The organism is Nitrosospira sp. NRS527 (assembly GCF_018406445.1).
Taxonomy (GTDB): Bacteria; Pseudomonadota; Gammaproteobacteria; order Burkholderiales; family Nitrosomonadaceae; genus Nitrosospira; species Nitrosospira briensis.
In genome coordinates, this window is sequence record NZ_AP024515.1 from 288,358 (window position 1) to 346,028 (window position 57,671).

At 52.4% G+C, this 57,671-nt stretch carries 50 protein-coding genes (2 of these 50 only partly in view); 29 read left to right on the top strand and 21 right to left on the bottom strand.

Translation table 11 applies throughout. From position 1 onward, the window contains the following. Window positions 1-1,415: the 3' portion of an Asp-tRNA(Asn)/Glu-tRNA(Gln) amidotransferase subunit GatB gene (gatB, locus tag KJS40_RS01335; protein ID WP_213538768.1), read on the top strand. 76 nt of this gene lie to the left of the window's left edge; 1,415 of the gene's 1,491 nt are visible here — the last part of the coding sequence; its start codon lies beyond the left edge, outside the window; the stop codon is at window positions 1,413-1,415. A gap of 98 nt (window positions 1,416-1,513) precedes the next feature. Here gatB and KJS40_RS01340 read toward each other — a convergent pair whose 3' ends face one another. Beyond that, window positions 1,514-2,254, bottom strand: coding sequence for a pteridine reductase (locus KJS40_RS01340; protein ID WP_213539662.1), 741 nt, complete (start codon window positions 2,252-2,254; stop codon window positions 1,514-1,516). A 154-nt stretch (window positions 2,255-2,408) separates the two neighbouring features. Between KJS40_RS01340 and KJS40_RS01345 the strand changes: the two genes are divergently transcribed. Next, window positions 2,409-3,623: an SAM-dependent methyltransferase gene (locus tag KJS40_RS01345; protein WP_213538769.1), complete on the top strand. Its 1,215-nt coding sequence runs from the start codon at window positions 2,409-2,411 to the stop codon at window positions 3,621-3,623. Window positions 3,624-4,042: 419 nt separating this feature from the next. Next, window positions 4,043-4,486, top strand: coding sequence for a CBS domain-containing protein (locus tag KJS40_RS01350; RefSeq protein ID WP_213538770.1), 444 nt, complete (start codon window positions 4,043-4,045; stop codon window positions 4,484-4,486). A gap of 15 nt (window positions 4,487-4,501) precedes the next feature. Here KJS40_RS01350 and KJS40_RS01355 read toward each other — a convergent pair whose 3' ends face one another. Beyond that, the gene (locus KJS40_RS01355; RefSeq protein WP_213539663.1) at window positions 4,502-5,071 is read right to left on the bottom strand and encodes a TMEM165/GDT1 family protein; all 570 of its coding nucleotides are present in this window, start codon (window positions 5,069-5,071) and stop codon (window positions 4,502-4,504) included. Window positions 5,072-5,511: 440 nt separating this feature from the next. On the opposite strand from KJS40_RS01355, the gene KJS40_RS01360 reads away from it, so the two are divergent. Continuing rightward, entirely contained in the window at window positions 5,512-6,903 is a 1,392-nt protein-coding gene (locus KJS40_RS01360) for a heterodisulfide reductase-related iron-sulfur binding cluster (protein WP_213538771.1), read from the top strand. A 26-nt stretch (window positions 6,904-6,929) separates the two neighbouring features. Next, on the top strand, window positions 6,930-7,556 hold the full coding sequence (coq7, locus tag KJS40_RS01365; protein WP_213538772.1) for a 2-polyprenyl-3-methyl-6-methoxy-1,4-benzoquinone monooxygenase: 627 nt from the start codon (window positions 6,930-6,932) through the stop codon (window positions 7,554-7,556). Window positions 7,557-7,734: 178 nt separating this feature from the next. Here coq7 and KJS40_RS01370 read toward each other — a convergent pair whose 3' ends face one another. From KJS40_RS01370 to ilvD, 5 genes are all read right to left on the bottom strand, one after another. After that, window positions 7,735-8,151 carry an OsmC family protein gene (locus KJS40_RS01370; protein ID WP_213538773.1) on the bottom strand — a complete coding sequence of 139 codons (417 nt, stop codon included), beginning with the start codon at window positions 8,149-8,151 and terminating at the stop codon, window positions 7,735-7,737. A 162-nt stretch (window positions 8,152-8,313) separates the two neighbouring features. Continuing rightward, on the bottom strand, window positions 8,314-9,069 hold the full coding sequence (locus tag KJS40_RS01375; protein ID WP_213538774.1) for a YdcF family protein: 756 nt from the start codon (window positions 9,067-9,069) through the stop codon (window positions 8,314-8,316). A 149-nt stretch (window positions 9,070-9,218) separates the two neighbouring features. Beyond that, window positions 9,219-9,530: a c-type cytochrome gene (locus tag KJS40_RS01380; protein ID WP_090455838.1), complete on the bottom strand. Its 312-nt coding sequence runs from the start codon at window positions 9,528-9,530 to the stop codon at window positions 9,219-9,221. Window positions 9,531-9,578: 48 nt separating this feature from the next. Next, complete coding sequence (locus tag KJS40_RS01385) at window positions 9,579-11,630, bottom strand: thioredoxin domain-containing protein (RefSeq protein ID WP_213538775.1); 2,052 nt, start codon at window positions 11,628-11,630, stop codon at window positions 9,579-9,581. A gap of 27 nt (window positions 11,631-11,657) precedes the next feature. Next, on the bottom strand, window positions 11,658-13,331 hold the full coding sequence (ilvD, locus tag KJS40_RS01390) for a dihydroxy-acid dehydratase (RefSeq protein WP_090455845.1): 1,674 nt from the start codon (window positions 13,329-13,331) through the stop codon (window positions 11,658-11,660). A 330-nt stretch (window positions 13,332-13,661) separates the two neighbouring features. On the opposite strand from ilvD, the gene lgt reads away from it, so the two are divergent. The 7 genes from lgt to KJS40_RS01425 all read left to right on the top strand — a co-directional run bounded on the left by lgt (window position 13,662) and on the right by KJS40_RS01425 (window position 18,800). Then, window positions 13,662-14,519, top strand: coding sequence for a prolipoprotein diacylglyceryl transferase (gene lgt, locus KJS40_RS01395; RefSeq protein WP_213538776.1), 858 nt, complete (start codon window positions 13,662-13,664; stop codon window positions 14,517-14,519). A gap of 14 nt (window positions 14,520-14,533) precedes the next feature. Continuing rightward, entirely contained in the window at window positions 14,534-15,154 is a 621-nt protein-coding gene (locus tag KJS40_RS01400; protein WP_213538777.1) for a methyltransferase domain-containing protein, read from the top strand. 53 nt (window positions 15,155-15,207) lie between these two features. Next, window positions 15,208-15,852, top strand: coding sequence for an SRPBCC family protein (locus KJS40_RS01405; RefSeq protein WP_213538778.1), 645 nt, complete (start codon window positions 15,208-15,210; stop codon window positions 15,850-15,852). Between the two features lie 133 nt (window positions 15,853-15,985). Continuing rightward, entirely contained in the window at window positions 15,986-16,318 is a 333-nt protein-coding gene (locus tag KJS40_RS01410; protein WP_025041289.1) for a YnfA family protein, read from the top strand. A 244-nt stretch (window positions 16,319-16,562) separates the two neighbouring features. Beyond that, window positions 16,563-16,904, top strand: coding sequence for a DUF4156 domain-containing protein (locus tag KJS40_RS01415; protein ID WP_036576093.1), 342 nt, complete (start codon window positions 16,563-16,565; stop codon window positions 16,902-16,904). Window positions 16,905-16,970: 66 nt separating this feature from the next. Beyond that, complete coding sequence (locus KJS40_RS01420) at window positions 16,971-17,339, top strand: DUF393 domain-containing protein (RefSeq protein WP_213538779.1); 369 nt, start codon at window positions 16,971-16,973, stop codon at window positions 17,337-17,339. A 114-nt stretch (window positions 17,340-17,453) separates the two neighbouring features. Next, window positions 17,454-18,800, top strand: coding sequence for a divalent metal cation transporter (locus tag KJS40_RS01425; RefSeq protein WP_244859645.1), 1,347 nt, complete (start codon window positions 17,454-17,456; stop codon window positions 18,798-18,800). Window positions 18,801-18,938: 138 nt separating this feature from the next. Here the strand turns inward: KJS40_RS01425 and KJS40_RS01430 are convergent, their stop codons facing one another. Then, window positions 18,939-20,816 (bottom strand): potassium transporter Kup, encoded by a 1,878-nt coding sequence (locus tag KJS40_RS01430; protein ID WP_213538780.1) that lies wholly within the window; start codon window positions 20,814-20,816, stop codon window positions 18,939-18,941. 542 nt (window positions 20,817-21,358) lie between these two features. Here KJS40_RS01430 and KJS40_RS01435 point away from each other — a divergent pair. Further along, a complete protein-coding gene (locus tag KJS40_RS01435) occupies window positions 21,359-21,745 on the top strand; it encodes a response regulator (protein WP_244859646.1) in 387 nt (128 codons plus the stop codon). Window positions 21,746-21,785: 40 nt separating this feature from the next. Here KJS40_RS01435 and KJS40_RS01440 read toward each other — a convergent pair whose 3' ends face one another. The 4 genes from KJS40_RS01440 to KJS40_RS01455 all read right to left on the bottom strand — a co-directional run bounded on the left by KJS40_RS01440 (window position 21,786) and on the right by KJS40_RS01455 (window position 26,800). Next, entirely contained in the window at window positions 21,786-22,280 is a 495-nt protein-coding gene (locus KJS40_RS01440) for a hypothetical protein (RefSeq protein ID WP_213538782.1), read from the bottom strand. A 111-nt stretch (window positions 22,281-22,391) separates the two neighbouring features. Further along, window positions 22,392-24,200: a DNA helicase RecQ gene (recQ, locus tag KJS40_RS01445; RefSeq protein WP_213538783.1), complete on the bottom strand. Its 1,809-nt coding sequence runs from the start codon at window positions 24,198-24,200 to the stop codon at window positions 22,392-22,394. A 119-nt stretch (window positions 24,201-24,319) separates the two neighbouring features. Then, on the bottom strand, window positions 24,320-25,360 hold the full coding sequence (gene pyrC, locus KJS40_RS01450) for a dihydroorotase (protein ID WP_213538784.1): 1,041 nt from the start codon (window positions 25,358-25,360) through the stop codon (window positions 24,320-24,322). 261 nt (window positions 25,361-25,621) lie between these two features. Further along, window positions 25,622-26,800, bottom strand: coding sequence for an FAD-dependent oxidoreductase (locus tag KJS40_RS01455; RefSeq protein WP_213538785.1), 1,179 nt, complete (start codon window positions 26,798-26,800; stop codon window positions 25,622-25,624). A 321-nt stretch (window positions 26,801-27,121) separates the two neighbouring features. Here KJS40_RS01455 and KJS40_RS01460 point away from each other — a divergent pair, with 321 nt between their 5' ends. The 9 genes from KJS40_RS01460 (at window position 27,122) to rng (ending at window position 37,381) form a co-directional block, all read left to right on the top strand. Next, window positions 27,122-27,778 carry a hypothetical protein gene (locus tag KJS40_RS01460; RefSeq protein WP_213538786.1) on the top strand — a complete coding sequence of 219 codons (657 nt, stop codon included), beginning with the start codon at window positions 27,122-27,124 and terminating at the stop codon, window positions 27,776-27,778. A gap of 208 nt (window positions 27,779-27,986) precedes the next feature. Beyond that, the gene (gene folD, locus KJS40_RS01465; protein WP_213538787.1) at window positions 27,987-28,844 is read left to right on the top strand and encodes a bifunctional methylenetetrahydrofolate dehydrogenase/methenyltetrahydrofolate cyclohydrolase FolD; all 858 of its coding nucleotides are present in this window, start codon (window positions 27,987-27,989) and stop codon (window positions 28,842-28,844) included. A gap of 50 nt (window positions 28,845-28,894) precedes the next feature. Beyond that, complete coding sequence (gene aceE / locus KJS40_RS01470) at window positions 28,895-31,561, top strand: pyruvate dehydrogenase (acetyl-transferring), homodimeric type (protein WP_213538788.1); 2,667 nt, start codon at window positions 28,895-28,897, stop codon at window positions 31,559-31,561. 234 nt (window positions 31,562-31,795) lie between these two features. Continuing rightward, window positions 31,796-33,172 carry a dihydrolipoyllysine-residue acetyltransferase gene (gene aceF / locus KJS40_RS01475; RefSeq protein ID WP_213538789.1) on the top strand — a complete coding sequence of 459 codons (1,377 nt, stop codon included), beginning with the start codon at window positions 31,796-31,798 and terminating at the stop codon, window positions 33,170-33,172. A gap of 239 nt (window positions 33,173-33,411) precedes the next feature. Next, window positions 33,412-34,086, top strand: a complete 675-nt coding sequence (nadD, locus tag KJS40_RS01480; RefSeq protein WP_213538790.1) for a nicotinate-nucleotide adenylyltransferase — start codon at window positions 33,412-33,414, stop codon at window positions 34,084-34,086. Then, window positions 34,083-34,568, top strand: coding sequence for a ribosome silencing factor (gene rsfS / locus KJS40_RS01485; RefSeq protein ID WP_213538791.1), 486 nt, complete (start codon window positions 34,083-34,085; stop codon window positions 34,566-34,568). Before nadD ends, rsfS begins: the two co-directional genes overlap by 4 nt. 11 nt (window positions 34,569-34,579) lie before the next feature. Further along, window positions 34,580-35,050, top strand: coding sequence for a 23S rRNA (pseudouridine(1915)-N(3))-methyltransferase RlmH (gene rlmH, locus KJS40_RS01490; RefSeq protein WP_213538792.1), 471 nt, complete (start codon window positions 34,580-34,582; stop codon window positions 35,048-35,050). An 83-nt stretch (window positions 35,051-35,133) separates the two neighbouring features. After that, window positions 35,134-35,757, top strand: a complete 624-nt coding sequence (locus KJS40_RS01495; RefSeq protein ID WP_213538793.1) for a Maf family protein — start codon at window positions 35,134-35,136, stop codon at window positions 35,755-35,757. Between the two features lie 172 nt (window positions 35,758-35,929). Next, on the top strand, window positions 35,930-37,381 hold the full coding sequence (gene rng, locus KJS40_RS01500; protein ID WP_213538794.1) for a ribonuclease G: 1,452 nt from the start codon (window positions 35,930-35,932) through the stop codon (window positions 37,379-37,381). 51 nt (window positions 37,382-37,432) lie between these two features. Here rng and KJS40_RS01505 read toward each other — a convergent pair whose 3' ends face one another. After that, window positions 37,433-38,647, bottom strand: coding sequence for an ammonium transporter (locus tag KJS40_RS01505; RefSeq protein ID WP_213538795.1), 1,215 nt, complete (start codon window positions 38,645-38,647; stop codon window positions 37,433-37,435). A gap of 225 nt (window positions 38,648-38,872) precedes the next feature. Further along, window positions 38,873-39,613 carry a PEP-CTERM/exosortase system-associated acyltransferase gene (locus KJS40_RS01510; protein ID WP_213538796.1) on the bottom strand — a complete coding sequence of 247 codons (741 nt, stop codon included), beginning with the start codon at window positions 39,611-39,613 and terminating at the stop codon, window positions 38,873-38,875. 343 nt (window positions 39,614-39,956) lie between these two features. On the opposite strand from KJS40_RS01510, the gene KJS40_RS01515 reads away from it, so the two are divergent. Beyond that, window positions 39,957-40,832, top strand: coding sequence for a ThiF family adenylyltransferase (locus tag KJS40_RS01515; RefSeq protein ID WP_213539665.1), 876 nt, complete (start codon window positions 39,957-39,959; stop codon window positions 40,830-40,832). Window positions 40,833-41,023: 191 nt separating this feature from the next. On the opposite strand, the gene KJS40_RS01520 is transcribed toward KJS40_RS01515, so the two are convergent. Together KJS40_RS01520 and KJS40_RS01525 are read right to left on the bottom strand one after the other, a co-directional pair. After that, window positions 41,024-42,025 (bottom strand): fatty acid desaturase, encoded by a 1,002-nt coding sequence (locus tag KJS40_RS01520; RefSeq protein ID WP_213538797.1) that lies wholly within the window; start codon window positions 42,023-42,025, stop codon window positions 41,024-41,026. 276 nt (window positions 42,026-42,301) lie between these two features. Beyond that, window positions 42,302-43,054 (bottom strand): outer membrane lipoprotein-sorting protein, encoded by a 753-nt coding sequence (locus KJS40_RS01525; protein WP_244859647.1) that lies wholly within the window; start codon window positions 43,052-43,054, stop codon window positions 42,302-42,304. A 67-nt stretch (window positions 43,055-43,121) separates the two neighbouring features. On the opposite strand from KJS40_RS01525, the gene KJS40_RS01530 reads away from it, so the two are divergent. Together KJS40_RS01530 and KJS40_RS01535 are read left to right on the top strand one after the other, a co-directional pair. Next, entirely contained in the window at window positions 43,122-43,907 is a 786-nt protein-coding gene (locus tag KJS40_RS01530; protein WP_213538799.1) for an ABC transporter ATP-binding protein, read from the top strand. A 277-nt stretch (window positions 43,908-44,184) separates the two neighbouring features. Continuing rightward, window positions 44,185-45,546 carry a DUF1302 family protein gene (locus tag KJS40_RS01535; RefSeq protein ID WP_213538800.1) on the top strand — a complete coding sequence of 454 codons (1,362 nt, stop codon included), beginning with the start codon at window positions 44,185-44,187 and terminating at the stop codon, window positions 45,544-45,546. A gap of 41 nt (window positions 45,547-45,587) precedes the next feature. Here the strand turns inward: KJS40_RS01535 and KJS40_RS01540 are convergent, their stop codons facing one another. Together KJS40_RS01540 and KJS40_RS01545 are read right to left on the bottom strand one after the other, a co-directional pair. Then, on the bottom strand, window positions 45,588-46,748 hold the full coding sequence (locus KJS40_RS01540; RefSeq protein ID WP_348529540.1) for an FtsX-like permease family protein: 1,161 nt from the start codon (window positions 46,746-46,748) through the stop codon (window positions 45,588-45,590). A gap of 65 nt (window positions 46,749-46,813) precedes the next feature. Beyond that, window positions 46,814-48,040 (bottom strand): FtsX-like permease family protein, encoded by a 1,227-nt coding sequence (locus tag KJS40_RS01545; RefSeq protein WP_213538802.1) that lies wholly within the window; start codon window positions 48,038-48,040, stop codon window positions 46,814-46,816. A 455-nt stretch (window positions 48,041-48,495) separates the two neighbouring features. On the opposite strand from KJS40_RS01545, the gene KJS40_RS01550 reads away from it, so the two are divergent. Further along, window positions 48,496-49,569 (top strand): nitroreductase family protein, encoded by a 1,074-nt coding sequence (locus KJS40_RS01550; RefSeq protein ID WP_213538803.1) that lies wholly within the window; start codon window positions 48,496-48,498, stop codon window positions 49,567-49,569. 559 nt (window positions 49,570-50,128) lie between these two features. Next, complete coding sequence (gene pepA, locus KJS40_RS01555) at window positions 50,129-51,001, top strand: flocculation-associated PEP-CTERM protein PepA (protein WP_213538804.1); 873 nt, start codon at window positions 50,129-50,131, stop codon at window positions 50,999-51,001. Window positions 51,002-51,779: 778 nt separating this feature from the next. Here the strand turns inward: pepA and KJS40_RS01560 are convergent. Further along, window positions 51,780-52,565 carry a long-chain N-acyl amino acid synthase gene (locus KJS40_RS01560; protein ID WP_213538805.1) on the bottom strand — a complete coding sequence of 262 codons (786 nt, stop codon included), beginning with the start codon at window positions 52,563-52,565 and terminating at the stop codon, window positions 51,780-51,782. Between the two features lie 477 nt (window positions 52,566-53,042). Here KJS40_RS01560 and KJS40_RS01565 point away from each other — a divergent pair, with 477 nt between their 5' ends. Continuing rightward, on the top strand, window positions 53,043-53,444 hold the full coding sequence (locus KJS40_RS01565) for a hypothetical protein (RefSeq protein WP_213538806.1): 402 nt from the start codon (window positions 53,043-53,045) through the stop codon (window positions 53,442-53,444). Window positions 53,445-53,447: 3 nt separating this feature from the next. Continuing rightward, the gene (locus tag KJS40_RS01570; RefSeq protein WP_213538807.1) at window positions 53,448-53,624 is read left to right on the top strand and encodes a transposase; all 177 of its coding nucleotides are present in this window, start codon (window positions 53,448-53,450) and stop codon (window positions 53,622-53,624) included. A gap of 126 nt (window positions 53,625-53,750) precedes the next feature. Here KJS40_RS01570 and prsT read toward each other — a convergent pair whose 3' ends face one another. Continuing rightward, entirely contained in the window at window positions 53,751-56,543 is a 2,793-nt protein-coding gene (gene prsT, locus KJS40_RS01575) for an XrtA/PEP-CTERM system TPR-repeat protein PrsT (protein WP_213538808.1), read from the bottom strand. A gap of 537 nt (window positions 56,544-57,080) precedes the next feature. Further along, window positions 57,081-57,671, bottom strand: partial view of an inositol monophosphatase gene (locus KJS40_RS01580; protein ID WP_213538809.1) — the 3' portion only. 192 nt of this gene lie beyond the right edge of the window; the window shows 591 of its 783 coding nt (coding positions 193-783); its start codon lies off the right edge, out of view — the gene reads right to left on this strand; its stop codon occupies window positions 57,081-57,083.

Consider the following 57,671-nt stretch of genomic DNA (forward strand, 5'->3'; position numbering starts at 1 on the left):
CGACCGCCTTCGGCGCGGCACCCAACGCAGAAGCTTGCGCCGTCGATTTGGCACTGCCGGGCGTGCTGCCGGTATTGAATCGCGGCGCGGTCGAGCGGGCAATCAAACTGGGTCTGTCGGTTGGGGGAAAAATCAATTCGCCGTCAATTTTTGCCCGAAAGAACTATTTCTATCCCGATCTCCCCAAAGGCTATCAGATTAGTCAATATGAACTGCCAGTTGTTGAAGGCGGCGTGGTCCGGATTCGGTCTGCCCAAGATGGAAAGGAATGCGAGAAAACGATACGGCTTACTCGGGCACATCTGGAGGAAGACGCGGGCAAGTCCCTGCATGAGGATTTTCACGGCATGACGGGCATTGATCTCAATCGTGCCGGTACCCCCCTGCTGGAGATCGTTTCCGAACCGGATATGCGCAGCAGCGCCGAAGCCGTAGCGTATGCCAAAACATTGCATTCGCTAGTACGGTGGATCGGTATCTGCGACGGCAATATGCAGGAGGGTTCCTTTCGCTGCGACGCCAACGTATCCGTACGTCCACAAGGGTCGGACAAGCTTGGCACTCGCTGCGAAATAAAGAACCTCAACTCGTTCCGTTTTCTCGAGAAGGCTATCGATTACGAGGCCCGACGCCAGATAGCGCTCCTGGAAGATGGCGGCATCATCCATCAGCAAACCCGCCTCTACGATCCTGCAAAGGATGAAACCCGTGCCATGCGAAGCAAGGAAGATGCGCAGGACTACCGTTATTTCCCCGATCCGGACTTGTTGCCGCTGGAAATCCCTGCAAGCTGGATTGCGGAAGTGAAGAGCGGGCTACCGGAACTGCCACAGCAAATGCGAACGCGCCTCGAGCGCGACTATGGACTTTCTGCTTATGACGCAGCGGCGCTGACGGCCGATCGGGAGATTGCAGAGTACTTCGACGCAGTTGCAGATAAACTTCCATCTGATCCAAAACTCTGCGCAAACTGGATAATGGGCGAAATATCCGCTTATCTCAATAATGAAGGAAAGCTCTTTGATGATTGCCCGCTGTCTCCGGCACAACTCGTGCAACTTCTAGGGCGTATCAAAGATGGCACCATCTCGGGAAAGATCGGGAAGGAAGTATTGAGACAAATGTGGACCCAATCCGGTGAGCAAGCTGGAGGGTGGAAGCGCCATGATTCGGAGCCGAACGAGAACCTTGTTGACGAAATCATCAAATCGCAGGGATTGAAGCAGATCTCGGATTCAGGCGAACTGGACAAACTCATCGCCGAGGTTATTGCCGCCAACTCGAAATCTGTTGAAGAATTTAGATCCGGCAAGGAAAAAGCCTTTAATGCACTCGTCGGCCAGGTGATGAAGGCCGCCAAAGGCAAGGCGAACCCAGCACAGGTAAACGAAATATTGAGAAAAAAGCTGGCCTGATGATTAGATGTTGGGTTGCGCTACGCTTACCCCAACCATGTATTATCGAAAGTTCCGATTTAAGCGCTTTATACCCTCCTCTCAGCCTTCGTCTCTACCTACAGATTAACGCTACGTCCTCCATCCACGGCAATGATCTGGCCGGTAATATAAGGCGCGTCCGCAATCAGGAAAGCCACCGTTCTGGCGATGTCATCCGGCTCACCGGTTCGCTTGAGCAGTGTCCTGCCGATGATGTGCTGGCGAGACGCTTCATCTGCCCACTCGCCCTCTTCAGGCCATAGAATGGGACCGGGAGAAACGCCATTTACCCGGACTTCGGGCGCAAGCTCCAGCGCGAGCGATCGGGTAAGCGAGGCCAAGCCGCCCTTTGCAGCGTTGTACACCACGTATCCTTTCAGCGGCCATTTCTCGTGAATATCGACAATATTGACGATGCAGCCATGATGTTCCCTGAGTTGCGGCGCCGCCGCCTGCGACAGAAACAGAGGGACCTTCAGATTGGTGCCGATCAGATCATTCCACATGTTCTCCGTGATTTCTCCCGGAGGAGTAGGGAAAAAGCTGGAAGCGTTGTTGACAAGTGCGTCGAGTTTTCCGAAATGCTTTATGGTCTCGTCGATCAAGTCGGGCAGCCGCCCGATATCTAGCAGGTCGGCCTGAGCCAGCGCCACCGAGCCGGGCCGTGCCTGATTAAGTTCGGTCTGCAAGGCCCGAGCGGCTGCCTCCGATGCGCGGTAATGCACCAGCAGATTTGCGCCCTGCGCATGCAATCTGCGACAGGTGGCCGCACCCACGCGTCTGGCGCCCCCCGTGACGAGTATCACTTTCCCTTGCATCGCTATCTCCTCTACACTTACGAATCGATTCAATTTTTATCATTCATAGCGGCTCTCAAATAGAGCTTACAGAAGATCGCTGGATTCCCGCTAGCGAGAAAGACGATGCCTCCATTTGATAGACGATCTTATATTACAGAGTAGCATAGAGCCAATGCAGCCACTACCGGCACTCCCTATACCGAGCGAAGCGGCTCTCCGGCACAGCCGTGCCTTGAAAGAACTCATCCATGCCGAACTTGCTGCCGCTGGCGGCTGGATTTCATTCGAACATTACATGAGATTAGTCTTATACGTACCGGGCATGGGTTATTACAGCGGGGGTGCGGCAAAATTCGGCGAAGCGGGAGATTTTGTCACCGCCCCGGAAATTTCTGCGTTATTCGGTAGAACCCTGGCGCGGCAGGCTGCGCAGGTTCTTGAACTCGTGGATGATCATGCGGATATTCTCGAATTCGGGGCGGGTACGGGCAAACTCGCGCTCGATTTACTGCTTGAACTGGAAAAACTCGGCAGCTTGCCCCGCCGGTATTTTATTCTTGAAGTCAGTGCAGAACTACAACAGCGACAGCGGGAATTATTTGAGAGATTCGCGCCGCATCTCGCGCCGCGAGTTGCCTGGCTGGAACATTTGCCTCCCGCATTCGATGGGCTGATACTTGCCAATGAGGTACTCGACGCCATGCCGGTACATCTGGTTGCCTGGCATGGAGCTGATCTGTTCGAGCGTGGCGTGATGATAAAAGGGGACGATTTTGCATGGAGCGATCGTCCTCTTGTAGAGGGAGTCCTTTTTGAGACTGCTCGTGAATTGAATCCTCAGGCGGATGCTGCGAGTGGCGACGTCAACCGTGGTGTTGGCAACGATATCAGCGAGTATGTCAGCGAGATCAATCTTTCCGCGCGCCATTTCATGCATAGCCTTGCCGCTGTTTTGCAACGGGGTGCAATCATATTGATTGACTATGGTTTCGGACGTAATGAGTATTACCATCCCCAGCGAGCTTGCGGCACACTGATGTGTCATTATCGCCATCTAGCCCACGACGATCCTTTTTATCTGCCGGGTTTGCAGGACATCACCAGCCATGTTGATTTCAGCTCTGTCGCCAGCGCCGCTATCGGTTCAGGGCTGGAGTTGCGGGGTTATACAACCCAGGCATATTTTCTCATCAACTGCGGGGTAACCGAGATTCTGGCGCAAACCCGAGCGGAGAACACCAGGGACTATCTACCGCTGACGAACCAGTTGCAAAAGCTGGTGAGCCCGGCAGAAATGGGTGAGCTGTTCAAAGTCATCGCATTCGGCAAGCATATCCACCAGTCACTGATCGGATTCGGCAGCGGGGATAAAAGCCGTATGTTGTAGCGCATGCGCGCTGAGGCTGGAACGCTGCGGTTGCGAATAACAGGGGCTATCTTGTCTGCAACCCAGTGGACTATTTGAAGTAGGGAAGCAGCCCCAGGTTTTTCCCCTCGCATGCTATGATTAAACCTAAATCCGGTAGTTGACCGCTCATTTGATAGATCAGTGTTATGATTAATAACAATATTTCATATTATTTGACGCTCACCTTCCGGGTGAGGGCGCTACGGGGTGAATTGCACAGTTTTTGGGGCACATGGCTGCGTTGCAACTTCTTGGAATGGAACGACTATTCCGCGTCGTTGCGCCTTGCCCTGCACCCCAAAAACCGTACACTTCACCCCGTCCGACTGCCGGATTTAGGTTAACTCAACTGATAAAGAAGTTTTTGAACATTCGAAACTCGGATAGGGGAATATGTCGTGGCGACCGTGAGGCAATTACTGCAGGGCAAGGGGTTCGAATATGCGAGCATCGAGCCGGACAAATCCGTATACGACGCCATGCAATTGATGGCTGCACAAAACATCGGTGCATTGCTGGTGCTACAGGATGGAAAACTGGCCGGTATCTTTACTGAAAGAGATTATGCGCGTAAGGCATACCTGCTGGATAGATCCGCGAAAGATATCCCGGTTAAGGAAATCATGACTTCGCAAGTGGCATATGTAACCCCCGACTATTCGGCAGAAGACTGCATGGCATTGGTTACCGCGATACGGGTACGGCACCTGCCCGTACTTGAAAACAATGCAGTGGTCGGTATTGTTTCCATCGGCGATCTGGTCAAGGACGCCATTTCCGGACGCGAGTTCGTCATTCATCAGCTCGAACGTTACATATACGGAATTACCGGACCGGATTAATATGTCAATGGTACGTCAATGAGGTGCTGCCCCGCCCGCCAGTGACCATATTCCCAGCAGCAAAAATGACGCAGCCGCGAACCATCGCATCATTGTCATATTGATGCGATCCGCAAGTACCTTGCCCATCCAGACGGCCGGTGCGTTAGCAAGCATCATGCCAAGCGTGGTTCCCAACACAACCGCTATCAGCGCATCATAGCGGGCGGCCAATGCCACTGTTGCCAGTTGCGTCTTGTCTCCCATCTCCGCCAGAAAGAAAGCAATTAGCGTGGTGACAAATGCCCCAGTGCTAAAAAAGCGCGGATTCCCTTCCAGTGCATCTGGCTTGAGCGCCCAAAGCCCGCATCCGATGAACGATAGCCCGACGACCCAGCCGAGAAATTGGGGGGAGATCAGGCTCGCCAGCCATGCGCCGACCGACGCCGCGAGCGCATGGTTGAATAGCGTGGCCACGAAGATACCGGCCATTATCGGGTAGGGCTGCCGTAGCTTGGCTGCAAGTACAAATGAAAGAAGCTGAGTCTTGTCGCCGATCTCAGCCAGCGCTACCAGCACGGTGGAGGTAAAAAATGCTTCCAAGATAGGGGCAGTGTATCAAAAATGGAGGTCCGGAAATTGTAGCGTGGTTTTGTTGTCCTAAACCACGTGCTCTCTCCAGTAATTGATGCCTGATAAGCATCGGCCCTTCCCGAAACTGAACAATTTCCGGCAGGATACTCTTCCAGCGGATGCTTCCAGCCATGAAAGAATCCGGTATCGCTATCCTTCACCTGTCTTATTAACTAAGGGGCTGGCAGCCTGTCGGACTTGAAGAATCGCAGCGAAAAAGTGACTGGGTGAGGACAGATTTTGAGGGCCAATAGTTGTTCTATTGGCTGAGAAAGCGGCAAAATATGAAACAGCCAGACGCTTTTGCAACCGATTTCCTTTAAGTCCGACAGGCTGCTAGACTCTCCGAATGTCAGCAGCGCCAGCAAAAACATGAAAAATGTGTCTACGGCCTTTTTTGGGTCGATGCGATCATGAAACCCACTGATCTTCCGTCCGATTTTTCTCTGGATTCGCTGATCGCCGAAGCCAACCGTTGTGTTGCATGCGGTCTATGCCTGCCGCATTGCCCCACCTATCGCGTAACACAATCGGAAGCTGACTCGCCTCGAGGGCGCATCGCTCTGATGAGCGGGGTTGCCGGCGGGCGTATTCCAATGAACGAGCGCTTTGCGCTGCACATTGACCGGTGTCTCACCTGCCGCGCCTGCGAGTCCGCATGTCCCAACCATGTGCGTTTTGGACAACTGATAGACGGGACCCGTGCGATGATGGCATCCCCATCCAAACCGCTGGTAGGAAGTACACAGACCCCAAAATCCTGGTTTCGCCGGTGGGTAGAGCATGAAATAATCGGCAAACCCACGCGTATCGATACGTTGCGTCCCCTCTTACGTTTTTATCAGCGAAGCGGTATGCAGAAGCTGTTGCGTAAGTCCGGTTTACGGGGAAAAACGAAGCTGATTTTGCTGGAAGCGCAGTTGCCGCGCATCGAAAAACCCTACTCTTTGTCCGGTGGGTCAAATTTCTCGGGATCATGGCAAGCAGTTTATCCCGCTACCGGACAGCCGCGCGGAGAAGTCGGCCTGTTCCTCGGTTGCGTGGCACGACTGACGGATATTGCAACGCTCAACGCGACAATAGTCGTCCTCAATCGTTTGGGTTACGCGGTGCATGTGCCGCCCGCGCAGACCTGCTGTGGTGCCTTGCACCAGCATAGCGGTGACAGGCAAACGGCGGCGCAACTTGCGCATCGGAACATCGGTGCTTTCGATGGGCTGAATCTGGAGGCGATTATCAGCACGGCGTCGGGTTGCGGCGTGCAGTTGGCGGAGTATCCCATTTTGTCCCCATCGCCAGGCTCAAAAGAGTCTGCGGCAGAATGGGAAGCTGGGAATGGGCGCGCCGCGGACATGCTGCCGAGCAAGCGGTTTTCGGCCAAGGTCATGGATATCAGTGCGTTTCTGGCAATAGCTGAGGGATGGGATGGCATAACGCTAGCGCCATTGGCGCATAAAATCTCAGTGCACGAACCCTGTAGTTTACGCAATGTGTTGCGCAGTTCCGCCTCTTCTTATGCGCTGCTCGCGCGCATTCCTGGCGCGGAGATTGCTCCGCTGGCTGGAAACGATCAATGCTGCGGCGCCGCTGGGACCTATTTTCTCGATCAGCCGGAGGTGGCAAAAGTGCTGCTGCATGATAAAATCGCCGCAGTAAATGCAAGCGGGGCTCGTTATCTCGCCACATCAAATGTGGGTTGTGCCATGCATGTTGCAAGCGCGCTGCGCGAAGCCGGATCAGTAATTGAAGTGTTGCATCCAGTTACGCTCATAGCGCGGCAGATGAATGTAACCTCTCGAATTTAATTTAGTATCGTTTGCTTAGGACTACCATGCCGAATCTGGATAAATTCATTATCGGTTTCGATCACGCACTGCGCACGCTGTTGACGCCGGCACAAACACTGCGGCCCGTCCCGGGGGCTGGGCTGCCCGAAGTCGAATTGAGCGATTCGGAGAGAAGTGAATCCAACGCACTGATGCGCATCAATCATACCGGCGAAATTTGCGCGCAAGCGCTATATCAGGGACAGGCGCTGACTGCACGTAATGTAGAGGTGCAACATACCCTGGCGCAGGCGGCGCGCGAGGAAACCGAACATCTTGCCTGGACCGAGCGGCGTATTGCGGAATTAAGCGGGCGCAAGAGCCTGTTGAATCCGTTATGGTATGGTGGATCACTCGCCATGGGCGCGTTGGCGGGCACTCTCGGCGATAAGTGGAACCTTGGTTTTCTTGCGGAAACCGAACGCCAGGTGACATCCCACCTGGCGGGACATTTAAAACGCTTGCCGCATAACGACGGGAAAAGCCGCGCCATCGTCGCCCAAATGCAAATTGACGAAGCGGGTCACGCTACCGCCGCCATGTCTCAGGGTGGCGTGGATTTGCCCATGCCTGTGAAGCTGATGATGAAGCTGGGTTCTAAAGTGATGACGAAAACGGCATATTGGGTTTGAACCAAAGGCTTGAACCTGCATCCCGCAGTTGACCGCTCATTTTTCAGCTCATTTATCAATTCAACGCCATCACCCGGAAGAGTTTTTGTGCTCATGAACCTCACCTTTTTGGTGAGGCCCACTCTACCCCTTCCGACTGCTCTTCCAACCTGCGGCATTCAGGTTTAACGAAGGCTCTTCAGCTCTCCACGATTTCAAAGTCGTGTGTCAGTTTCGCCGTTTTTCCCAGCATTATCGAAGCTGAGCAGTATTTTTCTGCGGAAAGGGTGATCGCCCGCTCTACTTGCTGGGGATTCAGCTTTTTTCCGGTCAGGATAAAATGGAAATGAATATGGGTGAATACCTTGGGTTCTTGTGGAGCCCGTTCCGCCTCGATTTCCACCACGCAATCGCTGATATCCTGACGGCTCTTCTGCAGAATCAGCACCACGTCGAAAGCTGCGCAACCGCCGGTCCCCATCAGCAACATTTCCATCGGACGCGGCCCGAGATTTTTGCCGCCGGCTTCCGGTGGCCCATCCATCAGTACGACATGGCCGCTGCCGGATTCAGCCAGAAAACTCATGCCATCGTTCCATTTAATACGTGTTTTCATGCTGGTTTTTCCAAAAAGTATCCAGATGTTATTTTAATCCTGGTTCCAGGCAACAGCGAATAACATAAGTTGCTGATCAGCGACGCGATCGCTTGGCTTATTGCACTGCGGCGCACTGCGAACATGCACGAGTAAATCGCAGCTTCGTTCGAAGAACGACGTTTACCCGGAAGCCAGCGTCAGCCGATACCACGCTATGCCGATGACTTCATGGAAGAACAGGCTGCTTTTTTGCAGCGCGGCCGCCGTGGGAATGAATGCGAATATATCCGTTTTATAGCGGGTAGTGTATGCAGTCGCAGCAGGGACAATCTTGAAGCCGGCCTGTTCGAATTCCCTGGCCGCTCTCGGCATGTGCCAGGCATGAGTAACGAGTGCGATCCGCCTGATCTCGTCCCTGTTGAGTATCGCGAAGCTCTTGTAGGCATTTTCACGGGTGTTTCGCGAAGCGCCTTCTGTCCACTTGACCGGAACCTGAAACTCCTTTTCCAGTACCGCTTTCATTTGCGCCGCTTCGGATGATTTGCTTCCCAGCGGAGTGCCGCCCGTCGCCAGGATGGGTTTGCCTGTGCGGCGGTGCAGTTCCGCCGCGTAGCGTATGCGCTGCAGGCTATAGCGGCCGACAGTATCGCTGCCATATTCCGGCGCATGGTAGTATGTGCCGCCACCCAGTACCACGATTGCCTGCACATCGTTATCAAACGGAATGCGTCCGGGCGGCGTCTCCAGTCTTTGCAGAAGGGCCTCGGCGACGAACGGAATGGACAGCAAATAAAGCAAGATCAGCGCTGAAAATACCATAAGCTTACCTAACTCCGGCCTACGTTTCAGAAGCAAAATCCCTGCAGCGCCTAAAAGAATAACGCTGAACGGCGGCATCAGGAATGCGCTCAGCAGGTTGGACGCGAACCAGCTCATGTGTTACCCATGAACAAGCACACAAAAGCATTTTTTATAATTCGGAATAAATTGCAGGAAAGCATCTTTACTCCACGCCACAGCTTTGCGCAATGGCAAACAAAAAAGCCGGCACATCAAGCGCCGGCTTTTTTTAACTCAACCCGGGTTTATTTGAGCGACAGAATAAACTGTGCCAGAGTTTTGGCATCGGCATCATTAACCTTTGAATTCGGCGGCATTGGAATCGGACCCCAGACTCCCTGGCTTCCCTTCTGTATTTTCACTGCCAGCTTGTCTGCGGCAGCCGGGTCAGCTTTATACTTGGCGGCGATATCCTTTAACGCAGGTCCAACCAGTTTTTTGTCCACCGTGTGGCAATTCAGGCAGCCACTACTTTTTGCCAGGTCCGCGTTTGCTTGCGCGGTGCCCACCATTAACAGGGCTGATGCCGCAACCATTCCTATCCAGACAGCTTTCATACTCTCGCTCCTTTATCCGTTGATTAATTTTAGAAAGGCGGACCTATCTTACCTCATTTTGCAGACGCTCAGCAATTGCTGCAAGTCAGAGATATCCGGTAAGCATTTAACGCCGTGGCAGACCCAGGCGTTGACAGCACTACTTGTTGCTACCGGTTTATTCAGACTCGGCGGTAGCCCGACTAGTTCCAAAGGCAATGCAAATACAAGGGTGCAGGGGGAAATGCACCGCAACGCATTTTTCCATTCTGCCAGCGCGTGCCGCTGACCGCGCAGGATGATGATTTGCGGTGGCGTCAGCGATAGCTCCAATGCCGTCAGCAGGCTGCAACAGGAACTCGCGTAGCTGGAAATGGCAGGATAGAACAAGCCCAGCGTGCGCTCTGCTGCCTGCAAATAGCGGAATTCTCCGAGCAGATGCCCTAACCGCTGCAGAGCATGCGCTGCCACGCCGTTGCCTGAAGGCATAGCGTTGTCGTGAGCAGGTTTGGGACGATATATCAGTTTTTCGTGATCATGGCTGGTAAAGAAAAAACCACCCGCCTGCTTGTCCTCGAATTGCTCCAGCAACACCTCTGCCAGCGCAACGGCAAATTCCAGGTCAGCTTGACGAAACTCAGCCTGCATCAGTTCCAGCAGCCCATCCAAAAGAAACGCATAATCGTCGAGATATGCGTTGAGATGTGCCTTGCCATCCTTGTAGGTGGCAAGCAGGCGGCTGTCTTTCCATAGCGTGGAGCGAATGAAATCAACCGCACAGGCGGCTGATTGCACCCAATCGTCCCGCTCGAATACACGGCCGCAGCGCGCCATTCCCTTAATCATCAGTCCGTTCCAGCTGGTGAGAATTTTTTCGTCACGGCCAGGATGCACGCGCAATTCCCGTTTGCGGAAAAGTTTGCTCCGCGCCGATGCGAGCCTTTGTTGCGCTTCCTCCCGGCTGATGCCGGCATTCACGGCCAAGGCCGCAAGCGGCTGTGCGATTTCCAGATTCCAGTGCTTGTGCTCGAAATTAGGGTTATCCAAAAGGCCGTAATAGGGCGCAACCACGGCATATTCTTCCGGTGACACGGTTTGCGCCACCTCATCGCGGTCCCACACGTAGAACTTGCCTTCCTCGTTTTCGGAATCGGCATCCAAGGTCGAGTAATAACCACCGCCGATGGTTCCTCCACCCTGCATCTCCCGCATTACCCATGCGGCTGTTTCCTTCACCACCTGTTCAAACAGGGGATTATGGGTGGCGAGCCACGCATCGGCGTAGAGTCGCAGTAATGGTCCGTTGTCATAAAGCATCTTCTCGAAATGCGGAATATGCCAGTACTTATCGGTGCTGTAGCGGCAGAAGCCGCCGCCCAATTGATCATGGATGCCGCCCTCCGCCATCTTTTGCAGGGTATAGGATGCCATGTGCAAGGCTTGGGCATTCCCTGCGGCAAAGTAGCGGCGCAAACAAAACTCCAGTTCCGTGGGGTGGAGGAATTTTGGGGGATCCCCAAAGCCGCCATTGACTGAATCGAAGCGGTTTTCCAGCTCCGCCAGCGCCTGGTCGAGCGATTGCTCCGAAAATGCCGGTGCTTCCGGGTTTCCTGACGGAAGCATGTTGGCAAACGACTTCAGCAGCGATTCGCCTTGCCGCTCGATCTCCTCACCTCGGACATGATATGTCTCTGCCACGCGCGGCAATAAATCGAGAAAACCCGGCAGGCCGTGCCGAGGTGCTTTAGGAAAATACGTGCCGCCGAAGAATGGCTTCTGATCCGGTGTCAGAAATAGCGTCAGCGGCCATCCGCCGTTACGCCGGGTCAGCATGTAAAGGGCTATCTGATAAATCTGGTCGATATCAGGACGCTCTTCGCGATCTACCTTGATATTCACGAAATGCTGGTTCATCACCGCGGCAACTTGCGCGTCTTCGAAACATTCATGCGCCATGACGTGGCACCAGTGACAGGCCGAGTAGCCGATTGAGAGCAGTATCGGCCTATTCTGCGCACGAGCGAGTGCCAGCGCTTCCTCTCCCCAGGGATACCAGTCCACCGGGTTGTTCACATGTTGAAGCAGATAAGGACTGGTCTCACCGGAGAGATGGTTGAGCATGATTGGACCACGCGGAGAAGCTTGCGATTAATCTGTTATTGCTCCCCGGCTGGCGCTCGAAACCAATTTCGCATATTTAGCAAGGACGCCGCGCGTATAACGCGGATGCGGCGGCTTCCATTCGGCGCGGCGCCGTGACAGTTCTTCTCCGGAGACGTTGAGTTGCAGCAGCCGCTGTTCGGCGTCGATGGTAATGGAATCGCCTTCATGCACCAGCGCGATAGTGCCGCCCACGAAAGCTTCAGGTGCCACGTGGCCGACCACCATCCCATAAGTGCCTCCGGAGAAGCGGCCATCGGTGATGAGCCCGACCGAATCTCCCAGACCTTCTCCAATAAGGGCGGAGGTGGGGGAAAGCATTTCGCGCATTCCAGGGCCTCCCTTGGGGCCTTCGTAGCGTATCACGACGACGTCGCCGGGCTGGATCTGCCGTGCAAGAATGGCCGCCATACAGGTTTCTTCAGATTCGAATACGCGTGCCGGGCCGGTAATTTTTGGTGTTTTCACCCCGGTGATTTTGGCTACACAGCCCTCGGTAGCAAGATTACCCTTGAGTATGGCGAGGTGACCCTGCGCATACATGGGATTTTCCCATTGCCGAATGACATTCTGATCCTTGCGCGGCGTCGACGGGATATCCTTTAATACTTCCGCCACGGTCTGGCCGCTTATGGTTACACAATCGCCATGTAACAGGCCGTGTTCAAGCAACATTTTCATTACTTGGGGAACGCCTCCCGCTTTATGCAGATCGGTGGCGACATACCGTCCCGAGGGCTTCAAATCGCACAGCACCGGCACCTTGCCGCGCATGCGCTCAAAATCGTCGATGGTCAACGTTACTTCCGCCGCATGGGCAATGGCCAGAAAATGCAGGACGGCATTGGTTGAGCCACCCACCGCCATAATCACGGCGATGGCATTTTCGATCGATTTTCTCGTGATGATGTCGCGCGGGCGGATCTGCTTCCTGATGGCATCCACCAGGACTTCCGCAGAGCGGGCGGCACTCACGTACTTTTCGTCATCCTCTGCCGCCATGGTGGAAGAGTAAGGCAGGCTCATTCCCATCGCTTCGAAGGCTGACGACATGGTATTGGCGGTAAACATGCCGCCGCAAGAACCGGCGCCGGGGCAGGCGCGGCGCTCCACCTCGAGCAATTCCTTCTCGTCTATCTTGTGCGCCGTATACTGTCCGACAGCTTCGAAGGCGCTCACAATGGTGAGATCCCTGCCGTTGTAATGGCCGGGCTTGATGGTTCCGCCGTACACAAAAATGGCGGGAACGTTCATGCGCGCCATTGCAATCATTGCGCCCGGCATGTTCTTGTCGCAACCCCCGATTGCAATGACTCCATCCATGCTTTCTGCCTGCACCGCTGTCTCGATCGAGTCCGCAATCACTTCGCGCGACACCAGCGAGTACTTCATTCCTTCCGTGCCCATGGAGATGCCATCGGATACGGTGATCGTGCCGAACATTTGCGGCATCGCCCCCGCTTCTTTCAATGCACGCTCGGCATTAAGGGCTAACTCGTTCAGTCCCTTGTTGCAGGGGGTAATGGTGGAAAAACCGTTAGCCACGCCGACGATAGGTTTGTCGAAATCTTTATCGCCGAAGCCGACCGCCCGCAGCATGGCGCGGTTGGGGGAACGCTGTGCCCCCTGGGTTATCGCGCGGCTGCGTTGATTGTCTGACATGAATACTCCTTGAGAATATTGATAAACTTTGAAAAGCCCCCGAGTCGCGGGGGAGCATAACGGAAGTGATTAGCCTTGATCGATGATATAAAAAGAAGCACTTTCTTTTTATATGTCCTCTGCGGTTAATAGCGATTGGCCGTATGTATAATTATTGCCCGGAGAGAAACCGCGCGTTTCGTGATCCTGGCTAGCCGAATCCATACAGCCGGCAAATAAATTTTATATGGTACGCTTTGGATACCGGCCTTTGCCGCTATCGCTGATGAAGCGGCTATATTGTCCGCTCGCCGAATCAACAGTTATTTTACCTCAAAAAAGCGGAAGCCCATGCTCGTTCACCCGCAGTTCGACCCCATCGCCATCCATCTCGGGCCGCTTGCCATTCGATGGTACGGACTTATGTATCTCATCGGATTCGCGTCGTTCATCCTGCTGGGGCGTCATCGCATCAAGCATAACCCTCAAGGCGTATTCACACGCGCCATGCTCGACGACATGCTGTTTTACGGTGTGTTGGGCGTGATATTGGGCGGCCGCCTGGGTCATGTATTATTTTACCAGTTCGGCTATTATCTACAGCATCCGCTGGAGATCCTTGCGGTTTGGCAGGGCGGAATGTCCTTTCATGGCGGCTTTCTCGGCGTAATATCCGCAATGGCGCTGCTGGCCCGAAAATATAAATTGCCGTGGCTGGCCGTAACGGATTTCATTGCGCCGCTAGTACCGCTGGGCCTGGGCGCCGGCCGGATCGGTAATTTCATAAACGCCGAGTTGTGGGGACGCCCGACCGATGTCGCCTGGGGCATGATCTTCCCTAATGTGGACAGCCTTCCGCGTCATCCTTCGCAACTCTACGAGTTTGCATTGGAGGGGCTGGCTTTTTTTGCGCTGGTATGGATTTATTCGGCGAAACCGAGGCCGGTCGCAGCTGTGTCCGGCATGTTTCTTATCGGTTACGGTGTATTTCGTTCGGCCGCCGAATTTTTCCGCGAACCGGAGGATGGCTTCATGGGGGTAATGACGCTTGGTATCAGCATGGGTCAATGGCTATCGTTGCCGATGGTTGTTGCAGGAATAATCATGATTATTTGGGCCTATCGCACTCAGGCCATCCTGCCGCAGAGGCCCGCGCGGTCCGATAAGCCAGCCAAGCTTGTTACAGCTGGAAAGCGGAATCGAAGCTAGGAAGAAAATTTCTCATGTCCTTGCGTCATTCCTACACGATTATCGCCCCGCTTTACGACGCTTTTCTTGCGGCTGCAGGCACCGGCCTGCGTGCAGCGAGTCTTGCACAACTACCGCAACAGCCCCGGCAAGGTGGTCTCAACATCCTGATCAGCGGTATTGGGACGGGCCTCGACTTGCCCTATCTCCCCCCAGGCCATGCTTATGCCGGTCTGGACCTTACCGCCGCCATGCTGGAGCGCGCGAAACCCCGGATCGGAAATCTGCATTTGAATCTCGTTCGTGGCGACAGCATGGCGCTTCCATTTGCCAGCGCTTCCTTCGACTATGTGGTGTTGCATCTCATTCTGGCGATCGTTCCCGATGCGCGTTCATGTTTGAGAGAGACGGCGCGCGTGCTGAAGCCGGGCGGCCACGTGCTGATACTCGACAAGTTCCTCAAGCCGGGTGAGACCGCGTGGCTGAGAAGAGCGCTGAATCTGCTGTCTCAGCATATTGTTACACGGCTCGATGTTATATTTGAAGAGGTACTGGAAGGCGTTCCTGAATTGAAAATGGAAACGGATGTGCCGGTACTGGCGGGCGGTTGGTTCCGTAGTATTCGCCTGACCAAAGACCGGCCGGATGCCGAATAGAAGCACTCTTTACACATGACGAAGCAGTCAACCCAATATTTATCGGGAGTTCCATGCGCTGCATTGCTGTTTTTGCCGCCGCCGCTGTATTTGCTGCCATACCTGCGCAGGCGCTCGACGTGAAAAGCCCTGGGCCGGACTGGACGGAGGCTCATCGCACCAGCGAACTGGTCATTTTTGTAAAAGATGTGGATGAGGGTCGTAGAATCGTGGCAACTGCCGAGGTGGAGGTCCGGCCAGCGATTGTTTTTAATGTTCTCAGCGACTTCGAGCATTACCCGGATTTCATGCCTTATGTAGAGGAGTCACGCGTACTCAGCCGCAAGGGAAATAGCCAGGTTGTCACTTACGCGCGTATAGCGCCGCCATTCGTAAGTGATCGCGACTATCTGCTCAGGGTCAGGATGACACGCGGCACGGCCTCAAACAGTGGTGTATTCAAGATTGAGTGGGAGGCAGTCCCCGAGGTGCAACCCGAGGTCGAGGGGGTCGTGCGTATCAAGCTTAACGAAGGCTCCTGGCTTGTGGCGCCGCTTGATGGCGGCACGCGCACACGGCTAACCTACACGCTGCTGACGAATCCCGGCGGTTTGATTCCGGACTTTGTTGCAAACATGTCGAATACGATCGCCATACCTGAACTCTTCAAGGCGGTAGGGAAGCGTTCCGTTCAAGAAGCGAATGCAAAAGGGGAGTAAAAGAAAAATAGCAAACTGCGCCAGTCGGTGTTATGCATTATTCATCACTTCGAATGTGCGCATTGCACCGTGATCAGCTTATACGTTCTGTTTGCAAGAGGTATCGTTCGGATGTAATTGTTGAGGTGCCGATATGTTTGAGCTAAAAGTCCTTTTTCTTTTCCTGGCTACGGCTGTTGCCGAGATTATAGGCTGCTATCTGCCTTATCTCTGGCTCAATCAGGGCCAGAGTGCCTGGTTGCTGATACCCGCTGCCGTAAGCCTCGCGTTGTTCGCATGGCTGCTCACTCTCCACCCCACAGCTGCAGGCCGTACCTACGCCGCGTATGGAGGTGTCTATATTTTTGTTGCGATCCTCTGGCTCTGGGCTGTCGACGGTATCAGGCCAACGGCATGGGACGTGGCAGGGTCTCTGGTGGCGCTTGCGGGCATGGGCATTATCATGTTTGGGCCGAAACATGCATAATCACATGCATAGTCCAAAAGTGTGAATTACATCTCTTACCATCGGGAGCCTTTGGTGGCCATTACTCGGTTGAATTTGTACTACGCTTGAAACCTGCAATCTTCTTTTCAAAATTGTTTATGAGCCGGTTCCAAACAGGCGCAAACGGGAACCCTGAAATCTTCTCTACAACTGCCTGATAAGCGACTCTATGTTTCAGCGAACGATGATCAAAAGACCAAAAATATCGTATAGGGGAGAAAAAATGATCATGAAAACAGGTGTCGCGGTATCGGTTCTTCTTCTTGTTGGTTGTTCAGCGATTTCGCCGACGCCGGAAGGAAGGTCCGTTGAGCTTCTGACTGAAAAACCAACCGGCAATTGCAAAGCGCTTGGCGACGTTGTCGGCTCTCAGGGTAATTGGTTTACCGGTGACTATACATCAAACGAAAATCTGCTCATCGGCGCCCGAAACGACCTGCGTAACAAGGCATCTAAAATGGGCGGAAACTACGTTTGGGTGCAAGACTCCAGTAATACCAACGCATGGGGCAGCAAAGGCACATCAAACACCACGGTCCTGGGTGTTGTCTATCGCTGTGAGTGAGCCGGGACGCGTGCGTTCAAGGTGGCTCTGTTTCTATTTCGTTTGAAATAGATGGGGTCGAGGAAAATGTCCAGCAAGGTCTATTACAACAGCGCATGCCCCGTTTGTAATGCGGGGATCAAGGATCAGCGCAAGCGTATGGAAGCGTGCGGTATCAAGGACATCCAGTGGATCGATGTACATGCTCATCCGGAAGCGGTAGAGGAGATAGGCGCGTCGCTGGAGCAGGTGCGGGAGCGGCTCCACGTCAGGAGTGCGGATGGCAAGCTCAGCGTAGGCGCCGATGCGTTCGCCCGTCTGTGGTCACAGACGCCGGGTCAGCGCTGGTTGGCCGCGTTATTGCGTTTACCGATGTTCAGGCAACTTACGCAATTGGCGTACAATCTGTTTGCCCGTCTGCTGTATCGCTGGAACCGTGCAAAGAGACACTGGTAATATCCACGCCTAGTCAGGTGGTTCAGGCAGGCGGTTCAGGCGGGAACGTGCCGAAAAGGCGAGCTTTATCTTTTTCAAATAAAGATCCATTCTTCGAAGTTCAAGCTTGGCGCAATGGCGCAGCCATTCGTTGTCAGGCATACGGGAGCGATAGAGGCCGACGACTTCGAGAGAACCTGCATGAAGGAGGAAGAGACTTCCGTTTTACATAACGGCCCGGTCTGGAAAAAATTGGGCCCCGGGCTTATCACCGGCGCAGCGGATGACGATCCGAGCGGAATTGCTACCTACTCGCAAGTGGGAGCCGGATTCGGCTATTCGATGCTGTGGACGACATTCTTGACTTTCCCCCTTATGGTGGGCATCCAGATTGTCAGCGCCCGCATTGGACGAGTTACCGGTAATGGGCTTGCAGCCAATATTCGCGAGCATTATTCGCCATGGGTCCTGCACGGTCTCGTCTGCTTGCTTGTGATCGCAAACACAATCAACATTGCTGCCGATATCGGCGCAATGGCTGCAGCACTCAAGCTCCTGATCGGTGGGCCGGCGCATCTGTATGGGGTGGCGTTCGCCGTGGTGTCCCTTGTGCTTCAGGTTTTCATACCGTTTCCACGATATGCGTCGATATTAAAATTATTGACGCTGTCGCTTTTTGCTTATGTCGCCACGGTTTTCGCCGTCGAGGTTCCTTGGGGTGACGTCTTTCGCAGCATAATCATCCCGTCCATCTCTTTCGAAACTGATTATGTGGTGGCGGTTGTTGCTGTGTTCGGTACCACCATCAGTCCCTATCTATTTTTCTGGCAAGCTTCGCAGGAAGTAGAGGAACAACGGGCCTCAAAAGGTGAGAAGCCGCTTAAGGACGCACCCGAGCAGGCGCGCGATCATCTTCAGCGTATCAAGGTGGATACTTACATCGGGATGGGATTTTCCAACCTGATCGCGTTTTTCATCATGCTGACGGCAGCGGTCACCTTGCATCAACATGGTGTCAAGGATATCCAGACGTCTGCACAGGCGGCGGAAGCGCTGCGTCCCATAGCAGGTGAATATGCGTTTTTGTTATTTTCGGCAGGCATAGTAGGTACCGGATTGCTTGCCGTGCCGGTTCTCGCAGGCTCGGCTGCCTATGCCGTAGCGGAATCCTTCAGATGGCGTATTGGCTTGGGCCGCAAGCTCCTGGAGGCCACGGGTTTTTATATGATCCTGATCGCCGCAACGCTTTTAGGCGTGATGCTCAACTTCACTTCCATCGACCCAATCAAAGCACTGTTCTGGAGTGCCGTCATCAATGGCGTTATTGCGGTGCCCATCATGGCAATAATGATGTCAATGGCCGCGAAACCGGAAATAATGGGAAAGTTTATAGTCACATCTCGCCTCCAGATACTCGGTTGGCTTGCGACAGCTGTGATGGCGCTTGCGGTGATTATGATGGCAGTAGCCTCATTTGCATAAAAATCCTTATCCTGGCAACCTGTTGGACTTAAAGGAAATCGGCTGAAAGAGCGTCTGGCTGGTTCATATTTCACCGCTTTTTCGGCCAATAGAATAGCTATTGGCCTTCAAAAAAAGGGATAATACCTCTACCTACGCTTAAATCTCGACCTGAGTTCCCAGCTCAATTACACGGTTAGGTGGGATTTGATAGTAATCCGCTGCGCCACGAGCAATACGCGACATACCGATAAAGAGATGCTCCCGCCATCGGGCCATTCCCGTCCCTGGACTCGAGAGAATGGTTTGGCGTGCGATGAAGAACGACGTGGCCAGTATCTCGAACTCCAGGCCATATTGCTTGCATAGCTCCAATGCTTGTGGAACGTGCGGCTCATCTTTAAAGCCGTATTGAATAATGATCTGGTAACACTGATTGCCAAGCTCTTCTATTTGTACCCGTTCGGATATAGGCATCCAGGGAACTTCAACCATACGTACCGTCAGAAACACCACGCGCTCATGCAATACCTTGTTATGTGCCAAGTTATGCAGCAGTGCGTGGGGGACGCCATCGATATCACCATGCAGGAAGATCGCGGTGCCAGGCACGCGCATTGGCGGCGTTTTGAAGAGTGACTGCAAAAAATCCTTGAGAGGGATGGCATGTTTGTTCAGGTTCTCAAAAACCAGTTGGCGTCCCTGCTTCCAGGTCAGCATGATGGCGAACAGGAAAAGTCCCAACAGTAGCGGGAACCATCCGCCATGTAATATTTTGAGCGTGTTGGCAGAGAAAAATGCAAGATCGATCACAAGAAAGAAACCCGTGCCAAGCATGGTTAAAGCAAGGTTATATTTCCAGCGGTAGCGCAGGACAAAGAAGGTCAATATCGTCGTTACGAGCATGGTTGCAGTGACGGCGATTCCATACGCTGCGGCCAAATTGGAAGATGAGCCGAATCCTGTCACGGCAATTAATACGGCAGTCAGTTGCAGCCAGTTAACAATCGGGATATAGATTTGGCCGATCTGCATGGCTGAGGTGTGCACGATCTTCATCCGGGGCAGGAAGCCAAGTGCTATGGCTTGCCTGGTCATCGAGAAGGTGCCTGAAATCGTCGCTTGCGAAGCAATGACGGTTGCGATTGTCGATAGGATAACCAAGGGATAGGTACTCCAGGCACCCAGTTGGTGAAAAAAGGGGTTGCTCACGGCGCCTGGATTGGACAGCAATAATCCACCCTGCCCCAGATAATTAAGTGCCAGCGCCGGAAATACGATGGAAAACCATGCCAGCCGTATAGGCTTGGCACCGAAGTGGCCCATATCGGCATACAAGGCCTCCGCGCCGGTAAAAGCCAGGACCACCGCACCCAGGGCAATAAAGGCGATCAAGCGATTGTCATTCAAAAAAATGATTGCGTGCCACGGATTGAGCGCAACCAGAACTTCCGGCGCTTGAACGATATTGACAATACCCATGGCAGCCAGCGTAAAAAACCAGACGAGCATGATCGGACCGAACAAGCTGCCTATGCCGGCAGTACCTCTGGATTGCAGCGCATACAGCCCTACCAGAATGGCTACAGTGAGCGGCACGACATAGGGTTTCAATACTGGCGTAGCGACTTCCAGACCCTCAATTGCAGAGAGTACCGAAATCGCCGGGGTAATGACGCTGTCACCATAGAACAGCGTTGCGCCAAACAAGCCTATCACTGTTACCGGGAAATACCAGCGCGACGCCTTGCCCACTGAAGATAGCGCCAGTGCCATCAGCGCCATGATGCCGCCCTCTTCCCGATTATCCGCGCGCAGGATGAGGGTGACGTACTTGAGGGATATGATGAGAATGAGGCCCCAGACAATCAGCGAGACGACACCTAATAAATTGGGGGTATTGAGAACAAGACCATGTTTTTCGGAGAATACCTCTTTCATGGTGTAGAGGGGGCTTGTGCCTATATCGCCATAAACGATCCCTACTGCCGCCACGGTCAATGCAGCGAGACCACTTTTCTTATGTTGCGATGTCAAAGAAGCCCTCATTGATTCTGTCGCATCAATATCCAATCCAGATAATTCATCAGGCGGCTCTGCGAGCCTACGCGAGTGCTGGCGGTCAGTTTGCAGCCATTTTCGCTACCTGCGCGGCGTCCATAGACCAAGCTATGGACTACTCTCAACCGGCAAAACTGTCTCGCAACCTGCCTCGCCATCATCTCGCGTCCTGGCGGATTATCTAGGTCAATAGAAATGTGTGGGGTTATGCTCGGTCAACGCCTCATGCCCTGCGGCGTCCAATAACATCGATAGCATAGGAGCGGCGTCCTTGTTGTCGTCAACTATCATGATGCGCAATGTTTTGGAAAATGCTTCTGTTCTGGCCGATTGTTCATGAAGAGCACTCGCTATGTGGCTAAGCGCACGGTGCCCTCCAGAATTAAATGCAAATATACAAACGGGTTTAATAGCCCATGGTGTGCATATACTTGGCACGTGTCGACAGGAATGGAATCATCTGTATCGCCTCACAAAAAAGGTTATGAATGGATAGCAAAGATCCTACACTTTTCGGAGTGAAAATACTGATCGTGGATGACGAGCCGGATGCGCTGGAGTTGACCAGGCTCATGCTGACTCTCAACCACGCCTGTGTGATTGCGGCTGGCAACGCTGCCGACGGATTGGAACAGGTGCAAATATACAGGCCGGATGTCATCGTCAGTGACATCGGCATGCCCCGGGTGGATGGCTACCAATTCATTCGCGAAGTAAGGAATCTGCCTGCGCATACCGGCGGGCAAACCCCTGCCGTTGCGCTTACCGCATTCAATCGCGCGGAAGATAAAATAAGAGCGATCAACGCCGGTTTTCAGAAGCATCTCTCCAAGCCCTTCGAATTGCGTGCCTTGATTGACGTGATTGCAAGCATGACAGGGAAAAATAAGCCTTTAAACGGATGATCTTGCATTCCTGCTTCACAACCCTATCAAGATCCCAGCGCTACTCTTTGAACGTCCAGGCCCCGACTGGAGTGATGGCGCCATTTTCGATCAGGTAGGCGCGCGCCAGCACGGCGCGGCCGATTACCATTGTGATACGGGAAAAATCTCTGCCCGAATGGTTGAGTACGTAGCGCAACTCGATACCTGGTTCGGTCGCGAGTGATTGTGCGGGCATGTTGCTGTCGTCTGCTGGTTTTGGCGAAGATACCGCGCCAAAGGTATTCGGCGGCATGATCCGGGGTCTTTCGGCCTTTTCAGACAGCGCATACCCTTTTGCGCGCAGCCGGTTCGCCAGCAGCGCCCCAAAACTCTCGGGGTCGGAGACGACCAGGCGGAATTGCGTTTTGGCCGGTGGATAGAGCCGCGCAAGCTGGTTGACGGTATCGGTAGCAATTTTTTCATCTAGGGCGGCGAGGGGATTGCCTCTGGTCAAGGGCTGGAATGCACAGGCGCCAAGGCATGCACACAACAACGCGATAAGCAGGCTGCGCATTTTTATTTCCCTTTTTGAATGGTGATGCGATCCTGGCTGAACCAGAACTACACAACTTGCCCTGCTTTCTTGGCGCAAGGGGGTGTCGGTGCAGTGCTCTTATCTTTTTTCTCAACTTCGAAGAATCATAAGCAGATCGTCGCCGTAACTCTCCAGTTTTCTTGCGCCGATACCGGGCACTTCGCGCAGTTCATTTTCCGTCTTTGGATGCAGGCGTACCAATTCTGCCAGTGTTGTATCGTGAAACACCACATAAGCGGGAACGCCATGCGTCTTTGCAGCTTCGGTGCGCCATGCGCGCAGGCGCGCCCATAGCGCACGTGCCGCGAGGTCAAGCGTGGCGGTTTTATCTTCACGCGCCGCCTTGGTCTTGGCCGTAGCCTTCTTTCGCTCTGGTTGCAGGCGCAGGCGCACCGTTTGATTTCCAGTCAGCACTGCGCGGCTGGCTGCGGCAAGACGCAGCGAACCATGACCTTCACTGTCTGCGGTGAGCAAGCCGAGCGCCGCCAGTTGGCGGAATACTGCTCGCCAGGCTTTTTCATCCAATTCCTTGCCAATACCGAAGGTGCTGACCCTGTCGTGAGCCCATTGCCTCACGCGCGCGGTATCGTTGCCGCGCAGCACGTCAATCAGATGCCCGGCACCAAAGCGCTGGCCGGTGCGAAATGCACACGACAGCGCCTTCTGTGCGGCCACCGTCCCGTCCCACACCTGTGGCGGATCGAGGCAGACATCGCAATTGCCGCAAGCGACACTGGCTGGCACTTCGCCAAAATACTCGAGCAGGCGCGCACGACGGCAGGTGGTGGCTTCGCACAGTGCCAGCAGCGCATCGAGTTTGGCCGAAGCGCTGCGTTTGAATTGTGCTTCCGCTGGGGAATCCTCTATCATCCGCCGCTGCTGTACCACATCGCCCAAGCCGTAAGCCATCCATGCGCTGGCGGCTTGACCGTCGCGCCCGGCCCGGCCGGTTTCCTGATAATAGGCTTCCACGCTCTTGGGCAGATCGAGATGCGCCACGAAGCGCACATCCGGCTTGTCTATGCCCATCCCGAATGCAATGGTGGCGACCATGACAATGCCCTCTTCGCGCAGAAATTCTTCCTGGTTGCGGCTGCGATCCGGCGCACTCATGCCGGCATGGTACGGAAGGGCACGTATACCCTTTTCGACCAGCCAAGCCGCTGTTTCCTCGACTTTCCTGCGCGACAGGCAATAGACGATACCGGCGTCGCCATCATGCTCAGCGCGGATAAAAGCGATTAACTGGGCCTTGCCGTTTATTTTGTCCACGATCTGATAGCGAATGTTGGGGCGGTCAAAACTCGAAATAAAAATTTCGGCGCCATCGAGGCCAAGACGCCGGATGATTTCCTCGCGCGTCACGCTATCCGCGGTGGCTGTCAGGGCAATACGTGGTATGTTGGGAAATCGTTCATGCAGGATTGAAAGCTGGATGTATTCGGGGCGGAAATCATGGCCCCATTGAGACACGCAGTGCGCCTCATCGATGGCGAACAGGGAAAGCGGCGTGCGCGCCAGAAGATCGAGAAAGCGCGGTGTCAACAGCCTCTCCGGCGCCACATAGACCAGATCGTATGTGCCGGCGAGCATGCCTCGCTCGACTATGGCCGCTTCCGTCTGTGGCAGGGAGGAATTGAGAAACGCCGCGCGCACTCCGGCTTCATGCAGCGCTGCTACCTGATTCTGCATAAGCGCAATCAGCGGCGAAACTACTACCGCGACACCGTCGCGCAATAACGCCGGAATCTGATAGCACAACGATTTTCCGCCCCCGGTCGGCATCAATACGAGGCAATCCCCGCCTCCGGCAACATGCGTGATCACCTCGGCCTGCCGACCACGAAAAGCGGGATAGCCGAAGATATCCTTCAGAAGGGTGAGAGCGCCGGGCGTCATGCTCAAGGAAGTTTCAAAAACAAGGGAGATAAGGGGGTTTCAAGAATTGCCACGTTTCCGAAGACGATATGGGGAAAATGCGGATTGATACAACTCGGGCGTAATCCGCACCTTGCACTTTAACCGATTAATTTCCATGCCAGGCTTTCCCCCGCGCGCAGGGGGACCAATGCTTCGTTTCCAAAACCCAGCTGCGACGGCACGCTCCAGCTTTCTTTCTTCAGCATAATACTGTCCTTGTTGCGCGGCAGCTTATAGAAATCCGCGCCATGGAAGCTGGCGAAGGCTTCCAGCTTGTCCAGCGCCCCCGCTTGTTCGAAGGCTTCCGCATAGAGTTCAATCGCCGCATGAGCGGTGTAGATGCCTGCGCAGCCGCAGGTACTTTCCTTGGCAGACCGGGGATGAGGCGCGCTATCGGTGCCCAGAAAAAACTTCGGGTTTCCGCTGGTGGCGGCTTCGACCAGTTTCTGGCGATGGGTTTCACGTTTCAGCACCGGGAGACAGTAGTGGTGTGGTCGGATGCCGCCCTGGAACATGGCGTTTCGGTTAAGCAGCATATGATGGGCGGTAATCGTGGCTGCAATATGGGCCCGTGCGCCGGTAACGAACGCCACCGCTTCCTGGGTAGTGATGTGCTCGAACACGATCCGCAATTGCGGGAACCGTTGCGTAAGAGGCATTAATACCCTGTCGAGAAAGGACTTTTCCCTGTCGAACACATCTACCGCCAGATCAGTTACCTCTCCATGCACGAGCAGTGGCATACCCGCCTCTTCCATTGCCGCCAGCGTCCCGTAACATCTGGCAATGTCAGTAACGCCAGCAGCGGAGTTTGTCGTGGCGCCGGCCGGATAATATTTCACGCCATGTATTGTACCGTTTCTCCTGCCTTCGAAAATTTCGGAAGATGCAGTGTTGTCGGTAAGGTAGAGTGTCATCAGAGGTTCGAAGCGCATGCCCGGCGGCAGCGCGGCAAGGATATGCCCGCGGTATGCCAGCGCCATTTCTACTGTGATTACCGGCGGTTTGAGGTTGGGCATGATAATGGCGCGGGCGAAGCGCCGTGCCGTATCCGGCAGAACTGCGCGCATTTGCTCGCCGTCACGCAAATGAAGGTGACAGTCGTCCGGCCGGGTGAGGGTAAGGGTAAGAGTTTTCAAGATGACGTGTGCCAGTTATGTCTCTGATTTAGGCAGTGAGAATATGGATGAATTTCGCCATTCTCGGGGATCGATTCGGATTCCAACCCAAATCAATAATAAACGGCATACTGTGGCCGCCTTGGATACTGTCCATGTATGTTGCACTGCTCGCGTGGATCAATAGCAAGGTTTCCTGGCACCGAACCGAAGTCTTGCATTCCAGCTCGTCTTTTATATCCGAAAGAAGGGATAGCAAGAAAATCGCGACTGACTGCCTACCTAGCCGGTGATGCGGCCCATCAGGGTTTCGCTGGAGTGTGCCGTTTTTTTGGCAATTAGCTGCGTAGCGGCATCGACCTGCCCCCATGTGTTCCAAAGCAGCACGCCGCGCACGAATCCATCGCGTAAATAATAAATTACGCCTTTACGAAAAGGTTCTTCCCAATCTTCGACGATATCCATGCGGGAATCCAGTTCTCCTACTGCTTCATAACCCAAGTCAAACAGGTCGGAATAAAAGAAAGGCTGATGACGGTAGGTATCCGATTGCCCCGCCATATTCCGGCCTGCCATTTCACCCATCACATTGGCATTATCCTCATGCTCCACGCGCATACGTTTATCCAATAGCGCGCTATGGAAGTTCGCCACGTCCCCCGCCGCGTAAATGTCCGGATTGCTCGTGCGCAACTGATCGTCCACGACAATGCCGTTATCCACCGCCAGTCCGGCCTGCGTGGCCAAGTCGGTGTTGGGTGATATCCCCAGTCCCGCAACGACGCCATCGGCGGAGATATCTGTGCCGTTTGCTGTGGTTACAATTGTTTTGGCGCCTTCAGTTCTCACCGATTTAACCGTTTCTGACGCAAGCACGGTGACGCCTTTTTCGCGGTAGTATGAATTCAGGAATTCAGCGAGAGGCGGTGCATAAACACGCGCGCCAATACCGCTTTCCGGGAAAATCATCGTCACCCGCTTGTTGTTCATCGCAAGCGCGGCGGCAATTTCGGAACCGATGAAGCCGCCTCCGATAACAACGAAATCCGAACCGTGCTGACTCAACTCCCGCAGCTTAAGGTAGTCATCCGCAGTTCTGTAGTAGATCATGCTCTCGCCAAAAGCCGGAAAACGCCGCGCCGTGCCACCAGTGGCGAGCAAAAGCTTTTCATACGTATAGACGTTTCCGGCATCATCCGTTGCGGTTTTTTTTGATGGATCGACGGCCATCACTTTTTTTGCCAGATGCATGGCAACGTTCAGGCCGTGCGCGTTTCGCCAGATGGATTCGTAAGCCGAGCCCTTCCAGAGAGACTTTGTCAGGGGTGGACGATCATAAGGCAGGTGCCGCTCCTCGCAAATCATGGCAATGGCCCCGTCTTGATCGATCTTGCGGATACCGTGAACAGCGGAATCAGCGGCCATTCCACCGCCGACAATAAGGTATTTATGATGTTTCATAATCTTCCCATTAATATACGCGCGCAAGCGCACATTCAGAATTGACCGGATTACGATATTTCAAAAAACTTTTCTTCCTGTTCAGGAAAAAGGCCGCTATCGCATATTGGGGAACTCGGTATGGATCGCCTTATCTAATTGTAGATCAGTCTGAATTCCTTTTCCTGGAAGCATGGCAGCACGCTGGATTTATCCGGAACCGGATCGGACAGCTGTCCAGGCGCGGGACGATTCATCCTTCTTCAACGAGCTTTTGCCAGTATATAATGCGTTCCTCTACAAATTCAAAGTTAAGGTTGGGCATGTCCCGTTATTACGACAATGAATGACACGAAAACTGACTCTGAAACGACTGTAACTGAAGTCTGCGTGCTGCGCGCGCGCGAGGTGCTGGAGTCTCAGCTTCCGAAAATTAAAGACAAAGGATATGATTTCGCGCCACAGTTCAGGCAACTGACGATTCAGCTCTATCTGGTAGGTGTCATGTGGCGCCAGGGTGAAAATCTCGGTTTACCAGCCAATGCTCGCGACCACGCCTTTGCGGCGCTCGAGTCGATGCTCATCAGCGACGGTATGAAAAAAAAGGACGCTCAAAAACGAGTTGCATTTCTGAGTGAAATGTCAAGAGTGGAAGGCGGCGACGACTCGCTTGCCGTAAGCATGGGCTACCAGGCTATGCCCAACGATGACAGCATCGTGGCGGTTTTTGATGAATATCGAAATGAAACGCGCGTTTCCGGCTCATTGTGGCGACTGTATGAGCGTGGTAAAAAGATCATGGTTATCGGCGGCGCGGTGGCTGCTTTCCTGACAGTTTGGGTTGTCACTATTTTTCTTCCAAAAACCGAGGGAATTGACGTGCTGGCGGCTGGGCTCGTGGCTGCTGCGCTGGTTGTCCTTCCAACTTTTCTGGTGGGGCTGCTGATTTATCGAATGAAGATCAGAAAAGCAGACTCGCCGGGAGCGCGTCAATCTTGATCATGGAGAACTATTGGCACATTGATGGTGCCGGTTTGCACGTGGTCGCCTGATAGGATGCGTGAATGTAGCTTCGCCGTCATTCGCCTACCGGGTGGTCCACTTCCATTTTCACTACGGATCGGCCTGGCGCTCACTCGAGCTTGTTCCTCTGCTCCGTGGCGTATAATTGACTATCCATTATCCGCTTAAGGCGATCCAAAAAACGATGAATGCCAAAATTATGGATGGGAATGCGCTTGCCCGCGAACTGCGAGCGGACTGGAAGATTCGTGCCGCGCACTTGACAGAAAAAGGTATGCAACCCGGGCTGGCGGTGGTTATTGCCGGTGATGATCCAGCTTCACGCATCTACGTGCGGAACAAGGCTAAAGCGTGTAGCGACACGGGGATTTATTCCGAAATACATGAGTTTTCCGAGGACGCGAGCCAGGACGAGGTAATGGAGCGTATTCAGGAACTGAACCGGAATCCCGGAATTCACGGTATCCTCGTGCAACTGCCGTTACCGCGACGCTTCGAAAGCGATAAAGTGATTGCATCCGTTGCGGTAGAAAAAGACGTGGATGGATTCCATCTTTACAATGTAGGATCGCTGGTTACCGGTAATGCGATTTACCCGCCTTGCACACCTCATGGGGTGATCAAGATACTGGAAAAATACAACGTTCCAATTGAAGGACAGCACGCGGTGGTGGTGGGCCGCAGCAACATCGTCGGCAAGCCCATGGCGCTGATGCTCTTGCAAAGAGGCGCGACGGTTACCATCTGCACCTCAAAGACGCGTGATCTGGCCGAACATACGCGTCGCGCCGATATCCTGGTAGTGGCGACCGGAAAGCCGCATATGATTACCGCCGGCATGGTGAAGGACGGCGCAGCGGTGATAGATGTTGGCATCAACCGCATGCCGGACGGTAAACTGGCGGGTGACGTGGAGTTCGAGTCGGTCAAGGAAAAGGCAGGTTACATCACGCCTGTGCCGGGCGGCGTGGGCCCGGTGACTATCGCGATGTTGCTGTATAACACTATCGAGGCTGCCGAGCGCGCATACGCACGGGCTTAATCGCGACGCAGACCAATCACATCGGTAATCCCAACAATTTCGAGACGAAAATGGAACCCATTCCCGACATAGATCCATCTGAAACACAGGAGTGGCTGGACGCCCTGGAATCCGTGCTGGAGCACGAGGGAACCGAGCGCGCGCATTACCTGCTGGAAAGGCTGGTAGAAAAAGCCCGGCGGTCAGGCGCATACCTTCCCTATAGCGCCACCACGGCCTATATCAATACCATTCCACCGGGCAAGGAAGACCGTTCTCCCGGTAATCATGCGCTGGAGCATCGTATTCGCTCTTATGTCCGTTGGAACTCCATGGCAATGGTATTGCACGCCAACAAGAACTCCAATGTCGGTGGCCATATTGCCAGCTTTGCGTCCGCGGCGACGCTCTATGATGTCGGCTACAATCACTTCTGGCACGCTAGATCGGAAAACCATGGAGGAGACCTGATATTCGCGCAAGGCCACTCGTCACCCGGTCTTTATGCCTATGCTTTCATGCTGGGAGAGTTGACGGAGGACCAGCTCAATAATTTCAGGCGCGAGGTGGACGGCAAGGGACTGTCCTCTTATCCGCATCCCTGGCTAATGCCGGACTTTTGGCAGTTCCCCACGGTATCGATGGGGCTCGGGCCACTGATGTCGATTTACCAGGCCCGTTTCATGAAATATCTGGATAGCCGCGGGCTGGTCAAGACCAACGGCCGCAAAGTCTGGGCTTTCATGGGTGACGGCGAAATGGATGAGCCGGAATCGCTGGGGGGCATTTCTCTGGCCACACGCGAGAATCTGGATAATCTGATTTTTGTGATTAACTGCAACCTTCAGCGCCTGGACGGGCCGGTGCGTGGAAATGGCAAGATCATCCAGGAACTTGAAGCCGCCTTTCGCGGTGTCGGCTGGAATGTCATCAAGGTGATATGGGGTTCATACTGGGATCCATTGTTTGCCAAGGATACCAAAGGCCTGCTGCAGAAACGCATGATGGAATGTGTAGACGGCGAATATCAGACTTTCAAGTCGAGAGACGGTGCCTATGTCCGTGAACATTTTTTCGGCAAATATCCGGAGTTGCTGGAAATGGTCGCCAACATGTCGGATGATGACATCTGGCGCTTGAACCGCGGAGGTCATGATCCGCATAAAGTCTTTGCGGCTTATGCAGCCGCGATACGGCATACGGGACAGCCCACCGTGATCCTTGCCAAAACCATCAAGGGATACGGGATGGGTGAAGCGGGCGAGGCGCAGAACATCACCCATCAGCAAAAAAAGATGGGTACCACTTCGCTGAAAGCGTTTCGCGACCGCTTCGGTATTCCAATTGCAGACGACAAGATAGACGATATACCGTATCTGACATTTGACAAGGCTTCGCCCGAGTATATGTACATGCATCAGCGGCGTGAGGCGCTGGGCGGTTTCATCCACCGGCGCCAGCGAAAGGCGGAAGCGCTGCAGATTCCACCGCTATCCGCATTCGATGCCCTGCTCAAGGCGGGCGGCGAGGGACGCGAATCTTCCACCACCATGGCTTTCGTACGCATACTCAACATTCTGGTAAAGGACAAGAGCATCGGTAAGCGGGTGGTGCCCATCGTTGCGGATGAGTCGCGAACTTTCGGAATGGAGGGGATGTTTCGACAGTTGGCCATCTGGTCGTCGACGGGGCAGCTCTACAAACCCGAGGATGCCGATCAACTGATGTATTACAAGGAAGACAAGAACGGCCAGATTCTGCAAGAAGGCATCAACGAGGCCGGGGCGATGTGCTCATGGATGGCGGCGGCAACGGCTTACAGCAATCACGGCGTGCAGATGATCCCGTTCTATATTTTTTATTCCATGTTCGGTTTTCAGCGTGTGGGAGATCTTGCCTGGGCGGCTGGAGATATGCGTTGCCGTGGCTTTCTACTGGGAGGCACCGCTGGACGCACAACGCTTAACGGAGAGGGACTGCAGCATGAGGATGGCCACAGTCATCTGGCCGCATCCACTATTCCAAATTGCATATCCTATGATCCGACATTTGCGTATGAGATTGCCGTCATTATCCAGGATGGCATGCGGCGCATGTATGAAGAGCAGGAGGACGTCTATTACTATATAACGGTAATGAACGAAAACTATTCGCATCCGGGGATGCCTGCCAACGCGGAACAAGGGATACTGAAAGGAATGTACCTGTTTCGGGAAGGTAATACGACAGGGGAAAATTCCGGTCTCCGGGTACAATTGCTTGGTTCCGGGACGATACTGCGCGAAGTGATAGCAGCGGCGGAAATATTGGAAAAGGAATATGGCGTCGCTGCCGACATCTGGAGCGCCACGAGCTTTACCGAATTGAGACGTGAAGCACTGGATGTTACCCGATGGAACATGCTGCATCCCGCCGAAGCGCCAAGATTGTCCTATGTCGGCACGTGCCTCAAGGATCGGAAGGGGCCGGTGATAGCCGCCACGGACTACATGAAAATTTTCGCCGATCAGATCCGGGAATTCGTGCCGGGGCGGTATAAGGTTTTGGGTACAGACGGGTTTGGCCGCTCTGATACACGTGAACAACTACGGCGGTTTTTTGAAGTGGACCGTAATTACATTACGGTAGCGGCGCTCAAGTCGCTGGCTGAGGAAGGTCAGATCACGGCAGATAAAGTGGCGCAAGCGATAAGCAAGCTTGGTATTGACCCGGACAAGCCCAATCCGGTAACAGTGTGAAAGACCGGAAAATGACAAGCGCAACATGCGCGAGTTGATTTGCATTCGAAGCGCAGGCATGAACCGATTCGCGCTTCGGTAATATTTTTTCCACTATATTGGTAAGAAACAGGACGGCGAGGGTGACGGGACGGGAGGTGCGGATATGCCGGACGCTAGAGCCGCAAATGAAGCCGGTACAGTTGCCATTTTCATTGCAGATAACGCACGTAAAATACGAATGAAGGAAGACGCGTGGCAGAGACCAAACAGGTATTAATCCCCGACATTGGCGATTTTAAAGATGTTCCCGTGATAGAGGTTCTGGTGAAACCCGGTGATTCTGTCGAGGCGGAAGACCCCTTGATTGCGTTGGAGTCGGATAAGGCAACGATAGAAGTGCCTTCACCATTTGCAGGCATCGTCAAGGATGTGTCCGTAAAGGTGGGTGATAACGTTTCTGAAGGTACACTCGTTTTGGCAATGGAAGTCTCCGAAACGGATAGCATGTCACCCGATGCGTCGTCTGCCTCAGACACAGAATCGGCAGCGACTCCGGCACCGGCTCCGCAGTTGTCCGTCCAGCCTTCGCTCTCCGGTGCGCCTTCCGGGGCTCATAGTTCCGCGCCCGAGTCTGGAACCCGGCCACCAGAGCCCGCTTTGGCACGCCAGCCGGCTCGTCCATCGGTAAATCTTGCCTCCGAGGCAGACGAAACCCACTTTGCAAATGCTCATGCCAGCCCATCGGTCAGGCGATTTGCACGGGAACTTGGCGTGAATCTCGGTCGGGTAAAGGGCAATGGCCGCAAACAGCGCATCCTCAAGGAGGATGTTCAAGCCTACGTCAAGGCTGAATTATCGAAGCCGCATGGCGGCACCGGCGCGACACTTGATCTGCTGCCGTGGCCGGAGGTCGATTTCGCAAGATTCGGGCCGGTGGAGTTGAAACCGCTGTCGCGTATTCAAAGAATATCAGGAGCTAACCTGCACCGTAACTGGGTAATGATCCCGCATGTTACGCAGTTCGAGGGGGCTGATATTACGGAACTGGAGGCCTTACGCAAGGAATCCAACGCGGAGATAAAAGAAGAGGGTGTGAAAATAACGGTATTGGCCTTTTTAATGCGGGCATCCGCAGCAGCGCTGAAAAAATTTCCCGAGTTCAATGCATCGCTTGTCAGTGACGGCGGCGAGATGAGCCTGGTCATGAAGAAGTATTGCCACATCGGGTTTGCAGCAGATACACCCAATGGATTGGTGGTGCCGGTGATCCGGGATGTGGACCGAAAAGGCGTGGTTGCCATTGCTAAAGAGATGGGTGATCTGGCGGCGCTTGCACGCAGCGGAAAGCTGAAACCCGCCGACATGCAGGGAGCAAGTTTTACTATCAGCAGCTTGGGAGGCATCGGCGGCACCGCATTCACGCCTATTATAAACGCACCCGAGGTTGCCATCCTGGGCGTATCCCGCGCCAGTATGCAGCCGGTTTATCGGGATGGACAGTTTGTTCCCCGTTTTATACTGCCGTTGTCGCTATCCTATGACCACCGCGTGATCGATGGAGCAACTGCCGCGCGCTTCACTTCTTTCCTGGCCGAGGCCTTGGCCGACCTGCGGCGATTATTGCTTTAACCCGGATGTTTCATAAATTGACGCGCGCCCTCGCTGGTCTTTTGTTTCGTATGAAAATTTCGTTCAGTCGGGCGTATGAATAACTACGCCATTCTTTCACAAAATCCCCCTACAAAACAAAATCCTGCGCAATCATCACGAGAATTTATGAAACATTCGGGCTAAAAAACTATCATGATGAGGACAAAAATATTCTAAACAACTTTTCTCCGCTTCCATGTGTCTGATTTTATCGGACCATGCATAGTTCCGAGCATTCGCTCATCGGTATTTTCGGCGGAACCTTTGACCCCATCCATTATGGTCATTTGCGGATAGCCGAAGAGATTGCCGAAATGATCGACGTGCGAAAAATGCATTTTATTCCCGCTGGATGTCCTCGCTTGCGCTGCTCTCCCGAGGCGTCGCTGCGGCATCGGGCTGCCATGGTCGGTTTGGCAATCCAGAGCAATACCAGGTTTATTCTGGATGAGCGTGAAATCCGGCGTCCCGGGGTAAGTTATACCGTGGAGTCGTTGCGCGAGCTCAAACAGGAATTGGGGAAGGATGTCGCGCTATGTTTTGTTATCGGAGCAGACGCTTTCATGAATCTTGCCGCCTGGCACAATTGGCGTGAACTGTTCGGGCTATGCCACTTTATTATTGCCGCCCGCCCGGGTCATATGCTTACGGTGAATCCCGATATCCTGCCGCAGGAATTAAACGCAGAGTGCGCGCGGCGCTGGGTATCGAGCGTGGATAGCCTCAAGCATGCTACCAGCGGCATGATTTTTATCGCTCAGACGACTTTGCTGGATATTTCAGCAACGGTCATTCGCGCACGGGTCGCCGCAGGGAAAAGCATTCGTTATTTGATTCCCGACGCCGCGCTCGACTATATTGCAGCAAATCACTTATATTCGGAAAAAGGATGACGCTCACTAAACTGGTGAAAACGATTGTTGCTGCCCTGGAAGAAATTAAGGCACGAGATGTTGAAGTGCTGGATGTGACAAAAATAACAGCATTATTTGATCGTATGATTATTGCCAGCGGGGACTCTACCCGGCAAACGAAAGCGATTGCGAATAATGTGGCGGAGAGCGTCAAGGCAGCCGGAGGTACGGTTTATGGCATGGAAGGCGAACAGAACGGCGAATGGATATTGGTCGACTTAGGCGATGTGTTGGTGCATGTCATGCAGGTGGCTGTGCGCGTGCACTACAACCTGGAAGAATTGTGGGCAGAAGGAATAAAAATAAACAAGGCTTCCGCAAGGTTGGCCAGGAGCAAGGCTACTGCCGAGCCGCCTGCCGTCAAACGCCGCGCCGCCCCAGCTAAAGCTAAAGCTAAAGCGGTTTCCCCAGTTAAAAATAAAGCCGCCAAGACAAAGCCGGATTCCTCCGACGAAGTCTGAACCCCGACCGTATGAAGTTCATTATTTGTGCGGTGGGTCATAAAATGCCGGAGTGGGTCGCGACCGGGTTCGAAGAATACGCCAAACGGATGCCGCATGAGGCTGCTGTTGAACTGCTTGAAGTCAAGCCGGAAAAACGCGTCGGCGGCAAAAAGGTGGAGCAGTTGCTGGCAGCGGAGGCAATCCGCATCCGGGCGGTGCTGCCGAGCAAGCATTATATCGTCGCATTGGATGAGTGCGGCAGACAGCAGACCACCATCAAGCTGGCCGATTCTATTACCCGGTGGATGGCGGCGGGGGGAGATATCATTTTTCTCATTGGTGGCGCGGATGGGTTGGACGCCAACATCAAAAATTCGGCTGACGAAGTTCTGGCATTGTCCGCGCTGACGCTGCCGCATGGCCTGGCGCGGGTACTGCTGGCGGAACAGCTGTATCGTGCCATGTCGCTTATCAAGGGACATCCCTACCATCGAGCATAGAAAGGCCATGCTCGGGTAAGATCAGGCATTTCCTGGAGAAGAGGTAATCCGGCTTATTCCGAATGTCTCTCGGCACTTCCTACATGACTCTATCAGAAAATCGCATTTATCTTGCTTCCCGCAGTCCACGCCGGCGGGAATTATTGAAGCAGATCGGCGTGAATTTCGGAATCCTGTTGCTGCGTGAGGCCGCGCCGCGGGGAGCGGATATGGCTGAGATCGTGCTGTCAGGCGAAGCGCCGGCTGATTACACCACGCGCATCGCCGTAGTAAAAGCTGAAATGGGACGAGCCCGGCTTTTAGAACGGAGGTTGACGGAACTTCCCGTACTGGCGGCGGACACGGCAGTGGTGCTGGGGGAGCGTATTTTCGGTAAACCAGAAAACGTCGCCCATGCAAAAGAGATGCTGCGCGCACTCTCCGGCCAGACTCATCAGGTATTGACCGCGGTAGCGGTAGCTGCACAAAATGGGATACAAGTCAGTATGTCCCGCTCTGTCGTGCGATTCCGCGATATCAGCGAGCACGAAATCCAATGCTATCTCTCTGTGGGCGAGGCGCTCGATAAAGCGGGGGGTTATGCAATTCAAGGGATGGCTGCAGTTTTTATCGCGGAAATTTCCGGCAGCTACAGTGGTGTAATGGGATTGCCGCTATTCGAGACAGCGCAACTGTTACAAGAATCCGGTGTTGAAATATTTCCATGAACTTTAAACCTAAATCCGTAGCTTCAGGGTCGCACCTTCCTGCGGAAGGCGCTGCTCCGCCCTGCGCGGTCGTATTCCGCGTCGTTGCGCCTTGCCCTGCACCCCAAAAACTGTACACTTCACCCCGTCCAACTACCGGATTTAGGTTAAAAAAACGACAGCAAAATCTTTTATGAACAGCGAAATTCTTGTCAACATTACCCCGCAGGAAACTCGTGTGGCCGTAGTCGAGCATGGGGCGGTGCAAGAACTGCACATAGAGCGCACCAGCAGTCGCGGAATCGTTGGCAACATCTACAATGGTCGCGTGACAAGAGTCCTGCCGGGAATGCAGTCGGCCTTCGTGGATATCGGCCTGGATCGTGCTGCCTTTCTTCACCTCGCAGACATTTGGAGATTGCGTCAGAGCGAGGACGCCGGCAAGCCCATCGAGAAATTGCTGCACGAAGGCAAGAATATTCTCGTCCAGGTAATCAAGGATTCCATTGGTGCCAAGGGGGCGCGGCTGTCTACGCAGGTCAGTATCGCGGGGCGAATGCTGGTTTATCTGCCCCAGGTATCCCATATCGGCATTTCCCAACGGATTGAGGATGAAACCGAGCGAAAGTCGTTGCGCGAAAAATTGAAACACCTGCTGTCCCCGGATGAAAAAGGGGGCTTCATTATCCGCACCATGGCGGAAGCCGCCAGTGACCAGGATTTGCAAACGGATATCGAATATCTGAATAAATTGTGGCACGACATCAAGGAAAAGTCCGCCACTGCTCAGCCCGGGTTGCTATACCAGGACCTGAACCTCAGCTACCGCGTATTGCGCGATTTCGTCAACGACCATACGGCGCGTATTTTGGTGGATTCGCGCGAAACCTCACAAAAAATGACGGCGTTTGCCCAGGTCTATATGACCAACGTTGTGGGACGAATAGATCACTATGCCGGGGTGCGGCCGCTATTCGATCTTTACGGCGTGGAAGATGAAATCGAAAAATCCCTGGCGCGGCGCGTAAATCTGAAATCCGGTGGATATCTGATTATCGACCAGACCGAGGCGCTCACAACCATTGATGTCAATACGGGAGGCTTCATCGGTATACGCAGCTTTGACGATACCATTTTTAAAACCAACCTCGAAGCAGCCCAGGTCATAGCGCGCCAGTTGCGCCTGCGCAACCTGGGCGGAATTATCATTATTGACTTTATAGACATGGAGAATGTGGAACACAAAAATGCGGTCCTGGCGGAATTCAAGAGATCGCTGATGAAAGACCGGACGCATATGACTGTGAATGGTTTCACGGCGCTTGGGCTTGTGGAAATGACGCGCAAGCGCACAAGGGAAAGTCTTGCTCACATATTATGCGAGACATGTCCCACCTGCCAGGGCCGCAGCAAGGTGAGAACCGCTCAGACGATATGCTACGAAATCCTGCGTGAATTGTTGCGCGAGGCCCGTCAATTCGACGCGCACGAATTTCGTATTCTCGCTTCGCAAGAAGTCATCGATCTATTTCTTGATGAAGAATCGCAAAGCCTTGCACAACTGGCTGATTTCATTGCTAAAACGGTCAGCCTGCAGGTGGAGGCGGCCTATACGCAGGAACAGTATGACCTCATCCTGATGTAGCAGTTTGCTGATACGCTACACCAGAAATTCGGCAATCGTCCGGCTTGCTCTTCAGGTTCGTGTATCGACTTCGAGTTCTATATTCTCGATATCCGGCGTTTCGCAGTGAGCGAATTCCTCGCTATCTTCATAGGCCAATCGCGTCGTGCCTGTGGCTTTGATCGCCGCACCGGCGATGAGTCCCGCCACGAAGGCGAACACGACGCTGAAGATAATGCCGATGAACTGAGCAGCCGCGATACCGGGCACCACCACGATGGCAGTCAACGCACCCAACAATCCAGGCATTCCGTGAAGATTATGGACGCCGCAAGTGTCGATGATTTTGAAGCGTGCTTCCAGTTTGGGCTGGATAAATACATAACCGATGACGCTGACAGCGCCGGCCAACAGGCCGATTGCGAAAGCGCCTGTCGGTGAGACAATATTGCATGTCGATCCTATGGCTACACCTCCAGCCAAGGCCGCATTTGCCATGTCGACCATTGACGTTTTTCCCTTGTGAAAATACGTGCTCAGGAAATAGGTGCTGAGGGTGGCGCCGCATAACGCAAGTACCGTGTTGACAACGGTTTGCGGCATCTCTTCAAAAGGAACGATGGCTGTGGCGAAGCTTGGCCAGAAAATCCACAATACCATGGAGCCGAGCATGGCAAAGCGATCAGAGGTGGCATCTGATTCAATCGGTTGACTGCGTTGTCGCGCGGTGGTCAATGCGAGGGATAATCCCAAGCCGAAATAAGCGCCAAAGGCATGGATGATGACTGATCCGGCAGTATCCTGATAACCTTTAGTCAAACCCATCCCATTGTCCAGTACCAGCCATTCGTTCATCAGATACGCCGGAATGAGGAAAAGTGCCAGTAATGCATATTGAAAAACCCGTAGACGTCCAAGTACGGCTCCCATGGCAATGAGCGCGGTAGCCACGGCGAATTCGGCAAACAGGAGCGCCTTGATTGTGTTCGGAGCAATTTCATGCGCAAAAATACCATTTGCGCGCAGGAGCATGTAAAGGGGAAGGCCGACGGCTACCACAAGATAAGTGCCGGTCGTGGCGCCAAACCCATATCTCCTGACGAACACCATCAGAAAACCGAAACCCACCAGCAACATCGCCAGGATGTGAATAACATAATTATACTGAGCCACTTGCCGGGCCTCATTGAGCTCGGAACCAGCGCCGCTTTCGCTTGCCCAAGCGCCGAAACACAGCAGAAACAGATTAGCTACACCACACAGCGTCAAGCAGAGTTTTTTTTTCATTTTGACTCTCCCCATATTTCGCAATAATCGGTCTACCCACGCAAAGTGTGAACCTCAATAGCCTCGAACACAATAGGGATATTTTGAACAAGATGGGGTTGTTGAAATATGGAAATTGCCGCAACGCAGAACAAGCGCGGGATCAATAATTGGCGGCACGGGCGACACACGCCGGATGACAATGAGAGAGAGGCTCTCCGGCCCAAGAAGGCCCTTGGAGTTCTGTTACTGTGACATGTTTCTCTTGATATCCGCCGCTATAGTTTGATAAAGCGGGCGAAAGAAAGTACGCATATTGACGATGATGTCGTTGACATTCATGACGGCGGGCACACGTGGACCTCGATGTTCCACCGGCTTACCCACGACATGAAGCTCGACGCCCAGTTTGCTGAAATGTGTGACCTGTCGTTGCTCCGCCAGGACGAACAGGGTAGTGATCCCGTTGATGCGCGCGAGTTCAGTGGTGCCGAGATATAACCCAACGGGGATAAATGGAAAACGTGGCTGCTTCGACGTGCCAAAGTCGTCATCCGAAATGCTGATTGCCCGGTTTGCTTCATCTTTGCGCCTGCGATAACTGCTTATAACCGCGAGGCGGGACACTTCGGCCATACTATGACGCTGTAGCTGGATAGGATCCATGATGGATTGATCAAGCATACCTGAACAGATCACTTCGAAAGGCAAAGGGTGCCGCGGATTTTCAAGACGGGGACGGACAATACGGGTACAACCCACGAACTCGTTTGTCTTTATACTGCGCATCAGCAGGTGTAGCGAATAGGAGTCATGTTCATCGACTTCTCGTCTATCCGCTTGAATCTGCTCATATTTCAGATCTTCACAATAAACCTTGTGTCGTAATCGATACACTTCATCCTTCAGTTTGCTCGAGTATGCCGGTACAATTTCAAAATACTGTTTGAAAACATTGCCCAGATTTAAAATTTCTGGCAAAAACATAAGAGCTCCTTCAGGATTTTCAGGTAGTTATTAAAGCATCCCCGGAAGAACAGCCTTAGAAGGACGGCTCTAAATGAAACATCTATCGAGTTTATTGCTAAAACAATCCGTGCGAAAACCTTGAATATCAACCGATACGATTAATCTCATCTAACTCCGGTACTTCTTCTATTACGGCTATTGAGATGATTTCTGAAGCAGGATCTCCATATTAGGTTGATCTTCATTGTTTTTTAAACAGTTGGATCGCAATCTGTATCTTTCATGATGGACCGCTCAAAGGATTTGAGATAGCAGTGAGTCCGTTCGAAAGGAGACAACGTCACTTTTAGGAGACAACCTCATTTTTGATTACGACGCCGCTTTTAACCGAAATATCGGCTGGGTCACAGAAGCTGAGCAATCACTTCTTCGCCAAAAGCGGGTAGCTATCGCCGGAATGGGAGGTGTGGGTGGCGGGCACTTGCTCACATTGGCAAGGCTGGGGATCGGAACGTTCCATGTCGCCGATTTCGACACTTTCGAAATCGCCAACTTCAACCGGCAAGCAGGTGCGGTGATGTCGTCGCTTGAGCAGCCTAAAGTGCACGTACTGGCGCAGATGGCACGCGACATCAACCCTGAATTAAACATCGTGCAATTTCCGGAAGGCATAACCTCGTCAAACGTAAACGATTTTCTGAAGGATATCGATATTTACGTAGACGGCCTGGACTTCTTCGCCATGGACGCACGCCGGGCGGTTTTTGCGGCCTGCTTCGATTTGGGTATCCCCGCAGTTACTGCGGCCCCACTTGGCATGGGAGCAGCAGTGCTTGTGTTTTTGCCGGGTGGAATATCTTTCGAACAGTATTTTTGCCTGGAGGGTTGTGACGAGGAAGAGATGGCAGTTCGCTTTCTGCTCGGTCTCTCACCCGCAATGTTACAGCGCGGTTATCTGGCAGATCCGTCTCGGGTAGATTTCAAGAATCGGCGAAGCCCCTCTACTATAGCGGCTTGTCAAATCTGCGCCGGGTGTGCGGCTACTGACGTCCTGAAGATTCTACTCGACCGTGGCGGGACCGTTTCCGCTCCACGGGGCTATCACTTCGATGCGTATCGCAATCGATACGTGACAACCTGGCGACCGGGAGGCAATAAAAATATTCTACAGCGTATTGGCCTTTGGATAGCTCGCCGGCATCTTGCACGCATAAAGGCCGGAAAAAGCCCCGCCTGAGTGCGGAATCTCAAGTCGATGTCTGATGTTTAAGCGAAACGATTATTCGAATGTTTGATCTCAAACATGGAATATTTGGAAAAAGGTAACGATCTTGACTATTTTTGATTCCACTCAAATTGAATCCCTTGGCAGCTCAGCTCTTACGGCTTTGCCATAGGGAGAAAATATTATGTGAATAACATTTCAAGCTATGCACCATGGGTGCCACGGCCGGATGATCCAGCTGAAGTGACAGGTTTCTGTTGGGAAGATTGCAGGTATTTCAGGTAGGCCCAGTATCCGTAAAATACATTTGATTCATTTATCAGTTTCTCGCGCTTGAAGATATCATGTACTCTTGGCAAATTGAGCCATGCGACCCCTGGGTAAAAATGGTGATATGCGTGGAACGTAAAATTGAGGTTGGGCAATAAAAGCTTTTCCCACCATTTTTGAATAATTAATGGTGAAGACTCGATGACACTTGCTCCAGGCATGTTGTAAATATGCTCGCTAATCGCACCCAAGCGAACGATAAGGGGAAAAACCGTGAGTAACGGTACCACCCAGTACATCACAAAAATATTCCACGTTCCCGTATAGGTCAACAATCCCGCTGTTACCAAATAAAAGAGGTATCGTAACCATTGGGGAGAGGGATGTGGTCGTTGAAAAAGCTTCGTACTTTCGTGGCGCTTTCCTCTCAGGAGCTTAATGAAGCTCAAGCCCACGATATCGCTTAAAATAAGTTTGGCAAGATGCAGAGAAGACATTGGAAAAGTCCAATCTACCCCGGCCTTCCGCAAGTGATCGGGATCTTTATTGGTGAAATAAAATTTGTGATGCGACAGATGGACTTTAGCGTAGTTTTTTATCGTAACGCCCAACAGCGGATACGCCACTATCAGATCTGCGATGGCGTCTCCATACCGTCCGCGTAAACCGAGAAAATGCACTTGTTCGTGGACGAGTAGGGCGAATATGTTAAATCGGGTCGCTATTATTATTATGGCTACAAGACTTATTAATGGGCTATCCATGTAACTGGCGAAGGCAATCATTCCAATGATTGCCGCCCATGCACGGAACGCCTGCCCTAAGAATGCCAATGGACGGGCGCCGTTTAGATTAAGTATCTCTAGCCGCGCCTTATCAGATAGGTTACTTTTGTCACCCAGCAAAGCGCTTGGGAGACGTTCTGGCTGATTCATAAAGAATAACTCCTAACGGAGTCTCCCGATAAGAGAGAAGCGATGGCGTGATCTTGAGTTTTTGCGCCAGTAGTAATGAATTTACTACTTTCACAGCCGCCCTTAACGTGAAAGCAGAATGGATAAAAAGCTGCTTTTTCCAGTACCGCCTCAGGTTGTCGTGAGTTATGCTTAAAAGTTGTATATGACATGAGATGAAAAGACGGCGCCCCTGATGGTCGATCAAGATCCCATCTTTTAAGCTGCGGTACAAAAAATTTGGCTATAACTCGGTTGTCATTGATCCAGCTTTTTTAGATAATCCTTGGTAAAAGTCTTGTCGGGCAGGTCGCGCAGTTTCATTCCCGAGTATTCGAGCACGGACTCTTCACCCTGCCGTAGCGCATCTTCCATTACCAGGCGCGTAGGCCGGAGCTTTCCGAGACTCATCTCAAAATTCTCGTAGCGGCTGGTTTTGAGCATGCGATTGGATAGCGAGTAGAATTCCGCGCGATGGGGCCAGAAGTTTGATTGCCGTACCCAGTACAAGACCTTATGATACGTGACACTTCGGTCAACTCCGATGAGTTCCAGTACCCAGTACTTCTCGCCGCCGATATTGTCGGTGCGCAGAATCGTGGGGATATAGTCACCGGTAAAATTCGCGCGGGCCAGATCGCCATTGGCAACCTGGCCTGTGAGGCGTTGCGACAAGGATAGGCGCACGGGTTGCGAAACACTGGGCATGAATATCCAGAGATCGCGCCCTTTCATCAGTAAAATCTGGCCGCGTTCGGAAGCGGGTTCCGTAGTCATAACCACACTGTTTTCATTGCCTTTGGACAAAACCCGGAACTTATGCATATCTGCTGGCTGGTCGGGTGCCGTGGTCACAATGGAGACATCCACCTGGAAGCTTTCACGCGGAAAGCGTATCTGGTCCGACTTTTCCAATATATTCTGGGCCAGCTCCGTGTCATCGGACTGGACGGAAGCGATGGCTCCAAATATGCAAATTACCGTAACCACGCATTGAAGAAATTTTTGCATTCTAGTTTCCATAGACCCCTGTTGTGGTTGCTATTTACCCATAAGATTAAGCCGTTAGTATTTCCCCATGAGCATCGTACGACTCGAGCACGTTTATAAAGAATATACACTCGGTGAGCAGCAGGTGCAGGCGCTCAAAGATATCTCGCTGAGTATTGAAGATGGCGCCTTTGCCGCCATTGCCGGTCCATCCGGCAGCGGCAAATCCACGTTGCTTAATCTGATCGGGTGCATCGATACCCCATCGAGTGGAAAAGTTTTTTTAAACGATCAAGATGTCAGCGGGCGAACGCCGGACGAGCTTTCTGATCTGCGAGCTCGAACTATAGGTTTTATTTTCCAGACGTTCAACCTGTTTCCGGTGCTTTCCGCCGAAGAAAACGTGGAATACCCCCTGTTGCAATTCAAAAACCTGAGATCAGCGGAGCGTCGCACCCGGATCTCGAAATACCTTGCCATCGTCGGCCTGTCTGCATTTGCCCACCATCGCCCCAACCAGTTGAGCGGGGGACAACGCCAGCGGGTTGCAATTGCGCGCGCATTAGCGACGCAACCGAAAATCATACTGGCTGACGAACCGACCGCAAACCTGGATCACAAAACGGGCGAAGGTATCTTGCAATTGATGAAAGAAATCAATAGCAATTTCAAGACCACCTTTATTTTTTCTACCCATGACTTGCGAGTCATGGAAATGGCGGATCGATTGATACATATCGATGATGGGCAGATCACGAGGCCTGGCTTCGACAAACAGAAGAAACCGGATGTGGTGATTGAGAGACGTCGTGCAAATAATGACCTATCCGCTCGGGGTACTGATCAAAGCGAGAAGGATGGAACGCAGACGTAAATTCAAATGTTTGGTTCTAGCGGTGGTATTAATGGTTGTTCTTTCGCCATTGCGTGGCTTTGCTAATGCCACACCAGCTCAGTTCCCAATCCCTACGATACCAGAATCAACGGATCCGCTGACCGATAAGGCCGAGGAGGACTCTTTGGTTTTGTCCTTGTCCTTATCTATGTCTTCGCGTTCTATCCACCAGTCAGCCGCAGGAATAGAAAAGAATGTCATGATCAGAAATGGTATGCAATTTTATGAGGCTGAAGGTGAACCCTTATACTTACCGATGTCTCTATCCATATCCACATCATTAATCCAATTTGCCGAGCAAAGTGACGAGGATATCGCTGTTTCCGAAAAACTGGGCGATGAAAGTGAAGTCAATTCCCGAGAATCATTATTTGGCGAGGATGTGGCACCAACAAAAACTCCCGCGACCGTCTGGAGCACGCTCGTTACCGGCTGGAAGGGATTTTCGCAGCTCGAAATCGCCGATAACTATAGTAGCCCTCAGCATTTTTCCAAGGCAAAGCTGAGAACCGAGTTATCGCGCACCGGACAATTCAACGAAAACATAAGGTGGAAAATAAGCGGTCGATTTGACTATGATGCCGCCTACGACTTATCGGATTTCTATCCGTCTGCGGTGCGGCACGACCAACGTTATCAATTTTTTGTGCGTGAAAACTATCTTGATGTTTCTGCGGGCGATTTTGATTTTCGTGTCGGTCGACAACACGTAGTATGGGGTGAGATGGTAGGCCTTTTTTTCGCGGATGTGGTGTCCGCCAGAGATATGCGCGAATTCCTTCTGCCTACGTTCGATATCATGCGCATTCCACAATGGGCGGTGCGCGCTGAATACTCGAAGAACGACACGCACGCTGAGTTGCTGTGGATCCCGGTACCCACTATCGACGACAGCGGGAAGCCGGGCGCGGATTTCTATCCTGGCCCGCTGCGGGGCGTGGCCTCTTTCGCCGGTGAAGACCGTTCGGGACGAAACATCGGCAACTCGAATTATGGGTTCCGATTATCCCAGCTTATACGTGGCTGGGATATCTCGGCGTTCTATTATCACAGCCTTGATGTCGCTCCGACGTTTTATCGTGTCAGCGCACTGACCGAGCCGCTGGTTCTTCAGCCGCGACATGACGAAATCGATCAGGTAGGCGCAACCATTACGAAGGATTTCGGTACAGTAGTGTTCAAGGGTGAAATGGTTTATACGGATGGGCGCAAATTCAATGTGATGACGCCTGCCGCAATAAATGGCTTGGCCAAGCAGAATACCCTCGATTACGCGCTCGGCCTGGATTTCAATTTGCCCGCTGAGACCCGTTTGAATCTACAGTTTTATCAGCGTGTTTTCTTTTCGTATAATCCGACGGGTTTTACCGACAGGGTGGAGAACGGGGCCAGCATCCTACTTAATGGAAAGCTCTGGCGCAATGTGGAAGCGCAAGCCTTACTGATACATAGCTTGAATCGTAACGACTGGATGTTCCGGCCACGGTTAACCTGGAATTTCGAGAGAAACTGGCGCGCGGCGGTGGGGGCAGATATTTTTGGAGGCCAATCCACGGGATTTTTTGGCCGTTTTGAACACAATGATCGTGCCTATACGGAGTTGCGTTATTCATTCTGAGGTTCGTAGAACCAATGATGCATTTTTGCGATATTCGAAAATCAGAAATTCTGTCTCAGCGCTTCAACAATTGGTATGCGGGAAACGCGCCGTGCCGGAAGAATGGCAGCCAGAATTGTGGCTCCGATGCCAACGGCACAGGATACCAGTAATACTTGCAGAATAATCTGAATATGGGCCGTATACCCGAGATTGGCGTTCGGCGGTGGTGGCATCGGAATACCAATTGCAGAGATAATAAGCGCCAGTACTATACCGAGCACAAGTCCGACAACGCTGCCGATTACGCCGAGCAATATGCTTTCGACCATGATCAATCGAAATATCTGATCTCTCCGGTTGCCCAGCGCCATCATCGTACCGAACTCTCCGGTCCGGTCGAAGATGCTCATGTTTACGCTGTTGGCAACGCTCAATAAAACCATGACGAGAATTATCAACTGCAGAACACCAAACTGACCCTTGTACATTTCTACCGTTTTCTCGTAGAAATCGTTCAGTTCAATCCAGGTTTTGATCTCCAGGCCGGATTGGTCGAGTTGCGTCGCTAGCATGGTCTTTACAAGATCGGTATCCTCTGTTTTATGCACCGTTATGACGAATGCGTTCACGCTTTGCGTTCCGAGCAATTCCTGGGCCGCGATGAGGGGGATTTTTATTGCCCGCGCGTCATAATCGTTCGAGAAGCTCTGGAATACGCCGACTACTTCCAGATCAATGCTGTTCAATGCGCCCTCAAGCGCATTTGCAAGTAATGTGACATGGTCACCGGGCTTTAATTTCAGCCCCTGAGCCACACCATATCCGAGCATGATTCCGAAAGCATCCTTATCGTTCAATTGGCGCCCAGAGGTAATCGAGACGGAACTCCCAAGTACTGCTTCCGGTCCTGCCTCTACGCCTTCAGCGATGACCGGCAGGTCGCTGCGGCCATTGCTGAGCAACCCGGAAAAGTACAACCGGGCCATTACATCGACAACGCCTGTGTTGGTGGCGATCTGTTGCCTGACTGTGTCGGGTTCTTCTATCAGGTATTTTTCCGGTGTGCGCGATCCTGCGGCAAAAAAGCCCTTTTTGTATACCTGCAGATGCCCTGATTGTGAATGGATAAGGGCTTCGGATAGCTGCACGAAAACATCGTTTATCCAGCCACCTGCAACGATCAATCCGGCCACGCCACACATGATCGCAGCCAAAGTCATGGCAGTGTGTAATTTCTGCCTGAGGATATTACGTAACGCCAATCTGAACATGATTATTTGGCCAGCTACCGGTTATGTCGCAAAGCATCGACAATCTGCATTTGCGATGCCCGCCAGGCTGGGTAGATACTTGCAATCAGTGTGGCGCCGATGGCAAGCGCCAGCGAATCCCGTGTGGTCTCCCACGTCACCAGGATTTGTCCTGTGTACCCATGCGTCATGCCCGGTGGCGGCGGCATGGGAATTCCGATACTGGAGATTATGTGCGCGAATAAAAGGCCCAACAGCACACCGAATATGCCGCCTATGCAGCCGATAAGCACCCCTTCACTCACGAACAGGCGCATGACGCCTGCGCGTTTCACGCCGAGCGCCAGCGACGTGCCGATTTCGCCGATCCGCTCCATTACGCTCATAGTCATCGTGTTGGTGATGCTGAGAATGATGATAACGGCAATGATCAATCTGATCCCATGGATTTGCTTGGTGAACAGTGTCACCGTTTTGTTGTAGAAGTCCGCCAACGCATACCACGGAACGATCTCCAGGTCCTTTTGCAGCCTGGAGCGTAAGCTTGCAAGCATGCTATCGGTTTGTGCAGTGTCATTCAGCATTACCGCCCAAACATGGGATCCCTCCGTGCGAAGCAAGCGTCGAGCCGTTTCGATGGGTATGCGTAGAGCGGCATCATCATAAGATTTCGTCACGGTGGAGAAGAGGCCGCGAATGGTCACTTCCACCGCGTTTGTTCCTCTTGACGCTGTGGTCGCCAGTAAAACAACCTTATCACCAACATCGACGCCGAGATTGCGTGCAAGTCCTTCTCCGATGATGATACCCAATGGATCGTCGGCAGAAAGGTTTTTGCCAGCCGAGATTCGCAGGCCATCACCAAAATCCCGCTGTCGCCTGGGGTCATCACCGTCACCAATGAATGAGATGGTGGCTTCATCATGGCTGATGAGGCCGCTGAAGGAGATCCGGGGAACAATTGACTTGATTTGATGTGGTTCGCCTGGCGTTTCCAGTTCAGGTACGGCATCGGGAAGCAGAAAGGCGAAGGGGTCCGCTTTCCCCGAATCGTGGTAGCCTGGGCGCACGATCTGCAGATGACCTGATTGCGATTTGATTGTGGATTCCCGAAAATCAAAAAAAATCCACTCAATAAAACCATTCGCCAGGATGAGCGCCATGATGCCAAACGTAACAGCGCCTACCGCAATGGCACTACGGCGTCTTTGGCGTATGACATTACGAAATGCCAGTTTAAAGTCAAGCCAGAATACATTCACTGTGGCAGCTTCATTTTCATCAGTAACAAATCAGTAACAATCTCATATTTATTGTCCATTTCGCGATGTGCTCTTGCTGGAGGTTGGGCAAACAGCGGGTGAGCGACGCCTCGCAACGATTATCATGACACTATTCGTGTGGCTGCACAAATAGGCCTATAGCGGCTGCACGAGTTTACGTATTGTTTTTTATGGTAAAATTTAAAATCCTGAGAGTTACTGGAAGGCAGGAGCGAGTGAGGCAGCTTCGCGTAATCGCACTTCTGACCTGCATAAATCTATTTGGTTTCGATTGAATAACTCATCCTTGCTATTGAGTGCACATTAAATTGCAGCGAATATCCAATAAATTACGTCAGTGACTGATCTGGTATTGAAAGATAATCCAGTATGCTGAGATACAGCATTTAGTAAACCGCGCGTAGATGTTTCGCGCAAAATATCAGTGACACATCATGTCTGACCGTGAAACTATCCTGAAGATTCTAGATCTGGCTCGTTGGGCGCCAAGTGGCGATAATGCCCAGCCCTGGCGCTTCGAAATTATCGATAACAATCACATTGCGGTTCATGGCCATGATACACGTGAGTGGTGCTTGTATGATTTTGAGGGCCGGGCCAGCTATATGGCCCATGGGGCGCTTTTAGAAACACTCCGGATTGCAGCAACCGCTCATCACCTCCGCGCAACCTGGATACGGCGATCGGCTACCCCCGACACAGCGCCAATTTATGATGTCACGCTCGATTACGACCCAGAGCTGGATGCCGACAGTCTTATATCCTCTATCAAAGCACGTACCGTCCAGCGACGACCAATGCAGATAACCTCGCTGACCAGCGCTCAGCACGGCGCGCTATCGATTGCTCCAGGGCACGAGTACGATGTGCTTTTTTTTGAGTCCTTCGCCAAACGCCGTGAAGTTGCGGGATTGCTTTGGGATAACGCCCACATTCGCCTGACGTGCCCCGAAGCTTATCACGTGCATAAAGAAGCTATCGAATGGGGGGCTCGTTTCAGCAAGGATCGTATTCCAGAGCATGCGGTTGGCGTGGACCCGGTCACTGCCCGATTGATGGGTTGGGTAATGCAGAACTGGCAGCGGGTGGATTTCTTTAACCGATATATGTTCGGAACAATTATGCCGAGGCTGCAATTGGACCTTTTGCCGGCTATCTGCTGTGCCGGACATGTTCTGATCTATGCTAAAACTCCACCGGAAAACCAGCGCGATTACGTGCTGGCGGGGAGCGCCATGCAGCGTTTGTGGCTGACCGCAGACACGGTTGGCCTTCACCTGCAACCACAAATGACGCCGGTAATCTTTCATTGGTATGCGCAGACGAAGCGGAAAATTTCGGCATTACCACAAATTGATCAAGCCGCGTATGCACTGGCAAAACGATTCAAAAGTCTAGTGGGCGAACGCGCGGACGGTGGATCAATGTTTTTTTGTCGTGTTGGCCGATCGGCGAGAGTCAATTCACGTTCGGTCCGCAAGGAGCTTGGTGATTTGCTGGTGCCCTGAAATCGAAATAACATCTCTTCCGTTCCGACGTCATTGGAGTTCGCTTTCGTAAGACGTCAGGCGGAGGTGTCAAAGCTTTTGAACCGAGATGCCTCATTGGCGGGTACCGCGCGAAATTTCGAATCAACGGCGTAGACATCAAAGATCAGAGACATTATACGGAAACGGGAATTGGTGCAATTGCATGGTTCTTTGCAGGTTCAGGATGATTTCATGAAGTCGGAAGCAAGTTCTGTTTACGGCAATCTGTGCTGCATGCATGACGTAGTATCGGATCAGCAGTGCCGCTCGATGCGAGGTCGAATGCGTCTGGTGATTCGGTGGAAGAATTGTATATGGCGAATCGTTTTTGCGTTTACCCACATGAAATGCTGGCGACCTCAGATTTCGTCAACTAAAGAAATTGTCGAATTTTATTACACATTACTTTGCTCCGAATAAGTGCCTCATCTAACATATTAAAATATATACGATTTTCTATCTGGCACAGTATATGCTTATATAAAAATACCGAAACTGCCCGGACATAATGGCAGCTAATACAAAGAAGGAGCGGACGATGCACAGATTCAAGAAACTTATAATTGCCGCCAGTGTAATGATGGCGTTCTCCGGCGCTGCATCAGCGGCTACGGTGCTGAATAACTGGGAATTTGATCCGAATGGCCCCGCCGGAGCGGGACCCGTGACAATCAATGAATATCTTGACGTAAATGGTAATGGCTTTATCAAGATTACCCCAACTGGGGATGGTAGCATCGGTTCCGCTTACACTTTTACTCAATTCTCGGTATTCAACTCGGTGCAATATGACAGCCTGGGACAACTGTTCCCCATAACGCATGGGGTGACAATCACCGCGGTAGCAGAAACGACCGGTACTGGAATTTTTGGTGGCGCCTTTGTTTTCGACGCCGGGGGTACGTTCAAGATATATTCTGATTCAGGGAATAATTATGGTAGCGCTGCGGGGATATTCGGTGCCAATGTTGGTACTCTGATCGGTAGTTTTACCACCTTGGCGGGCGGTGGTGGAGTTGTTGATGGATCTGGGTCACCCACTGGTAATGGACAGATCACCATAGACGCCGTAGCAGGGCCGGGAGACCTGACGCCAGGCTATTGGTTTGCGCCTGGTGGGTCACCCGATTTAACCGATTCAACGGTGTTGAGTTTTGCGTTTACCAACGCCAACACGACTGGTAGCCCAACTAGTACAATGATAAGTGAAATTATCTGCCAAGGCGCCGGGTTTACCGGTGACGGTTGCGGAGCGGGTACTTACGCTAATGTGGGCGGCGACCATTTTTTTGTAAGTAATAACGGTCAGTTTAAAATATCCGTGGTTCCTGAGCCCGCATCGCTGGCACTACTGGGTGTAGGGCTGCTCGGCATGGGTTTGACAAGCCGTCGCCGCAAGGCAGCTTCATAAGAAATTGAGGTTTACTGTTTTACCAAAGTCCCGCAATCGCGGGACTTTTTTTTATGTGCGTTCAGCATAGGCGCACTCTTGTGGGTGAAAATTCCACAGCAAGTTGATCCACAGCAAACGAAGTATAGTGCCACTGTGACGGTGACTGAGCGTGGGGAGGAAGCATGAAGCGAACTGATGAACAAGAGCCGGATAGAAGGCGCTGGCGACCACGGCGAGCGGACATGAAACCACGATTTTGTGATCAAGGGGCAGAAACATAGGCCCTGCCCGATTGAGCTGGCCGCGCAGTATGCCCGTACCTATGAAGGGCGTCCCAGTTCGGTGCGGACATGAAGTCAAGCTGGTAATAGGCTGCGAAACGAACCAGTCTCAGCATCCGGCATTACCGAGTGACAGTTAAATTATGGGACCGGATAGTCATTTTTCTGCGCTCAGCAATCCCGCCTTGGTGGGTGCGTATTCAGAAAAATCATTCGCAAACAGTCAACCGCCCCCTCTTGGCGTGCAATGCCTTCAAATCAACAAGTCGTTTCCGTCACAGTATCTCCAGCGCCAAACACGCCGGAGTCCATCACTCAGTTGCCGTTTCCACCCGGTAAGCACGTTAGGGTGTACTTCAAGCGTCTGCGCTAGTTCGGTCAGCGCCTTGTCGCCCGCCATTGCTCCAAAAGATATGTCACACGCAAATCTATCGGAAGAGTTTCGGGGAGTCAAAAAGAGAATGCTATTTATGCGTAAAACATGCTTCAATTTGATTTTTTATTTCTCTGGTCAATCAGTTAATATGCCGTCGAAGCGTGGCGGCTAAACCCTCTTCTTCATGCCGGGGAAAGAAATAGGAATATAGAGATTTATCTTTGTATTCGCGCGTATCTGCCAAAGATGCAATTTTGGCATCGACGTATTCCAGATCCAGATGCATTAGTACAGCAGGCGCATCGACGCGTTCGCAAGTACTAATTCCGCTAATCTGGCGAAACCCCAGCATCCGTTTGTAAAAACTCGCATGGCGCGGATTAACTTCGATAAATGCGTCATCCGCATTATGCAGACTGCGCGCGTAAATATAGGACAGGTGAAATAACGAGGCGAGTACTTCCTTTGATCCATACAGGGAATCAATGGCAAATTTTGACAATTCGCATACCTTTCTCTTTTTTTTCCGGAAGTTGTTGATCTCATCTTTATGAAGCTTGTCAGCCAGTAAACCTTCCTCCCCATCAATGCCGAGTGTTAATGTTCCGACCAGTTGCTGCTGGCTGGATACCTCAAACGTCATCCAATTACTATTATTGACAAACATCTCTTCACTCGAAGTGTCATAACCACGCCATGAATACATGCGCTGAAGGAGAGCGCTTACGGCACTACGATGTAAAGATGAATTCACAGACCGAATGCTATAGCCATCACGTCTTAAAATGCACTCCTGATTGTATGTTTCTTCCGATAACCCTATGGATGATCCCGAGCCTGAGGTCTTACATCTGTCAATTTTTTTGGCGTTCGATCGCGCATTACGTTTCTGAGGAAACGATATCTCATCATTGTAGAGTTGCATGTTTAGAGTCCTAATAGTGATTGAACCGATGCCATTACGGTAACTATGATTAAAATGAGAAACAGCAGAACTCCGTTCGCGTTGGCTGAGAACGAGAGAAGAAAGCTGCGGCCGTGCGTGGAATTGATCAATTTGGCAGAACGAAAATGAAAAATTTGCTTGTGTTGCGCCAGCGTAATAACAATGCCGGTGCTGATGAAGTCCCCGTTTTAGATCGGGCTTGCTTGCTCCAAAGCAAAATTCATGCCACATTTAACCCGAGTGTAATCATTGAATTGGCGCAGTCGCGATTAAGGGGCTGTCGTCAAACTAGACGGAATATTATTGTTTTTATATAATTCTTTGTTTTTTAAGACTTTATATTGTCGTTAAAAAGCGACGAGTTTGAGGTGCTTTTGTTAATGCAGGCTCTGAATAACTTGCGGGATAGTTTGAAAGCGAAACGTATCACCATCTCCTCTCCTCCGTATCCATCAGGTGGACGTATACTGCGAGCGTTATCTGGCCTACCAGACGTTTGCCGATGCCGTAAGCGATCAAAGCGTGCTTGAAAGGGGTAGCGTCACCTGGGCGCCGGGATATGGTTTCCCATTGGGTGAAAAATCGATGATTATTTATTGCCAGGGCTCGGGTGATCAGGTCGGCCTAGCGAAAACTGTTGAAACGATGCTCAGCCAGATATTGGAGGCGCAGGTGACGGAGAGTCTGAGGGCCGATCGATACGAGCGCTCGGCAGCGGTTAGCGCAAATTCAGTGCGGTTTCTCAAGACGGCAGCCAAGGCGGTGGCGCGCCTGGAGGGTGGTTTTGAAGATGCGATAGCTGTGAGGGTGCTGCCGGAAGAATTTTGCAAGCAACTGCGCACCACGAATATGCAGTAGCGATTGAACGAGGAAATGCGCTGCCGGGGAAAGGGTGATTCGCATCTTCCTAATAACGATTCCGCTCCGCGGCTGATAGGCGCCTTGCTGACTGAGCAAAATGAGATCTGGCAGGAATGCTGCTACCTGGATATGGACGAATTCGCACAGTGGGTTACTGAACGTGTCATCATCCGCTGAAACAAAACGTTATTGAACCGACCGAAGTGAATTTACAGCAAAGTTTGGGCTTGATTTTTATTTGTCACATTGTGCTCCTATCAACATCATTTCATGATCTTCCTATAGAATAATTGTCATCTGCGCCTACTGTATTTGTTTCAGCAATGTTCTGGCGTCATCAATACCAGGAAAATTCTTCCCCGTGCTTAGCAGTTGTTCCAGTTCCTTGCGAGCACCCGCATTATTGCCCGATTTGTTAAGTCCAACTGCGAGATGGTAGCGGAATTCGGCTGATTCAGGCACGAGGGAAGTCGCCTTCTCCAGCAGCGGGAGACCTCGGGTAGTATTACCTTGTTCCACCAATACCCATCCGAGCGTATCCATTACCGTCGGATCGTTCGCGGTCACCCCATAGGCCCTCTCTGCATATTCAAGGGCGCGCGGATCTTTTTCCTGCTGGTAGAGCCAAGCCAGATTATTCAGCGCAGGCATAAAATCGGGAGCTTGCTTCAGGATAAGCTGATACTGCTCGATTGCGGCGCTATTATGTCGCTCCGCCATATAGGTTTCGGCAAGATACATGCGGGTAGTCGTGTCGGCAGGGTTTTGCTTTAGCCATTCAGCCAGCCGAAGAGTCGCTTCTTTACCTTTTCCGGCTTGGCTGAGGGCAGCATGCAACTTAATTAATATCGGCCCACTCTTGCCCAGAGCGAAGGCCTGCTCATATGCTTTTACAGCAGCAGCGGGTTCTTTCTGCCTCATCAGTAAATCACCTTCCAGAACATAACCTGTGGGAGACTTTCCCTGCTGCTTTTGAATTTGTCTGGCGATAGCGAGAGCTTGCTCATCATTTCCTTTGCGTAGCTCTATCGCAGCTTGCGCCAATTGCGCATCCACATAATCCGGTTTTATAGCGAGCGCTTTTTTCAACGCCTCCGATGCTGCCGACGGATCCTTCAGTGCCACATAAATTGAAGCGAGACGCAATTGAGCGGGAGCGGATTGCGGCTGCACCGCGACAAGTTTTTTATAACTCTCCAGCGCGGCTTTCTTGTCGTCATTTGCGAACTGGGCTTGCGCAAGCATGTCGAGTGCACCGGGATCAGATGGATTGTTACTTTGGAATTTTTGCGCAAGGAGCAGAGACTTTTGTTTTTCTCCTGAACGAATATAATTCTCCACCAGAAGCGCAGCAGCCGGTTGTGATTCCGGGTTCTCCTGGCTTGCCCGTTCCAGCCAGGCCGTAGCCTCTTTGCTCTGCTGCCGACTAAGAGCCAGGCGCGATAGCGCGGCCATGGCCTGGATGTTCTTCTTATCGTTCTCCAGGATGGCTTCAAAACGCCTTTTGGCATCGTCCGGTTTCTTTTCCAGCATATCAAGTTGAGCCAGGTTGACCGCCGCCGGATAGTAAGTGGGCTGGAGAGAAAGCGCTTTCTCAAAGCTGGCACGTGCGTTCGCGGCATCGTTTTTGCCCATGTAGATGCCGCCTTTCAGATTTTGAACGAGTGGATTGTCCGGATTTTCCTTTTCAACCATTTTTGTGGCGGCGAGCGCCTTGTCGAATTCCTTGAGACGAAGGTGGGTCATGACCAGCAGGATGCCTGTCTGCGACGATTTAGGGTCGAGTTTCGCCGCTGTTTCCAGCTCGGCCACTGCGCGACCGGTCTCGCCCTGACCCAGTTTGCTCATGCTGAGTGCGGTGTGAAGCCGCGCATTTTTTGGCGCGAGTTGACTGGCTTTTTCAAAATTCTCCGTTGCTTTGACGAAATCTTTGGATTGCATGTAGGCCTCGCCCGCCAAGGTGAGCAATTGGGAATCCGGTTGCCCGCTTTTGAGGGCCGGTGCCAATACGTCGATTGCCCGTTGAGGCTGGCGACTTTTCAAAAAGCTGGAAGCCAACAACTTACGTGCATAAAGGTTTTGCGGGTCCTTCTCCAGGTATTGTTTTAGATGCTGTTCGGCTTGTGGCGCCGAACCCAAAGCCATCTGAACTGCTCCAGCAAGCAATAGGCTGGGCATGTGGTCAGGTGCCTTGCTTAATATTTGCTGCAAAGAGTCTAAGGCGGCGTCGTGTTTGCCCTCGTTGAAATCCAGTAGCGCCTGGGTATAGAAAACCATAAGGCTGCCGGGCGCCACCTTGCGAGCTGCGTCGATATTCAATTTTGCAACGTCGAATTTTCTGGCGCCGATTTCCAAAAGTGCTTTATCGAGGTAGGCGGTGGGGCTGTCTGGCTTTAGCTTGATAACCTGATCATAGGCAGCTAGCGCTAAATCAACTTTCCCCTGTACGCGCAGCAGGTTACCTTTATAAAACCAGGCATCGGGGTTGCCCGGGTTTTTGACTACGGCTTGCTCCGCGAATTGGTTTGTTGCTTCGAGATCCTGATTCGCCAATGCGCATTTTGATAAACCGATCAGCGCATCGGAAAAATCAGGTTTGCCCTTGAGCGCGCCTTCGAACAACTCCTTGGCATCGTTAACCTTACCGAGCGCAAGTGATGCGTTTCCCCGCAATGCTAAAATTTCGGGTGAAGGCTTATCTTCGGAAAGCTGTTTCGTCTTGTCTAATACCTGCTGGAACTCACCCAGGCTAAGCAAGGTGTGTCCCAACTCAGGCATTACCGTTGCAGGACTCATTCCCAGGCTTAAAGCCTTCTGCAGCTCTTTCTCAGCCGACCGTAAGTCCCCGGTCTTGTTGTAGGACGTACCCAGAAGGTAGCGCGCTTCGGGATCATCCGGATTTTTCTGCAGCGCGTTCTTGAGCTGGATAATGGCAGCCTTGTTGTCCCCTTGTTCCTGATACTGCCTGGCGTCGGAAATCAGGGTTTGGGCGTTCCCAGATTTATCGCAGCCTGCCGTGCCGGTACCAATCAGTGCCGCAGAGACCATAAGCGCCAATAGATTTTTCGTCGCCTTAAACTTGCTTACATTACGCATATAAAATTTCCCTTCTCTGCATTAGCGTTTCTTTTGAGAGCGGATCTTGGTGCAAGCTGATCGCGGCAGGTCTTCAATAAATAAATCAAGAATCCAACAGATATTTCTGTGGGCGGCGCCGAGCCAACAGAGTTGGGAGCCAGCATGGAATACCTCATTTCAGTTAATTACGGCTGGTGTGCAAGAAAGATTAGTCCTTGAAATAAGAGCGTCACGATACTCGGATCACCGAATGGTTATAGGAACGCAGGACGCAAGTGGCAGAGATCGAGCTGCGAGTTGCCCACTATATCCATGATTTGCCACGGCCTCAATATTGTTGTGCAGGAAGAACGTATTAATATATTTAATGGGCTTCTTTGTATCTGCTCGACCGACACAATCAAGCGTGTGTGATCGCTCGAATAGGCGAGTCAACTTGCCCCAAAAAAATGAGCTGAATCCATTGAGCAAGGAAAGCAGATCTCGCAGCCTCAATTTCAACCGGAGTCCGGCGATCCCGGTCGACCGAACCAGGGGTTGGTATATCATGATCAACTAACGATGTGCTCGCACCCAGTCCCGCCACTGGATAAACAGGCCCAAATCAAGCGCAGCAATGGCCGAGCGCTGCCAGAGCGGCTCGGCCCAGAAATCATCTTTATCAAGACCACACATGTGTCCCCCGGCCTCTTGCAGAATAAGGCTGCCTGCGGCGTAGTCCCATAGTTTTTGTCCACCGTGCAGGTACAGGTCAAAGCGGCCGGCAGCGGTGTAACACCATTCCAGCGAGCAGGCGCCGTAATTCCGATAGGAAGAAAAAGGGCGCAAGGTACAGACGCTTTCCGCGAGTTTGGGTGTAAGCCGCTTGAAATCAACGTTCGCCATCGCGCCGCGCAAAGCTGAGACATGCTCCTTGATCGGCAGCTTTTCACCGTTCAGGTAGGCGCCTTTGTCTCGCTCGGCATAGAACATTTCGTCTGAAACAGGATTATAAACCACGCCGAGCACACTTCTGCCGTGGCGCATCAGCGCCACCGAAACCGCGAAATAGGGCAGTCCGTTGACAAAATTCGAAGTGCCGTCTATCGGGTCCATACACCACAGTCCGGCATCACCCGCATGCCAGCGATCGACTTGTTCGTGTTC

What these genes read in the sequence shown, in the direction of transcription:
- KJS40_RS01340 (WP_213539662.1), bottom strand. Translation starts at nt 2,254, where the DNA reads ATGCAAGGGAAAGTGATACTCGTCACGGGGGGCGCCAGACGCGTGGGT.
- KJS40_RS01345 (WP_213538769.1), top strand. Translation starts at nt 2,409, where the DNA reads ATGCAGCCACTACCGGCACTCCCTATACCGAGCGAAGCGGCTCTCCGG.
- KJS40_RS01360 (WP_213538771.1), top strand. Translation starts at nt 5,512, where the DNA reads ATGAAACCCACTGATCTTCCGTCCGATTTTTCTCTGGATTCGCTGATC.
- coq7 (WP_213538772.1), top strand. Translation starts at nt 6,930, where the DNA reads ATGCCGAATCTGGATAAATTCATTATCGGTTTCGATCACGCACTGCGC.
- KJS40_RS01370 (WP_213538773.1), bottom strand. Translation starts at nt 8,151, where the DNA reads ATGAAAACACGTATTAAATGGAACGATGGCATGAGTTTTCTGGCTGAA.
- KJS40_RS01375 (WP_213538774.1), bottom strand. Translation starts at nt 9,069, where the DNA reads ATGAGCTGGTTCGCGTCCAACCTGCTGAGCGCATTCCTGATGCCGCCG.
- KJS40_RS01380 (WP_090455838.1), bottom strand. Translation starts at nt 9,530, where the DNA reads ATGAAAGCTGTCTGGATAGGAATGGTTGCGGCATCAGCCCTGTTAATG.
- KJS40_RS01385 (WP_213538775.1), bottom strand. Translation starts at nt 11,630, where the DNA reads ATGCTCAACCATCTCTCCGGTGAGACCAGTCCTTATCTGCTTCAACAT.
- ilvD (WP_090455845.1), bottom strand. Translation starts at nt 13,331, where the DNA reads ATGTCAGACAATCAACGCAGCCGCGCGATAACCCAGGGGGCACAGCGT.
- lgt (WP_213538776.1), top strand. Translation starts at nt 13,662, where the DNA reads ATGCTCGTTCACCCGCAGTTCGACCCCATCGCCATCCATCTCGGGCCG.
- KJS40_RS01400 (WP_213538777.1), top strand. Translation starts at nt 14,534, where the DNA reads ATGTCCTTGCGTCATTCCTACACGATTATCGCCCCGCTTTACGACGCT.
- KJS40_RS01405 (WP_213538778.1), top strand. Translation starts at nt 15,208, where the DNA reads ATGCGCTGCATTGCTGTTTTTGCCGCCGCCGCTGTATTTGCTGCCATA.
- KJS40_RS01410 (WP_025041289.1), top strand. Translation starts at nt 15,986, where the DNA reads ATGTTTGAGCTAAAAGTCCTTTTTCTTTTCCTGGCTACGGCTGTTGCC.
- KJS40_RS01415 (WP_036576093.1), top strand. Translation starts at nt 16,563, where the DNA reads ATGATCATGAAAACAGGTGTCGCGGTATCGGTTCTTCTTCTTGTTGGT.
- KJS40_RS01420 (WP_213538779.1), top strand. Translation starts at nt 16,971, where the DNA reads ATGTCCAGCAAGGTCTATTACAACAGCGCATGCCCCGTTTGTAATGCG.
- KJS40_RS01425 (WP_244859645.1), top strand. Translation starts at nt 17,454, where the DNA reads ATGGCGCAGCCATTCGTTGTCAGGCATACGGGAGCGATAGAGGCCGAC.
- KJS40_RS01440 (WP_213538782.1), bottom strand. Translation starts at nt 22,280, where the DNA reads ATGCGCAGCCTGCTTATCGCGTTGTTGTGTGCATGCCTTGGCGCCTGT.
- recQ (WP_213538783.1), bottom strand. Translation starts at nt 24,200, where the DNA reads ATGACGCCCGGCGCTCTCACCCTTCTGAAGGATATCTTCGGCTATCCC.
- KJS40_RS01455 (WP_213538785.1), bottom strand. Translation starts at nt 26,800, where the DNA reads ATGAAACATCATAAATACCTTATTGTCGGCGGTGGAATGGCCGCTGAT.
- KJS40_RS01460 (WP_213538786.1), top strand. Translation starts at nt 27,122, where the DNA reads ATGAATGACACGAAAACTGACTCTGAAACGACTGTAACTGAAGTCTGC.
- folD (WP_213538787.1), top strand. Translation starts at nt 27,987, where the DNA reads ATGAATGCCAAAATTATGGATGGGAATGCGCTTGCCCGCGAACTGCGA.
- aceE (WP_213538788.1), top strand. Translation starts at nt 28,895, where the DNA reads ATGGAACCCATTCCCGACATAGATCCATCTGAAACACAGGAGTGGCTG.
- nadD (WP_213538790.1), top strand. Translation starts at nt 33,412, where the DNA reads ATGCATAGTTCCGAGCATTCGCTCATCGGTATTTTCGGCGGAACCTTT.
- rsfS (WP_213538791.1), top strand. Translation starts at nt 34,083, where the DNA reads ATGACGCTCACTAAACTGGTGAAAACGATTGTTGCTGCCCTGGAAGAA.
- rlmH (WP_213538792.1), top strand. Translation starts at nt 34,580, where the DNA reads ATGAAGTTCATTATTTGTGCGGTGGGTCATAAAATGCCGGAGTGGGTC.
- KJS40_RS01495 (WP_213538793.1), top strand. Translation starts at nt 35,134, where the DNA reads ATGACTCTATCAGAAAATCGCATTTATCTTGCTTCCCGCAGTCCACGC.
- rng (WP_213538794.1), top strand. Translation starts at nt 35,930, where the DNA reads ATGAACAGCGAAATTCTTGTCAACATTACCCCGCAGGAAACTCGTGTG.
- KJS40_RS01505 (WP_213538795.1), bottom strand. Translation starts at nt 38,647, where the DNA reads ATGAAAAAAAAACTCTGCTTGACGCTGTGTGGTGTAGCTAATCTGTTT.
- KJS40_RS01510 (WP_213538796.1), bottom strand. Translation starts at nt 39,613, where the DNA reads ATGTTTTTGCCAGAAATTTTAAATCTGGGCAATGTTTTCAAACAGTAT.
- KJS40_RS01520 (WP_213538797.1), bottom strand. Translation starts at nt 42,025, where the DNA reads ATGAATCAGCCAGAACGTCTCCCAAGCGCTTTGCTGGGTGACAAAAGT.
- KJS40_RS01525 (WP_244859647.1), bottom strand. Translation starts at nt 43,054, where the DNA reads ATGCAAAAATTTCTTCAATGCGTGGTTACGGTAATTTGCATATTTGGA.
- KJS40_RS01530 (WP_213538799.1), top strand. Translation starts at nt 43,122, where the DNA reads ATGAGCATCGTACGACTCGAGCACGTTTATAAAGAATATACACTCGGT.
- KJS40_RS01535 (WP_213538800.1), top strand. Translation starts at nt 44,185, where the DNA reads ATGTCTCTATCCATATCCACATCATTAATCCAATTTGCCGAGCAAAGT.
- KJS40_RS01540 (WP_348529540.1), bottom strand. Translation starts at nt 46,748, where the DNA reads ATGACTTTGGCTGCGATCATGTGTGGCGTGGCCGGATTGATCGTTGCA.
- KJS40_RS01550 (WP_213538803.1), top strand. Translation starts at nt 48,496, where the DNA reads ATGTCTGACCGTGAAACTATCCTGAAGATTCTAGATCTGGCTCGTTGG.
- pepA (WP_213538804.1), top strand. Translation starts at nt 50,129, where the DNA reads ATGCACAGATTCAAGAAACTTATAATTGCCGCCAGTGTAATGATGGCG.
- KJS40_RS01560 (WP_213538805.1), bottom strand. Translation starts at nt 52,565, where the DNA reads ATGCAACTCTACAATGATGAGATATCGTTTCCTCAGAAACGTAATGCG.
- prsT (WP_213538808.1), bottom strand. Translation starts at nt 56,543, where the DNA reads ATGCGTAATGTAAGCAAGTTTAAGGCGACGAAAAATCTATTGGCGCTT.